Source organism: Stenotrophomonas sp. NPDC077420 (assembly GCF_044543385.1).
Taxonomy (GTDB): domain Bacteria; phylum Pseudomonadota; class Gammaproteobacteria; order Xanthomonadales; family Xanthomonadaceae; genus Stenotrophomonas.
This window is the reverse complement of record NZ_JBITVZ010000024.1, coordinates 1-53,985: the sequence shown is the minus strand read 5'-3', so window position 1 is coordinate 53,985 and position 53,985 is coordinate 1. Positions and strand designations below refer to the sequence as shown.

At 67.7% G+C, this 53,985-nt stretch carries 45 protein-coding genes and 1 riboswitch; of the genes, 23 read left to right on the top strand and 22 right to left on the bottom strand.

Annotated features, from left to right (window positions below):
- Positions 1–171: 171 nt before the first annotated feature.
- Positions 172–1,401, bottom strand: a complete 1,230-nt coding sequence (locus ACIGII_RS18205) for an acetylornithine transaminase (RefSeq protein WP_399640889.1) — start codon at positions 1,399–1,401, stop codon at positions 172–174.
- A gap of 74 nt (positions 1,402–1,475) precedes the next feature.
- Here ACIGII_RS18205 and ACIGII_RS18200 point away from each other — a divergent pair, with 74 nt between their 5' ends.
- Together ACIGII_RS18200 and ACIGII_RS18195 are read left to right on the top strand one after the other, a co-directional pair.
- Positions 1,476–2,348 (top strand): ion transporter, encoded by an 873-nt coding sequence (locus tag ACIGII_RS18200; protein WP_399640886.1) that lies wholly within the window; start codon positions 1,476–1,478, stop codon positions 2,346–2,348.
- A 120-nt stretch (positions 2,349–2,468) separates the two neighbouring features.
- A complete protein-coding gene (locus tag ACIGII_RS18195) occupies positions 2,469–2,846 on the top strand; it encodes a hypothetical protein (protein WP_399640884.1) in 378 nt (125 codons plus the stop codon).
- Between the two features lie 87 nt (positions 2,847–2,933).
- On the opposite strand, the gene ACIGII_RS18190 is transcribed toward ACIGII_RS18195, so the two are convergent.
- Both ACIGII_RS18190 and ACIGII_RS18185 read right to left on the bottom strand, forming a co-directional pair.
- Complete coding sequence (locus tag ACIGII_RS18190; protein ID WP_399640881.1) at positions 2,934–3,752, bottom strand: SDR family oxidoreductase; 819 nt, start codon at positions 3,750–3,752, stop codon at positions 2,934–2,936.
- Between the two features lie 124 nt (positions 3,753–3,876).
- A complete protein-coding gene (locus ACIGII_RS18185; RefSeq protein ID WP_399640878.1) occupies positions 3,877–4,539 on the bottom strand; it encodes a serine/threonine-protein kinase in 663 nt (220 codons plus the stop codon).
- Between the two features lie 103 nt (positions 4,540–4,642).
- Here ACIGII_RS18185 and ACIGII_RS18180 point away from each other — a divergent pair, with 103 nt between their 5' ends.
- Positions 4,643–6,634 carry a bifunctional DedA family/phosphatase PAP2 family protein gene (locus ACIGII_RS18180; RefSeq protein WP_399640876.1) on the top strand — a complete coding sequence of 664 codons (1,992 nt, stop codon included), beginning with the start codon at positions 4,643–4,645 and terminating at the stop codon, positions 6,632–6,634.
- A gap of 67 nt (positions 6,635–6,701) precedes the next feature.
- Here ACIGII_RS18180 and ACIGII_RS18175 read toward each other — a convergent pair whose 3' ends face one another.
- The 3 genes from ACIGII_RS18175 to ACIGII_RS18165 form a co-directional block, all read right to left on the bottom strand.
- The gene (locus tag ACIGII_RS18175; RefSeq protein WP_399640874.1) at positions 6,702–7,313 is read right to left on the bottom strand and encodes an LON peptidase substrate-binding domain-containing protein; all 612 of its coding nucleotides are present in this window, start codon (positions 7,311–7,313) and stop codon (positions 6,702–6,704) included.
- 10 nt (positions 7,314–7,323) lie between these two features.
- On the bottom strand, positions 7,324–8,688 hold the full coding sequence (gene mpl / locus ACIGII_RS18170) for a UDP-N-acetylmuramate:L-alanyl-gamma-D-glutamyl-meso-diaminopimelate ligase (protein ID WP_399640871.1): 1,365 nt from the start codon (positions 8,686–8,688) through the stop codon (positions 7,324–7,326).
- Between the two features lie 369 nt (positions 8,689–9,057).
- On the bottom strand, positions 9,058–9,621 hold the full coding sequence (locus ACIGII_RS18165) for an adenylate kinase (RefSeq protein ID WP_399640868.1): 564 nt from the start codon (positions 9,619–9,621) through the stop codon (positions 9,058–9,060).
- A 139-nt stretch (positions 9,622–9,760) separates the two neighbouring features.
- Between ACIGII_RS18165 and ACIGII_RS18160 the strand changes: the two genes are divergently transcribed.
- Entirely contained in the window at positions 9,761–11,017 is a 1,257-nt protein-coding gene (locus ACIGII_RS18160; RefSeq protein ID WP_399640866.1) for a 6-phosphofructokinase, read from the top strand.
- A gap of 2 nt (positions 11,018–11,019) precedes the next feature.
- Here ACIGII_RS18160 and ACIGII_RS18155 read toward each other — a convergent pair whose 3' ends face one another.
- On the bottom strand, positions 11,020–11,523 hold the full coding sequence (locus ACIGII_RS18155; protein WP_399640864.1) for a hypothetical protein: 504 nt from the start codon (positions 11,521–11,523) through the stop codon (positions 11,020–11,022).
- A gap of 352 nt (positions 11,524–11,875) precedes the next feature.
- Here ACIGII_RS18155 and ACIGII_RS18150 point away from each other — a divergent pair, with 352 nt between their 5' ends.
- On the top strand, positions 11,876–13,903 hold the full coding sequence (locus ACIGII_RS18150; protein ID WP_399640863.1) for a sodium-translocating pyrophosphatase: 2,028 nt from the start codon (positions 11,876–11,878) through the stop codon (positions 13,901–13,903).
- A gap of 43 nt (positions 13,904–13,946) precedes the next feature.
- Here the strand turns inward: ACIGII_RS18150 and ACIGII_RS18145 are convergent, their stop codons facing one another.
- Positions 13,947–14,309, bottom strand: a complete 363-nt coding sequence (locus ACIGII_RS18145; protein WP_399640860.1) for a YbaN family protein — start codon at positions 14,307–14,309, stop codon at positions 13,947–13,949.
- A gap of 28 nt (positions 14,310–14,337) precedes the next feature.
- Positions 14,338–14,925 carry a biliverdin-producing heme oxygenase gene (locus ACIGII_RS18140; RefSeq protein ID WP_399640858.1) on the bottom strand — a complete coding sequence of 196 codons (588 nt, stop codon included), beginning with the start codon at positions 14,923–14,925 and terminating at the stop codon, positions 14,338–14,340.
- A 181-nt stretch (positions 14,926–15,106) separates the two neighbouring features.
- On the opposite strand from ACIGII_RS18140, the gene ACIGII_RS18135 reads away from it, so the two are divergent.
- A complete protein-coding gene (locus ACIGII_RS18135; RefSeq protein WP_399640856.1) occupies positions 15,107–15,352 on the top strand; it encodes a DUF2789 domain-containing protein in 246 nt (81 codons plus the stop codon).
- Between the two features lie 36 nt (positions 15,353–15,388).
- Here ACIGII_RS18135 and ACIGII_RS18130 read toward each other — a convergent pair whose 3' ends face one another.
- The 4 genes from ACIGII_RS18130 to ACIGII_RS18115 are packed head-to-tail and all read right to left on the bottom strand — an operon-like array spanning position 15,389 to position 18,355.
- A complete protein-coding gene (locus tag ACIGII_RS18130; protein ID WP_399640854.1) occupies positions 15,389–16,024 on the bottom strand; it encodes a DUF5074 domain-containing protein in 636 nt (211 codons plus the stop codon).
- Between the two features lie 44 nt (positions 16,025–16,068).
- Positions 16,069–17,289: a helix-turn-helix domain-containing protein gene (locus ACIGII_RS18125; protein WP_399640852.1), complete on the bottom strand. Its 1,221-nt coding sequence runs from the start codon at positions 17,287–17,289 to the stop codon at positions 16,069–16,071.
- Positions 17,290–17,298: 9 nt separating this feature from the next.
- Entirely contained in the window at positions 17,299–17,805 is a 507-nt protein-coding gene (locus tag ACIGII_RS18120; RefSeq protein WP_399640850.1) for a hypothetical protein, read from the bottom strand.
- A 22-nt stretch (positions 17,806–17,827) separates the two neighbouring features.
- Positions 17,828–18,355, bottom strand: coding sequence for a hypothetical protein (locus ACIGII_RS18115; RefSeq protein WP_399640848.1), 528 nt, complete (start codon positions 18,353–18,355; stop codon positions 17,828–17,830).
- Positions 18,356–18,537: 182 nt separating this feature from the next.
- Here ACIGII_RS18115 and ppa point away from each other — a divergent pair, with 182 nt between their 5' ends.
- Both ppa and ACIGII_RS18105 read left to right on the top strand, forming a co-directional pair.
- Positions 18,538–19,074 (top strand): inorganic diphosphatase, encoded by a 537-nt coding sequence (gene ppa / locus ACIGII_RS18110; RefSeq protein WP_399640846.1) that lies wholly within the window; start codon positions 18,538–18,540, stop codon positions 19,072–19,074.
- Positions 19,075–19,224: 150 nt separating this feature from the next.
- A complete protein-coding gene (locus tag ACIGII_RS18105) occupies positions 19,225–20,346 on the top strand; it encodes an HDOD domain-containing protein (protein WP_399640844.1) in 1,122 nt (373 codons plus the stop codon).
- 125 nt (positions 20,347–20,471) lie between these two features.
- Here the strand turns inward: ACIGII_RS18105 and ACIGII_RS18100 are convergent, their stop codons facing one another.
- From ACIGII_RS18100 to thiC, 5 genes are all read right to left on the bottom strand, one after another.
- A complete protein-coding gene (locus ACIGII_RS18100) occupies positions 20,472–23,333 on the bottom strand; it encodes a TonB-dependent receptor domain-containing protein (protein ID WP_399640841.1) in 2,862 nt (953 codons plus the stop codon).
- A 68-nt stretch (positions 23,334–23,401) separates the two neighbouring features.
- Entirely contained in the window at positions 23,402–24,283 is an 882-nt protein-coding gene (locus ACIGII_RS18095; protein ID WP_399640839.1) for a helix-turn-helix transcriptional regulator, read from the bottom strand.
- 123 nt (positions 24,284–24,406) lie between these two features.
- Positions 24,407–26,719, bottom strand: a complete 2,313-nt coding sequence (locus ACIGII_RS18090) for a winged helix-turn-helix domain-containing protein (protein WP_399640836.1) — start codon at positions 26,717–26,719, stop codon at positions 24,407–24,409.
- A gap of 251 nt (positions 26,720–26,970) precedes the next feature.
- On the bottom strand, positions 26,971–27,648 hold the full coding sequence (locus ACIGII_RS18085; protein WP_399640833.1) for an ion channel: 678 nt from the start codon (positions 27,646–27,648) through the stop codon (positions 26,971–26,973).
- A gap of 83 nt (positions 27,649–27,731) precedes the next feature.
- Entirely contained in the window at positions 27,732–29,609 is a 1,878-nt protein-coding gene (gene thiC / locus ACIGII_RS18080) for a phosphomethylpyrimidine synthase ThiC (RefSeq protein ID WP_399640831.1), read from the bottom strand.
- A 116-nt stretch (positions 29,610–29,725) separates the two neighbouring features.
- A riboswitch (TPP riboswitch) is annotated at positions 29,726–29,827 on the bottom strand.
- 122 nt (positions 29,828–29,949) lie between these two features.
- Here thiC and ACIGII_RS18075 point away from each other — a divergent pair.
- Positions 29,950–31,521: a BCCT family transporter gene (locus ACIGII_RS18075; RefSeq protein ID WP_399640829.1), complete on the top strand. Its 1,572-nt coding sequence runs from the start codon at positions 29,950–29,952 to the stop codon at positions 31,519–31,521.
- Between the two features lie 52 nt (positions 31,522–31,573).
- On the opposite strand, the gene ggt is transcribed toward ACIGII_RS18075, so the two are convergent.
- Entirely contained in the window at positions 31,574–33,292 is a 1,719-nt protein-coding gene (gene ggt / locus ACIGII_RS18070; protein ID WP_399640827.1) for a gamma-glutamyltransferase, read from the bottom strand.
- Between the two features lie 496 nt (positions 33,293–33,788).
- Between ggt and ilvC the strand changes: the two genes are divergently transcribed.
- From ilvC to leuB, 9 genes are all read left to right on the top strand, one after another.
- Entirely contained in the window at positions 33,789–34,763 is a 975-nt protein-coding gene (gene ilvC, locus ACIGII_RS18065) for a ketol-acid reductoisomerase (protein ID WP_102945125.1), read from the top strand.
- A 38-nt stretch (positions 34,764–34,801) separates the two neighbouring features.
- A complete protein-coding gene (ilvG, locus tag ACIGII_RS18060; protein ID WP_399640825.1) occupies positions 34,802–36,538 on the top strand; it encodes an acetolactate synthase 2 catalytic subunit in 1,737 nt (578 codons plus the stop codon).
- Positions 36,522–36,782 carry an ACT domain-containing protein gene (locus ACIGII_RS18055; protein WP_399640822.1) on the top strand — a complete coding sequence of 87 codons (261 nt, stop codon included), beginning with the start codon at positions 36,522–36,524 and terminating at the stop codon, positions 36,780–36,782. The genes ilvG and ACIGII_RS18055 overlap by 17 nt, the downstream gene beginning before the upstream one ends.
- 105 nt (positions 36,783–36,887) lie before the next feature.
- A complete protein-coding gene (locus tag ACIGII_RS18050; protein ID WP_399640819.1) occupies positions 36,888–37,985 on the top strand; it encodes a threonine dehydratase in 1,098 nt (365 codons plus the stop codon).
- Positions 37,986–37,987: 2 nt separating this feature from the next.
- The gene (locus ACIGII_RS18045) at positions 37,988–39,535 is read left to right on the top strand and encodes a 2-isopropylmalate synthase (protein ID WP_399640892.1); all 1,548 of its coding nucleotides are present in this window, start codon (positions 37,988–37,990) and stop codon (positions 39,533–39,535) included.
- Between the two features lie 8 nt (positions 39,536–39,543).
- Entirely contained in the window at positions 39,544–40,326 is a 783-nt protein-coding gene (locus tag ACIGII_RS18040) for a class I SAM-dependent methyltransferase (RefSeq protein WP_399640816.1), read from the top strand.
- A gap of 48 nt (positions 40,327–40,374) precedes the next feature.
- Positions 40,375–41,796, top strand: coding sequence for a 3-isopropylmalate dehydratase large subunit (gene leuC / locus ACIGII_RS18035; protein ID WP_399640813.1), 1,422 nt, complete (start codon positions 40,375–40,377; stop codon positions 41,794–41,796).
- On the top strand, positions 41,796–42,374 hold the full coding sequence (gene leuD, locus ACIGII_RS18030; protein ID WP_399640810.1) for a 3-isopropylmalate dehydratase small subunit: 579 nt from the start codon (positions 41,796–41,798) through the stop codon (positions 42,372–42,374). Before leuC ends, leuD begins: the two co-directional genes overlap by 1 nt.
- Entirely contained in the window at positions 42,364–43,425 is a 1,062-nt protein-coding gene (gene leuB / locus ACIGII_RS18025; protein WP_095362893.1) for a 3-isopropylmalate dehydrogenase, read from the top strand. Before leuD ends, leuB begins: the two co-directional genes overlap by 11 nt.
- A 191-nt stretch (positions 43,426–43,616) precedes the next feature.
- Here the strand turns inward: leuB and ACIGII_RS18020 are convergent, their stop codons facing one another.
- The gene (locus ACIGII_RS18020; protein WP_399640806.1) at positions 43,617–46,775 is read right to left on the bottom strand and encodes an efflux RND transporter permease subunit; all 3,159 of its coding nucleotides are present in this window, start codon (positions 46,773–46,775) and stop codon (positions 43,617–43,619) included.
- 4 nt (positions 46,776–46,779) lie between these two features.
- On the bottom strand, positions 46,780–47,916 hold the full coding sequence (locus ACIGII_RS18015; protein ID WP_399640803.1) for an efflux RND transporter periplasmic adaptor subunit: 1,137 nt from the start codon (positions 47,914–47,916) through the stop codon (positions 46,780–46,782).
- Positions 47,917–48,041: 125 nt separating this feature from the next.
- Here ACIGII_RS18015 and ACIGII_RS18010 point away from each other — a divergent pair, with 125 nt between their 5' ends.
- From ACIGII_RS18010 to ACIGII_RS18000, 3 genes are all read left to right on the top strand, one after another.
- Entirely contained in the window at positions 48,042–48,713 is a 672-nt protein-coding gene (locus ACIGII_RS18010; RefSeq protein ID WP_399640800.1) for a TetR/AcrR family transcriptional regulator, read from the top strand.
- A 138-nt stretch (positions 48,714–48,851) separates the two neighbouring features.
- Entirely contained in the window at positions 48,852–49,499 is a 648-nt protein-coding gene (locus ACIGII_RS18005; RefSeq protein ID WP_399640797.1) for a protein-L-isoaspartate O-methyltransferase, read from the top strand.
- Between the two features lie 16 nt (positions 49,500–49,515).
- Positions 49,516–50,883, top strand: coding sequence for a TolC family outer membrane protein (locus ACIGII_RS18000; protein ID WP_399640794.1), 1,368 nt, complete (start codon positions 49,516–49,518; stop codon positions 50,881–50,883).
- Positions 50,884–51,002: 119 nt separating this feature from the next.
- Here the strand turns inward: ACIGII_RS18000 and waaA are convergent, their stop codons facing one another.
- Positions 51,003–52,301: a lipid IV(A) 3-deoxy-D-manno-octulosonic acid transferase gene (gene waaA / locus ACIGII_RS17995; protein ID WP_399640791.1), complete on the bottom strand. Its 1,299-nt coding sequence runs from the start codon at positions 52,299–52,301 to the stop codon at positions 51,003–51,005.
- A gap of 86 nt (positions 52,302–52,387) precedes the next feature.
- On the opposite strand from waaA, the gene ACIGII_RS17990 reads away from it, so the two are divergent.
- Entirely contained in the window at positions 52,388–53,308 is a 921-nt protein-coding gene (locus tag ACIGII_RS17990; RefSeq protein ID WP_399640789.1) for an LpxL/LpxP family Kdo(2)-lipid IV(A) lauroyl/palmitoleoyl acyltransferase, read from the top strand.
- Between the two features lie 147 nt (positions 53,309–53,455).
- Positions 53,456–53,887: an REP-associated tyrosine transposase gene (locus tag ACIGII_RS17985; RefSeq protein ID WP_399640786.1), complete on the top strand. Its 432-nt coding sequence runs from the start codon at positions 53,456–53,458 to the stop codon at positions 53,885–53,887.
- The last annotated feature ends 98 nt before the right edge of the window (positions 53,888–53,985 follow it).

Here is a 53,985-nt window from a genome sequence, read left to right as displayed (position 1 = left end):
AACTGGCACCGACCCCACATGGGGATCGGCAACCAGCCGCCTATTTCAAGAATCCCGCTGAACAACGTACTGGGTTTACACAGTTAGTCGGCTGCTCTCAGTCGGCTGCTCTCAGTCGGCTGCTCTCAGTCGGCTGCTCTCAGTCGGCCACCGTCAGTCAGCGGCCCATCCTCAACGCGACGCGATGAACGACTGCACCGCAGCACGCAGCCGCTTCAGCCCTTCGGCAATTTCCTCATCGCTGATGTTCAACGCCGGCACGAACCGCAGCACATCCGGTCCGGCCTGCAGCGTCAGCAGCCCGTGCTCGGCAGCATGGTCCAGGATCGCCCCGGCCTGCCCGGCGAAATCCTTGTCCAGCACCGCGCCCAGCATCAGGCCACGGCCGCGCACCTGGCTGAACACCTTGAACTCGTCATTGATTTTCCCCAGCCCATCGCGCAGCGCCTGCGACTGGCGGCTCACGTTGCGCGCGATTTCCGGCGACGACAATTTACGCAGCGCAACCCTCGCCACCGCCGCCGCCAGCGGGTTGCCGCCGAAGGTGGTGCCGTGCGCGCCGAACTGCATGGTCTCGGCCACCTTCGGCCCCGCCAGCATCGCGCCGATCGGGAAGCCGCCACCCAGCGCCTTGGCGAGGGTGACGATGTCCGGCTTGACCTCGTCCTGCCAGTGCGCGAACAGCGTGCCGGTGCGGCCCATGCCCACCTGGATCTCATCAAGCACCATCAGCGCGCCGTGCTGGTCGCACAGTTCGCGGACGCGCTTCATGAAGCCCGGCTTGGCCGGCATGACCCCGCCTTCGCCCTGGATCGGCTCCAGCATCACCGCTGCGACGTCGCCGGCGGCCATCGCCGTTTCCAGCTGCACTTCATCGTTGAAGTCCACATAGCGGAAACCACCGGGCAGCGGCTCGTAGCCTTCCTGGTACTTCGGCTGCGCGGTGGCGGTCACCGCCGCCAGCGTGCGTCCATGGAAGCTGCCGCGGAACGTGACGATGACGCGCTGGTGGGCCGGACGGCCCTGCGACGAGGCCCACTTGCGCACCAGTTTGATCGCCACTTCGTTGGCTTCGGCGCCGGAATTGCACAGGAACACGCGCTCGGCAAAGCGCGAGGCGGTGACCAGCTCTTCGGCCAGGCGCAGCGGCGGTTCGCTGTAGAACACGTTGCTGGTGTGCCACAGCTTGCCCGCCTGCTCGATCAGCGCGGCCTTCAGGTCCGGATCGTTGTGGCCCAGGCCGCACACGGCAATGCCGGCGGCCAGGTCGATGAACTCACGGCCCTGGTTGTCCCAGACGCGGGCGCCCTGGCCGCGTTCGAGCACCACCTGGCGCGGCTTGTACACCGGCAGGTAGTAATGCGACAGGGACAGGAGCGGATCGGGGGCAGCAGCGGTCATGGCGGTCAGGGGTCCGAGGGGTCCGGGAAGGGGGTCCATTCTCCCCCTCCACCGGCTGGGGCACAATGCGGCCCATGCACCCCCTGCGCGCCCCCCAGCTGAACCCCGCCACCGAATCCGGCTGGCGCCGGACCTGGTTCGACATCATCTATCGCCACGACACCCGGCCGTCGCGCAATTTCGACCTGCTGCTGGTCTACGCCATCATCGCCAGCGTGCTGGTGGTGATGTTCGACAGTGTGCAGCGCTTCCACATCGAGCACGCCAGTTGGCTGTACGTGGTCGAGTGGGGCTTCACCCTGCTGTTCACCACCGAGTACCTGCTGCGGCTGGTGGTGGTGAAGCGGCCGCTGCGCTACGCGTTCAGCATATGGGGCATCATCGACCTGGCCTCGATCCTGCCCACCTACCTGTCGCTGTTCATTCCCGGCGCGCAGAGCCTGCTGGTGGTGCGCGCGCTGCGCATCCTGCGCGTGTTCCGCATCCTCAAGCTGACCCGCTACATCGAAGAAAGCGGCGTGCTGATGGAGTCGCTGTGGCGCAGCCGTCGCAAGATCCTGTTGTTCCTGTTCACGGTGATCACCATCACGATCATCGCCGGCACCCTGATGTACGTGATCGAGGGGCCGAACCATGGCTTCACCAGCATTCCCAGCGCGATGTACTGGGCGGTGGTGACGATGGCGACGGTGGGCTTTGGCGACATCGTGCCGCAGACCGTACTGGGGCGCTTCGTGACCTCGGTGCTGATCCTGATCGGCTACAGCATCATCGCCGTGCCCACCGGCATCTACACCGCGGAGCTGGCCAATACCATGCGCGATGCCGAACGCGCGTCCAAGCGCGATGCGCGCGGGTGCCCGCAGTGCGGGCTGGAAGGGCATGAGCCGGATGCGAAGCATTGCCGCCAGTGCGGTGAGCGGCTGCCGGAACCAATGAACACGTAGCCCCACGCCCCTTGCCGCCGAAGCGCAATACGACTTGAATCGCAATGATCGGAATCTGGAGGCCCATTGCCACCCTTCAGCGGACACTATCTGCCCGTTTGCTGCGTACCCGCCGAATTCATGCAAGCTGCCCATCTTTCCACCCAGCACCCCTTGTACTCGTCGAGCCCCATGCCCGGGTCGCGCGTCGAATCGAGCCCGGCCGCCTTGGCTCCCTCTGCGGCCGCGCCCATCGCGGTGAACAATTCGGCCGTGATTGAGGCGCGGACCACGGTGATCGACGCGCGGTCCGCGCTCAACCGCACGAATCAATGGGAGCGTGACGTGCTTGAAGTCGTCCCACCTGGTGAATCGCGCGATGAGATGCTGCACGTGGCGAGCGTGGCCAAAGAGCGGGCGATGAACGGACTGATCGCTGCCGAGAACAATCTTCGTGTTCTCGAGAATGTGGCTGAACATCGCAGGGAAGTGCTCACGGCGTTTGTCAACAGTCTGTGACCGGCACCGTGCCGCGCGGCGCGCGGTTGCCACGCAACAGAATCATGCCCCAGCTGACGCGGATTTTCCCGGGCGCTTGGCGCGCGATCAGTCCAGGAACAGATCCGGCAACAGCGGCCGTGACGGGTCTACTGCGTAACCGCTCAGGTCGGTGATGCCGGCCTGCGCGAGCACCTCGTCATCCAGCAGGAACTGGCCGCTGAAACCCGCCGCCTCGCGGGTCAGGACCGCGTGCGCGGCGTCGGCCAGGATCTCCGGCGTGCGGCAGCCGCCCACGTCCACGCCGGGAATCATGTTGATTGCGTCAGTGGCGATCACGGTGCGCGGCCACAACGCGTTGACGGCTACGCCCTGCGGGCCGAACTCGGCCGCAAGGCCGAGGGTGACGAAGCTCATGCCCATCTTGGCCAGCGTGTAGCCGGTATGCGGCGCCCACCACTTCGGGTCCAGGCTGGGGGGCGGTGCCAACGTAAGAATGTGCGGATTGGGTGCCTGCAGCAGGTGCGGCAGGCAGGCCTGCGCGCACAGGAAGCTGCCGCGTGAATTGACCTGCTGCATCAGGTCGAAGCGCTTCATGGGCGTATCAAGCGTGCCGCGCAGCCAGATCGCGCTGGCGTTGTTGACCAGGATGTCGATACCGCCAAACGTGTCGACGGTCGCGGCCACTGCCGCACGTACCTGGTCCTCCTCGCGGATGTCGCACTTCAGCGCCAGGCCCTGCCCGCCGGCGGCGGTCACCGCCTCGGCGGCACTGTGGATGGTGCCGGGCAGCTTCGGATTGGGCACGGCGGACTTGGCCGCGATCGCCACGTTGGCGCCGTCACGCGCGGCGCGCAGGGCAATGGCCAGGCCGATGCCGCGCGAGGCGCCGGTGATGAACAGGGTTTTCCCTTGCAGACTGGCCACGTGCCTTGCTCCCGCGAATTCATGAGGGGCCAAGTATGCCGCGCCTGCGGCGCCGCAGGCGTGGCTACCGACCAACGGTCGGTAACCACCGGGGTGCGCAGTGTCGCCCCCTGTGCGAACGCATCTACGCTTTCGGGCCCTGCCCTTCGTTGTCTTCCCAGTGCAGGATCTTCCGGGTCACGAACCGGTATACGGGCTTGCCGGTGCGGAACCACAGGTCGCGCACCCACGAGTGGCGCTTGAGCACGCGCTTTTCCACCGGGGTCAGCGATTCGCGGCAGTACATGCGCTTGTGCTTGAGCAGGTGGCGCAGGTCCTCGCGGGCCAGCAGCCGCATCCAGCGCGAACGCGGGTTGCCGATCACCGCCAGCTGGAAGTCGATCAGCGCCGGGCTGCCGTCGTCGCGGACCAGCCAGTTGGCTTCCTTGGCCAGGTCGTTGTGGGCGATGCCGTGGCGGTGCACCTTCTGCAGCAACCGGCGTGCGGCGCGGAAATAGGCCAGGTCGCCGCGCGGCGGGCGCTGGTACATGGCATCACCGGCCATGAAGCTGCGGTCCAGCCAGCGCCCGTTCCAGGCCAGCAGCGCCGGGGTGTCGGGCATGCCGTCCAGGTGCGCCAGCGCGCGCGCTTCACGTCGCGCCAGCCACCAGGCCGGCAGGCGCAGCCACCACGGCGTGGCGCCCAGGTCGCGACGGACGAAACGCCGGCCGCCCTCTTCCATCAGCAGGATGCGGCCGAAGCTGTCGGCCTTCAGGGCCTGGGAGGCGGGCGGGAGCGGTCGATTCATGGCCGCCATTCTAGGCGGCTGATCGCGCTCATTGCCGACAGATCACGCACATTCGCGGCCGCTGGCCGGGAGTCAGTCACTTTGCCCCCTCTATAATCCCCCGATGGACTCGTCATGGATCGATGCCACGCTTGCGTGGATCTCAGCTCACCCCGTGCTTGCCGGCGGGGTCATCTTCCTCATCGCCTTCTGCGATGCCGTCATCGTGCTCGGCGCCATCGTGCCCGCCCTGCCGCTGCTGTTCGCGGTAGGCGTGTTCATCGGCCTGGGCCAGATCTCCGGACCGTATGCGGTAGCGTGCGCCGCGTTGGGCGCGTTCGCCGGCGACGGCATCAGTTACTGGATCGGGCGGCGCTGGGGCGACCGGCTGCGTGGGGTGTGGCCGTTCAGCCGCTACCCGCAGCTGCTCGACCGCGGCGAGACGATGTTCCGCCGCAATGCGTTCAAGAGCATCCTGGTGGCGCGCTATGTTGGCGCGATCCGCCCGTTCGTGCCGGCCATTGCCGGCATGATGGACATGCCGGCCATGCGCTACGTGCAGGCCAGCGGGCTGGCCAGCATTTCCTGGGCAGTGCTGTTCCTGGCGCCGGGCTGGGTGCTGGGCGAAGCCTACGATGCAGTGGCGGCGGTGGCCGGCCGGCTGGTGATGGTGCTGGCGCTGGTCGGGGTGATGATGGGCGTGGTGTGGGCGATCGTGCTGTACGGCTACCGCTGGTCGGCGGCGCGGATGGACAGCTGGCTGGCCAGCCTGCTGCAGTGGTCGCAGCGCCACCCCACCCTGGGCCGCTATTCGGTGTCGGTGTTCGACCCGCAACGGCGCGAATCGGTACCGCTGGCGATGCTGGCCCTGATGCTGCTGTTGCTGGGCTGGGGCGGGTTCGCGCTGTTGATGGCGGTGGTCGCGCATGGCGAGCCGCTGCGCCTGGACCTGGCCGTGCACCAGGCCATGCTGGCGCTGCGCAACCCGCTGGCCGACTACCCGATGGCCGCGCTGGCCTCGCTGGGCGCCTGGCCGGTGCTGCTGCCGGCCACGGCGGTCACGATGGCTTACCTGGTCTGGCGCCGGCGCTGGATGGCGGCCGCGCACTGGCTGGCCGCGCTGGCCTTTGGCCTGGTGTTGACCAAGCTGCTGGGGGCCACGGTGGACGTGGTGCGTCCGCCGGATGCCAGCAGCGGCTTTGGCTTCCCGTCGGTGTCGGTGACCATGGCCACCATCACCTTCGGCTTCTTCGCGGTGCTGATCGCGCGCGAGCTGCCCGGGCGTACGCGGGTATGGCCGTATCTGCTCTCGGGCATCATCGTCAGCCTGATCGGCTTCGCGCGGCTGTACCTGGGCGCGCACTGGCTGAGCGATGTGGTCGGCGGCATGTTGTTCGGCATCTTCTGGCTGCTGGTACTGGGCATCGCCTATCGCCGCCGCTTCAACCGCTCGTTCTGGGTCAAGCCGGTGTCGTGGCTGTTCTACGGCACCTTCGCGGTCGCCGCGCTGTGGTACGCGCCGCGCAACATCGCGGTGAAGCTGGAACGCTTCGAACCGGCGCAGCCGGCACCGGCCAACGTGGCCGCGCAGGACTGGTGGGGCAGCCAGTGGCGCGCGCAGCCTTCGCGCCGCAACGAATTCGACGATGACCAGCGCTGGCCGCTGGATGTGCAGGTGGCCGGGCCGCTGGCGCCGCTGCGCGAGCGGCTGGAAAGCCAGGGCTGGCACGTGCAGCCGCAGGCCGGCTGGGAACAGGCGCTGCTGATGCTGGACAAGTCGGCCACGCCGGACGAAGTGCCGGTGCTGCCGGCCACGCTGGACACGCAGGTCGAATCGCTGCTGCTGCTGCGCCCGGGCAATGCGCCCAACGAGATCTTCGCACTGCGCCTGTGGCCAGCATCCACCCAGCTGCAGCCGGGGGACCAGCCGCTGTGGCTGGGCAGCGCGCAGACGCTGCACTACCAGCAGCACTTCCACCTGATCGGCATGTGGCGGCCGATGCGCGGCATCGATCCGTCGTTGAAGGCGGTGCGCGAGGCGCTGGAAGAACTGCCGCAGGAGGTCGATACACATCCTGAGACCGGCATGCCGGTGTTGCGGGTGCGGACGTATTGAGCGCGATCACGACCAACGGTCGTGATCTACCGGTCGTGATCTATCGGTCGGGGTCACCCGGTTCGGGTTACCAGTTCTCGTCGATGGGCGTTGCGTTGGCCGGCATCCAGCGCAGCAGCGCGTCCAGGCGCTGGTGCGGGTCGTCCTGCTGCAGCAGCTGCAGGCGCTGCGCTTCTTCCAGCGGCAGCAGCTCGGCCAGCCGCCAGCCAACCCAGGCGGCCTGATCCATCAGGGTGGGGTGCGCCGGCGCGAACGCGGTGCCGGCCTGTTCGATGATGTGCTCTAGGACCGTGGACAACAGGGCGTGTTCTGGACGCAGTTCGTCGTCGTGATCGGGCGTGCTCCATTCCACGTCGGCCATGATCAGGCCGTTGTCACGGACCCGCACCTGGCGCACGTGGAAGCGGCGATGCCCGCGCAGGCGCAGCACCAGTACACCGTCGGCGCCCATGTCGAAATCCTCGATGCGCGCCTCCACGCCATGCGCGGCCGGGGTCGCCGGTCGCCCCACTTCGTCGCCGTCCAGGATCAGGCAGACCCCGAAATGGCTGGCATTGCGGCTGCACTCGCGCAGCATGTCCAGGTAACGCCGCTCGAACACGCGCAGCCCGAGCGCGGCGCCCGGCAGCAGCACGGCATGCAGCGGAAACAACGGCAGGGTGGCAATCGAATCGGTCATGGCCCGTCGCTCAGCGCGCCTGCAGCTGGGCCAGGAAACGGCGCGGCGCGCCGTCGAAGCCGCCGTTGGACATGAACACCACGTGGTCGCCGGGCTGCGCGATCGCGCGCAGCTGCGCCAGCAGTGCGTCGGTGTCCGGCACGGCATGCGCCGCACCGCGCACCGCGGCAACCACCGCGGCCGCATCCCAGGCCAGCTCCGGACGGTGCAGGAACACCACCGCGTCGGCCAGTGCCAGCGACGGCGCCAGCGCGTGGGCGTGCGCCCCCAGCCGCATGGAATTGCTGCGCGGTTCCATCGCCACCACGATGCGGGCGTCGCCGACCTTGGCGCGCAGCCCCTGCAGCGTGGTCTGGATGGCGGTGGGATGGTGGGCGAAATCGTCGTAGACGGTGATGCCGTCGGCCACGCCGATCACCTCCATGCGCCGCTTGACGCTACGGAACCGCGCCAGCGCCGGGATCACGCTGGCCGGGGCGACGCCTACCGCGTGTGCGGCCGCCAAGGCAGCCAGGCCGTTGAGCACGTTGTGGCGACCCAGCAGCGACCAGCGCACTTCGCCCAAGGCCACGCCACGGTGGTGCACGACGAAGGCGCTGCCGTCGGCATGGACCAGCTCGGCATGCCATTCCAGGCCCGGATCGAAGCCGAAGCGCTCCACCGGCGTCCAGCAGCCCATGGCCAGAACTTCCGCCAGGTAGGCGTCCTCGCCGTTGACGATCAACCGGCCACGCGCGGGCACGGTCCGCACCAGGTGGTGGAACTGGCGCTGGATGGCGGCCACGTCCGGGAAGATGTCGGCGTGGTCGTACTCGAGGTTGTTGAGGATCGCCACCAGCGGGCGGTAGTGCACGAACTTGCTGCGCTTGTCGAAGAACGCGGTGTCGTACTCGTCGGCCTCGACCACGAACTCCCGGCCCTGCCCCACGCGTGCGGACACGCCGAAGTCCTCGGCCACGCCACCGATGAGGAAGCCCGGTTCGCGGCCGGCGGCCTGCAGCAGCCAGGTCAGGATGGTGGTGGTGGTGGTCTTGCCGTGGGTACCGGCCACGGCCAGCGTGTCGCGGCCCGGCAGCACCTGTTCGGACAACCACTGTGCGCCGGAAATGTAGCGCTGCCCGGCATCCAGCACCGCTTCCACGGCCGGGTTGCCACGCGACAACGCGTTGCCGACAACGACTTCATCGCAATCGCGGGCCACGCTGTCGGCGCGATAGCCCGGGTCCAGGGCGATACCCAGCTGTTCCAGCTGGGTGGACATCGGCGGATAGATCGCCTGGTCGCTGCCACGGACCGTATGGCCCAGTTCCCGCGCCAGGGCGGCCACGCCGCCCATGAAGGTGCCGGCAATTCCAAGAATGTGGATCGTGCTCATCGCCCGATTGTCGCCCAAAGCCCACTCTGAAGGGGAGTCGCAAAGCATCTGGGGGATAGCCCCCGGCGTCAGGGGGCGACCGCGAAGCGGCCGGGGTATGGAAACAGGCAATGGGGCCCACTGTTTGCGAAGCAGACTGTGGGACGACAGCGCGTGGCTCTGCGCGCGCTGTCAGGGAATTCCCGATAGCGGTGTACTGTGAACACGTACACAATTCAGCGCGCCAGCCGCACTACCCCCGATGGTCCTACTCCCCAAGAGGCCATCCCCAGGGGGGGCTCATGGTGTGGGGCTCTGAGCAGGCCCGATCGCTGGCGCTCTACACCGCACGCCCGGCTCCGATTGGACCGGGCGTGCGCGTGTAGGTTGTCAGCGCTTGAGCGCTGCCTGGATGCGGGCTTCGACCTCGGCAAGCCCGCCAACGCCATCAACGCGCGCCAGGGTGCCACGGCCCGCATAGAAATCCACCACCGGTGCGGTCTGGTCGGTGTAGACCTGCAGGCGCTTGCGCACCGATTCGGGATTGTCATCGGCGCGGCCCTGTTCCTGGGCACGGCCGGCAATGCGCTCGACCAGCAGTTCGCTGGGCACGTCCAGCTGCACGACCGCATCCAGCGGCTGGCCGATCTTGGCCAGCACGGCGTCCAGCGCATTGGCCTGGGCCACGTTGCGCGGGTAACCGTCCAGGATGAAGCCATTGGCCACGTCGGCCTGGCCCAGGCGCGATTCCAGCATGCCCAGCAGGATGTCATCGGACACCAGGTTGCCTGCGTCCATCACGGCCTTGGCCTGCTTGCCCAGCTCGGTGCCGGCAGCCACTTCGGCGCGCAGCAGGTCACCGGTGGAAATGTGCGCAATGTTCAGGTGTTCCTTCAGGCGCGTCGCCTGCGTCCCCTTGCCCGAACCGGGCGGTCCCAACAGAACCAATCGCATCAACCTGACTCCAACTTGGTAAAAAATGGAAGGGCGCGCGCCCCGGGAATGCCCCCAATCACGCTGCACCGCAATACACCACTTTACCTCATACCGGTAATGTCCCTGCAATGTCCCTCCCCCCGACAAAGGTCCCGACATGTCCAAAGGTACCCTGCTGTACGCCCAGTCAGGCGGCGTCACCGCCGTCATCAATGCCACCGCCTCGGCGGTGATCAGCACCGCCAGGGCCAAGGGAATCAAGGTCTTGGCCGCACGCAACGGCATCCTGGGCGCCCTGCGCGAGGAGCTGATCGACACCTCGAAGGAGTCGGCCGCGGCGATCGCGGCCCTGGCGCACACCCCGGGCGGCGCGTTCGGCTCCTGCCGCTACAAGCTGAAATCGCTGGACGCCGACCGGGCCCGCTACGAGCGCCTGCTGGCGGTGCTGCAGGCGCATGACGTGCGCTGGTTCCTCTACAACGGCGGCAACGATTCGGCCGACACCGCCTGGAAGGTGTCCCAGCTGGCCAAGGCGTTCAACTACGACCTGACCTGCATCGGCGTACCCAAGACCATCGACAATGACCTGGCCGTGACCGACACCTGCCCCGGTTTCGGATCGGCCGCGAAGTACACGGCAGTGTCCGTGCGCGAGGCGGCGCTGGACGTGGCCGCCATGGCCGAGACCTCGACCAAGGTGTTCGTGTACGAAGCCATGGGCCGGCATGCCGGTTGGCTGGCGGCGGCGGCCGGGCTGGCCGGCAACGGGCCCGACGAGGCGCCGCACATCATCCTGCTGCCCGAGCGCGCCTACGATGAAGCCGCATTCCTGGCCAAGGTGAAGCAGGTGGTCGAACGCGTCGGCCATTGCGTGGTGGTGGCCTCCGAGGGCATCCAGACCGCTGATGGCCGTTTCGTGGCCGACGCCGGCGGCGGCAAGGACTCGTTCGGGCACACCCAGCTCGGCGGCGTGGCCTCGCAGCTGGCCGCGCGGGTCAAGGACGCGCTGGGCTACAAGGTGCACTGGACCCTGCCCGACTACCTGCAGCGGTCGGCGCGGCATATCGCATCGAAGACCGACTGGGACCAGGCGCAGGCGGTGGGCAAGGCCGCGGTGCAGTACGCACTGAAGGGCCAGAACGCGGTGATGCCGGTGATCGTGCGCGGCAGCGATGCGCCCTACCGCTGGAAGATCGAAGCGGCGCCGCTACACAAGGTCGCCAATCACGAGAAAAAGATGCCGGCCAGCTTCATCCGCCGTGACGGCTTCGGCATCACCGACAAGGCGCGCGCCTACCTGTCGCCGCTGATCAAGGGCGAAGCCCCGCTGCCCTATGGCGCCGATGGCCTGCCGAAGTACGTGACGCTGAAGAACGTGGCGGTCAGGAAGAAGCTGCCAGCTTTCGAGGCGTGACGTCAGCGGCAGGCGGTGCCTTCCACGCTCAGTTGCGCGGCGAACATGGGAATCTGGGCCGTCTTGCCTGCGGCGGCCTGCTTCTTTGCCTCCTCCAGGTAGATGCGTGACTGGCCCTGGCCGTCGAGCTGCGGCGTCTGCGCCACCGGCAGGCGCCACACCCGCACCACCGCCTGCTGCGCCGGGCAGGCCGCGCTGGGGACGCGGATCACGTCGTTGAGTTTCCAGCCCTTGGCCGCGCTGGGCTGCGCTTTTTCGAAGTCGACGAAGCGGGCGCGCGGCTGGCATTGCGCGCTGGTGCGGACCACGTTGAAGCGGTAAGGCTGCGCGGCGTCGCCGGTGAAGCTGCCTTCCAGGCGGGCGCAGGCTTCGGGTATCTGGCGCAGGGTGTGCACGGCGTTGACCGCCTGCGGCGTGCCGGTCGGGCGTTGCAGTTCGGGGGTTTCGGCGGCGAAGGTGGGTGTGCAGGGGAGCAGGGCCAGCAGGATGAGGTGGCGGGGGGACATGCGGGAAGCCTCCGTTGGGGTGGAGTGAGGGTGGCTTGGGGGGGATGAACGGGGTGGCAAGGGGGTTCTGCCGGGGCGGGTGGGTGTGCGCGAACCGCGGAGCCGACCAACGGTCGGCGCTACAACCTCGTGCGGCCGGCAGTTGGGGCTCGCCATGCGGTCCGGCGCATGCGATGGGCAGAACGTGGCATTTCATTGCATACTCGGGGGGCGCTCCAGGATTGCTGAACAAAGCCACACGCTTGATGACCGGGTACGGTCTGAACGGGTCGGTCCATCGTTGCAGCCCGTTGTGCCCCACGTGGTGAGGTTCGTCCGTCGACTGGATGCCATCCATCACCCGGGAGGGGACATGCTGGAACGTTATGGGCTTTCTCTGGCGCTGTTCTGCGCCATTCTCGCGATTCTCTACGGCATCGTGTCGGCACGCTGGATCCTCCGGCAACCGGCCGGCAATGCCCGCATGCAGGAAATCGCCGCTGCCATCCAGGAAGGCGCGCGCGCCTACCTCAACCGCCAATACCTGACCATCGGCATCGCCGGCGTGGTGCTGTTCGTGCTCGTCGGTGTCTTCCTCAGCTGGTACACCGCGATCGGCTTCGCGATCGGTGCGGTGCTGTCCGGCGCAGCCGGTTACATCGGCATGAACGTGTCGGTGCGGGCCAATGTGCGCACCGCCGAAGCGGCGCGCAACGGCCTTGGCGCGGCGATGGACGTGGCATTCCGCGGCGGCGCGATCACCGGCATGCTGGTGGTCGGGCTGGGCCTGCTCGGCGTGGCCGGGTATTACGCGTTGCTGCTGCGGTTGGGGCTGGACACCGGCGCGGCGCTGCATGCGCTGGTCGGGCTGGCGTTCGGCTCGTCGCTGATCTCGATCTTCGCCCGGCTGGGCGGTGGCATCTTCACCAAGGGCGCGGACGTGGGCGCCGACCTGGTGGGCAAGGTCGAAGCCGGCATCCCCGAAGACGATCCGCGCAACCCGGCGGTGATCGCCGACAACGTGGGCGACAACGTGGGCGATTGCGCCGGCATGGCCGCCGACCTGTTCGAAACCTATGCGGTGACGGTGATCGCCACCATGCTGCTGGGCAGCCTGATGATCGCCGAGGCCGGGCGCAATGCCATCCTGTACCCCCTGGTGCTGGGCGGCGTGTCGATCATCGCCTCGATCATCGGCGCCCTGTTCGTCAAGGTGAAGCCAGGCGGGTCGATCATGGGCGCGCTGTACAAGGGGGTGATCGTGTCCGGCGTCCTGGCCGCGATCGCGTTCTATCCGATCACGCTGCAGCTGATGCCGGACAACGCGCATGGTGCGTTCAACCTGTATCTCTGCGCGCTGATCGGGCTGGTCCTGACCGGGTTGATCGTGTGGATCACCGAGTACTACACCGGCACCCAGTACAAGCCGGTGCAGCACGTGGCGCAGGCCTCCACCACCGGCCATGGCACCAACATCATCGCCGGGCTGGGGGTGTCGATGAAGTCGACCGCGCTGCCGGTGATCGCGGTGTGCCTGGCGATCTGGCTGGCGCACCTGCACGGCGGGCTGTATGGCATCGCCATCGCAGCCACCGCGATGCTGTCGATGGCCGGCATGATCGTGGCGCTGGACGCGTACGGGCCGATCACCGACAACGCCGGCGGTATCGCCGAAATGGCCGAACTGCCGCCGGAAATCCGCAACATCACCGATCCGCTGGATGCGGTGGGCAACACCACCAAGGCGGTGACCAAGGGCTATGCGATCGGGTCCGCGGCGCTGGCCGCGCTGGTGCTGTTCGCCGATTACACCCACAACCTGCAGGCCGCCCATGCGGGTGAAGTGTTCGCCTTCGACCTGTCCGACCACACGGTGATCATCGGTCTGCTGATTGGCGGGTTGATCCCCTACCTGTTCGGCGCGATGGCGATGGAAGCCGTGGGCCGCGCCGCCGGTGCGGTGGTGGAAGAAGTGCGCCGGCAGTTCCGCGAGATTCCCGGGATCATGGAAGGGACCGGCAAGCCGCAGTACGACCGCGCGGTGGACATGCTGACCCGCTCGGCCATCCGCGAAATGATCGTGCCGTCGCTGTTGCCGGTGGCGGTGCCGGTGGTGGTGGGCCTGCTGCTGGGGCCGCGCGCGCTGGGTGGCCTGTTGATCGGCACCATCGTGACCGGCCTGTTCGTGGCGATCTCGATGACCACCGGCGGCGGTGCCTGGGACAACGCCAAGAAGTACATCGAAGACGGCCACTTCGGCGGCAAGGGCAGCGAGGCGCACAAGGCCGCGGTGACGGGCGATACGGTTGGCGATCCGTACAAGGACACCGCAGGCCCGGCGATCAATCCGTTGATCAAGATCATCAACATCGTGGCGTTGTTGCTGGTGCCGTTGTTGTAACGTCTTTCCGGGGCGCACGACCGACGGTCGTGCGCTACCGGGGTCAGGGTAGCGGCGACGGCCTCGTCAACACAGACGCCGCGCTGGCGGCGAAGAACAACGCGACCCCCACCAGCAACGGCCACGACGGCCGCGCGCCCCAGCAGAACATGGCAAAGCCGAAGGCCATGCCGCCGGCGGCGAAGGCCTTGCCCCGGCGACTGATCGCGCCCTGCTCGCGCCACGCGCGCAGCGACGGGCCGTAGCGCGGATGCTCCAGCAGCTTGCGCTCGAAGCGCGGTGAGCTGCGCGCGAAACAGCCCACCGCCAGGATCAGGAAAATGGTGGTGGGCATCACCGGCAGCAGAGCGCCGATCACCCCCAGCGCCACCATCATCCAGCCCAGGCAGAACCAGAGCCAGCGCATCAGCGGACCCGGGCGCGGGCGTCAGCGCTCATGCGAATTCCAGATCGACATGGTCATGCACGCTGCGGAACGCCGCGTCGGCGGCATCGATCACGTCCTGCTCCTGGGCCGCGCTGAGCACCACGCTGTCAAGCGCGGCGGTGAAGGTGCGCCAGTGGCGCGCTGCACCGTCCGGATGCACGGCCAGGTGGCGCGCGCCGAAACCGGCGTCCAGGCCCAGCTGGCCGGCCATCTTGTACAGGATGGCGCCCCCCAGGTTGGAACCTTCGGCCACGTACAGCCAGCCCAGGGCGGCCGCCAGCGGCAGGTCCGGATCCAGGCGCATCGGTACCGGTGCGGGCAGCACCTGTTCCAGGTCGCGCAGGTCGCGGGTGACCTGCGGCAGCCGTCGGCGCGCGGCCAGGTCTGGCAGCAGCGCGTCCAGCGCGGCGTGCGCATACAGCGCGTCGATGTCGCGGTGGAAGCGGTACTGCACGCGCAGGAAGCGGGCGAAGCGATCGCGGTCGGCGAAGATCTGCCCGGCCATGATGCGCCGGTCCAGCGCGCCGTGGCTGTCGCGGGTGGCGGCCTTCAGGCGCTGGCTGCGGGTGGCTTCAAGGGTCTCGCTGGCGTTCATGGCGTTCTGGCAGGAAAAGTTGGCAGTACCGCGTAGGGCCCGGCACGGGACCAACACGCCCATGCCGCAGGTTACCCGAACCTGGATCGCGGTACCGCCTGCCCCCCCATTATGGCGATGCCATCCTCACCCGTGCCTGGCGATAATGCCGCATCGTCTCGCCCCCACAAGGATTGCCATGATGGACACCACCGAATCGCGCATGACCACCCTGTTCGAACAGCTGGGACTGGACGCAAGCAACGAGGCCATTGCCGCTTTCATCGTCAGCCACCAGTTGCCGGCCGACGTCAAGGTGACCGAGGCAGACTACTGGACACCCGCCCAGCGCCAGTTCCTGGGTGAGCAGCTGAAGGAAGATGCCGACTGGGCAATCGTCGTGGACGAGCTCAATGAAGCACTGCACGCGGACTCGGTAGCGCGTTGATGCCCCCGGGTGCATGGACCCGGCCCTGGACCGGCGTCAGGCACCCGGTCGGCGCACCGCACGCAGCTTGCCGCTGCGCCCGCCGCCGGCGTAGAACAGCCCGGCACCATCGGCTTCCAGACCGCTGACATGCATGCCCTCGGGCATCTGCAGCCGCTCCAGCACCTGCCCGCTGTGCGGGTCCACGCGGCGGATGTCGCTCCGTTCGCCGTCGTCGGTGCCGTGCCAGAGCTGGCCCTCCACCCAGGTCACGCCGGTGACGAAACGGTCCGACTCGATCGTGCGCAGCACCCGCCCGTCGGCAGGATCGATCTGGTGGATGCGGCGCTCCCGATACTGGCCCACCCACAGGCTGCCCTCGGCCCAGGCCATGCCGGAGTCGGTGCCGCCACCGGGCGCGGGAATCGAGCCCAGCACCTGGCCGGTCTGCGGATCGATCCGATCGATGCGTGCTTCGGCGATCTGATACAGGTGGGTGCCATCGAAGGCGGTACCGGCATCGCACGGCACCGCCAGCGCGCGCACGGCCTGGCCGCTGTCCGGGTCGATCGCCAGCAGCTCGGCGCCGACCGCAGCCCAGATATGGTGGCCGTCGAAGCTGACCCCATGCACGGTGTCGGCGCCGGCAAACGGGCCGTACTCACGGGTGACTTCAGCAGGATGGGTTTTCATCGCGGGATCTCCTGGCACAGCGGGAGGCGTGCCTGGCAACGACACTAGTCGCCTGGCAGCGAAGCAGGGAGTAACAAGATTGTCGTGAATCCAGCCAGCGGTGCGCCGAGCCAGCGCTGCGACCGTCCGCGCCCGTGGCAGCGCACCCGCTGCGCCGCTTCCAGCGCCACCAGTTCGCGCTGCACGGTGCGCTGGCTGGCGCCCACCGCCAGTGCCAGCGCCGAGGTGGACCAGGCCGCGCCGTCGCCGAGCAGCGCTTCCAGTGCCGCCGGTTCGCCCGCCAGCGGCGGGTCCAGCACTGCCACATCGACCTTGGGCGGTGCGCGCAGCCGGTAACCGCTGTCGGTTGCGTCGATCTGCAGCATCCCCTGCAACGCCGTGCGCAGGCGCCCGATATCCACCCGCAGTCGTGCGCGATGGGTGTGGTCGCCCGCAGCGGTTCGAAACACCTCGGCAATCAGCGGGTCGCGGTCGACGTCACCCGGCCAGGCGCGGCCCAGCGCGCGCAGCAGGGTGAACAGCAACGGGCGTCGCGCCAGCGAATGCCAATGTCCCGCCGACCACACACCGCGCCGGCACCCGTCGATGACGCACGTCGGGCTGGCCAGCAGGCGCTGCACGGCGGCCAGATCCAGCGCTGCGTCGTGGGGGCCCTGCAGCCTGCGTGCAGCGGGCTGCAGCAGTTGCCCGCGGGCCTGCTCCACTTCGGCCTGCAGCGCTGCGATTCCCGACGCCCGGGCAGCGTCATGGGCTGCATCCAGTGCCGCCTGCGCCTGCTGCACCTGCAGTGCACAGGCGGCCAACGCGGCATCGGTCAGGGCGGCCATCGCAGCCAGCGCCGGTGTCAGCGCGCCCCCGCGCAGACGCTCCAGTGCCTCGGCAGCCTCCTGCCGACGCCCGAGCAGCAACCCGCGCCGGGCCAGGATCAGCCAGGCCTGCCGGGCGTTGTGCGGGTCGCCACGCCGGTCCAGCGTCTGCGCTGCACGCAGCAGCGGCGCGGTGGGCCCGGCCAGGTCGCGCAGCGCCAGTGCGACTTCAGCGTCGGCGACCACGCAGCGCGCGCGCGCCAGCACCTCGTTCTGCCCGAAGCCGCGCTGCGCCTGGCGCAGCAGCTCGCGCGCCCGCTCCAGCTCGCCCAGCTGGGCCATGGCCACGCCACGCAGGGCCAGTGCCGGCGGGTCACCGCGCAGGGCCACGTGGCCCAACGCGGTGAGAACATCGCCTGCGGCGAGAGCGCGGGCGGCGGCAGCAAGCAGGGAATCCATGCGCGCAGGCTAGCGCAGGCAGTCACCCAGTGCGTCGAACACCGTCTGCCCGGTGCCCGGCAGGGGCTGGAACAGCGGTTGCGGCCCGTCCAGGGCGGCCAGCAGTGCCGCCACCGGGGTCCCCGGGGCGAGCGGAAACCGGCACAGCCAGGTGGGCTGGCGGGGAATCAGCGCGCCGGTTTCCAGGTCGACCTGCAGCTCACTGGCGGCAAAAGCCCACGCGCACTGGTTGACCGTGCCCGTGGCCTGCTCCACCGAGCAGCGCAGCTTCATCGGCCGGTAGTCGCTGTACTCGCCTTCGCAGAAGGTATCGGGACAGACATCGTCGAAACCCGCTTCGAGACGGTGGCGCAGCTCGCGGAAGGCACTCCAGTGCGCCTGCGGCGTGGGGTAATCGACCAGGTCGACATGCAGGGGCGGCGCGGCCGCTGCGGCACGGGCGGGTGGTCCGGGCCACAGACATGCGAGCGCGGCGGCCAGCGCGACAGCGCAGGAGGAGGACGGGGTGGGCATCATGGCAGTTCTCCTTTGCGAGGCATCAGGACAGGCAGCGGCGCAGTACGTCGAATACCGACAGCGCCGAGCCGGGCAGGCGGTTGAACAGGTAGCCGGAGCTGTCCGGCTGCAGGGTGGTCATGTGCGCAAGAAAGGTGGCGGCCGGCACATCCGACGGCAGCGGCAGCGGGCAATACCACTGGCTGAGCTCGGTACGGATCGCCCCGTTGCCCGGGTGCACGCGCGTCTGGCTGGCGACCACCGCAAACCGGCAGGCGTGGATCCGGTCGTTCCGGGTATCGACCACGCAGTCCAGCCGCAGCGGACGATAGTTGTCCACCGGACCGGCACAGAAGGCGTCCGGGCGGGCATCGGTGAATTCGTCCACGAGCAGGCGGTTGAGCTCCTGGTAGACGGTGTCATCGGCGGGCTCGCCGGGCGCGCGGCGCTCGGCCAGGTCGATGTAGCGCGGCGGAGTGGCGGCTGCCGGCCCGGGCAGGAGGAGCGGCAGTGCCAGCACGGCAGCCGCCAGGGACGGGAAACGGCGAAAACGGGACGCGTGATCGGTCATGGCGGGACTCCGTGGCAGGTACCCCACCTTGCCCGTGTCCGGCCGCGGGGCCGATCAGGCGGGCGCTGATCCGGTGGTGGGTCAATGCCGCGGCACCGGGTCGGCCGCCCCCGCTGCACGGCGGCCGGCAAAGGCATAAAATGAGAGGTCTTATCGCGCCATCCCCCCTCTCGGAGCACACCATGGGTCTGGAACTCGTCTCGCCCGGCAAGAACCCGCCGGAAGAAATCAACGTCATCATCGAGATCCCGAAGGACTCGGAACCGGTCAAGTACGAAGTGGACAAGGAAACCGGCGCGATCTTCGTCGACCGCATCCTGTCCACCCCGATGCGCTACCCCTGCAACTACGGCTACGTGCCGAGCACCCTGTGCGGCGACGGCGACCCGGCCGACGTGCTGGTGGTGCTGCCGCTGCCGCTGATCCCCGGTTCGGTGGTCCGCTGCCGTCCGGTCGGTGTGCTGAAGATGAGCGACGAAGCCGGCAGCGACGAGAAGATCCTGGCCGTGCCGGTGGCCAAGGTGTTCAGCGGCTATGCCCATGTGGAAGACATCGAGCAGGTGTCCAGCCACTGGCTGGAGCGCATCGGTCACTTCTTCGAGCATTACAAGGATCTGGAGAAGGGCAAGTGGGTGAAGCTGGACGGCTGGGGCGGCGCCGCTGAAGCCAAGCAGATCCTGGTGGACGCCCACCAGCGCTATCTGTCCAACGGCGGCTGAGACTGAATGACCCCGCTCCGGCCGCGTGCCGGAGCGATGGGCATCACGTTTTTACAATGAGGCCCATCACTGTTTGGGCCGAATTGGGTACATTGCGACTTCTACACCGTCCACGGTGGGTCTCACCGTGGTCACCCAGGGGATTGTGTCGTGCGTATTCTGTTAGTTGGGGACGAAGCCAGCCTGTCGGCTGAGCTGTTGGATTTCATTGCCGATCTTGGGGAAGAGTGGCAGCCGTTGACCGCCGCCGATGGCCAGACCGCGATGAGCATCGTGGCGTCTTCGCCCATCGATGCGGTCATTGCCTGCCCCACCCTGCCCGATCTCACCGCAACCACGCTGCTGGGCCAGATCCGGACGCTGCGTCCGGAGACGATCCGCATCGCGCTGGTCGAGGCGCCGCAGGGCAACCGGCCGCCGCCGGCGCGCCTGATCGGCGTGGCACACCGGTTCCTGCCGTTGCCGCTGGCACCGGAAGTGCTGCTGGAAGCGCTGACCAGCCTGGAAGAGCTGCGCGAGCTGCTCGACAGCGAGCGCCTGCGCAGTGCCATCGGCCGGATCGAGAAGCTGCCGTCGCCGCCGCACCTGTACCTGAGCCTGACCCAGGCGCTGGAGCACGACGACGACACCGACACCGCCGATGTGGCCAAGCTGGTGTCGGCCGACCCGGCGATCGCGGCCAAGGTGCTGCAGTTGTCCAATTCGGCCTTCTTCAACAGTGGGCGGACCATCTCCGACCTGCGCAGCGCGGTGACCCGGCTGGGCCTGGCCACGCTGCGCGACCTGGTGCTGGCCAGCGAAGTGTTCTCGGCGTCGGCACTGTCCGGTGCCGAGCGCAACGCGCTGCAGCAGCGCGCGCTGCTGGCCTCGCGCCTCGCCGCCAAACTGCTGCCGGAATCGAGTGCCGAACTGGGCGCGACCGCCGCGCTGCTGGCCGACATCGGCCTGTTGCTGCCCGGCGTGCGCAACGAACGCAGCGAGCCGGCCAGCGATGCCGACCCGCGTCCGGGCCACAGTGAGGCCGGCGCCTACCTGCTGGGATTGTGGGGCCTGCCGATGCCGATCATCGAGGCGGTGGCGTTCCACCTGCAGCCGCAGCGTTCGAACACGCGCAGCTTCTGGGTGACCGGTGCGGTGCACGTGGCCCTGGCGCTGGTCAATGGAGAGCCGGTGGATGAGGAGTACCTGCAGCGTGCCGGTGTGCTGGGCAAGCTGCCGCAGTGGCGTGACCATGCCAACGGGTTGATGGGGTTGGCGACCGCCGACGCGTAGGCGGGCCATACCGGCGCTACCGGAAAGCCGACCTTGCAGGTCGGCTTTTTTTTTGCCCTGCGGGCAAAGAAAGAGGGCGGACCTTGCGGCCCGCCCTCTTCATGCAGCTACAACACTTCGATGGCTCAGAAGCGCTGGGTGTACTTCAGGTAGTAGAAGCGACCGATGTCGAAGCCGCCGTAGTACGAGAAGCTCGAGTTCGGCTGGCTGTACATCACCGGGCCTTCGTGGTTGAACACGTTGTTCGCGCCCGCCGAGATGGTGGCGTCCCACGGTGCGTTGTAACGCACCTGCAGGTCGTGGAACGTGTTCGAACCGGTGTTGCGCACCGGGATGGCCAGCGTGTACGCCGACTGGAAGGTCGGGTTGTTGCACTCCGGGCCGCCTTCGCGGTCGTAGGCGCACTCTTCCTTCAGACCGGAGTAGTAACGCACACCCCAGTTGACGCCGAAGTTACCGTAGCTCCAATCGACGTTCAGGTTCGAGCGGACGCGGAAGTTCGCACCCCAGTCGCCCGTGCCCCAGCCGGTGTGCTGCTCGACAGCGGTCTGCTCTTCGTTGTCGCGCTTGTACTCGAGGTAGTCCACATAGGTGGTCTTCCAGTCGATGACAATGTTGCCGAACGCCAGTTCCGGCAGACGGTACTTGACGCCCAGGTCGTAGCCCGCGGTTTCCTGGAAGCCGCCGTTGATCAGCGTACGGGTCACGTCGACCACCTGGCCCGAATCGGCATCACGCACGACGCGGTCGCAGGCATTGGCGTTGTTCAACACGTAGCACTGGTTGAGGATCGAGGTAACCGATTCCGCCGCAATGACGTTGTTGATCCGGATCTTCCACCAATCCAGGCTGATATCCAGGCCCTGGACGAAGTTCGGGCTGTACACCAGGCCGAGGGTCCAGGTCTTGGAGGTTTCCGGGCTCAGTGCATCGTTGGAGCCGGACAGGTAGGCATAGTTCGACTGCGACCCCGGGCCGGTGGCATCAATGCCGCCCGACGCTTCCTGACGGAAGTTCGCCGGTACCGCCGCAGCGCAGCGGCTGGCAACGTCGCCGTTGCGCACCGCGGCACCGAAGCTGGTGTCGCACGGGTCGGTGTACTTGTCGAAGGTCTGCGAGGTGCCGCCGTACAGGTCGGCCACGGTCGGCGCGCGGAAACCGGTTGCATAGGTGCCGCGGACCAGCAGGTCGTCGATCGGCTTCCACTTCAGGCCGAACTTGCTGTTGATCGTGTCGCCGAAGGTGTTGTAGTCCGAGTAACGGCCGGCCATGTCAACCGACAGTTCCTTGGCGAACGGCAGGTCGGCCAGGATCGGCACGTTCAGCTCGAGGTAGTACTCGTCGAGCTTGTAACCACCTGCGGTCGGCGCACCGGCCAGATCGGTGCTCAGGCCGGACTGCAGCAGGGCATCGGGACTGTAGTTGGCTTCTTCTTCGCGGTGCTCGTAGCCGGTTGCGAACGACAGGTCGCCCGCCGGCAGGGTCACGATCGAGCCGGAGAGGTTGGCGCTGTACACCTTGCTGGTGGTGACCGAGGTGTCGTGGCTCGGCAGGAACAGATAGTTCTGCAGCGCCTCGTTGGCCAGCGAACCCTGGCCCTGGGCACCGTACGGCAGCAGCGGGTTCCAGGGAGTGCAGCCGGCGATCGGGCTGGCGGCGGTGCCACACTGGGCCACGCCGTTGGCGTCGATGTACGACGGGCCAACCGCATTCTGCACGTTCGGAATGAACAGGTTGCCAGTGCCGGTCTTGACGCCCTTGTTGCGGTTGTAGACGTAGCCCACATCCCAGTCGAAGTAGCGATCAGCGAACTCGAACGAGCCTTCCAGACCGCCGCTGAAGCGGAAGGTGTTCAGCTCGGACTTGGTCTGACGCGGCACTTCCCAGGTACGACGCATGAAGCTGGCGTCGGTGCCCAGCGGGTTGAACACGCTGTCGGCCGACAGCGGGGTGTCGTAGGCAACCGAACGGTACGGGTAGCCTGCGATCTGCTGCAGCGCTTCACGCTCGGTGTACAGAACGCTGGCGGTACCGCGGATGTTGTCGGTGAAGTCGAACTGGCCATTGCTGAAGACCGAACGACGCTTGATGCCGGTCGACAGATACATCTGCTGCGACGGGTTGGACAGGTCGGCGTTGGTCAGCGCGTGGTAGTCGGCGAAGTTGGTCGGATCGCCACCCGGGTTCAGGGTGTAGTTGCCGCCCGGGGTCACCAGCACGCCGTTTTCGGTGATCGCGCTCCAGCCGTTGGCGTTGTCATCGGTCGGGGTCGGGTGACGGTAGCCGTTGGCATATGCGCTGAAGCGACGATCCTTGGCAAGGACCGGCTCTTCTTCGCTGTACTCGGCGCCGAAGGTCAGCGAACCGCGCTCACCGGTCTGGCCGTAGACGAAGTTGTAGGTGGTCTTGTCGCCATCGCCCTCGCCGTACTGGCCCTTGTAGTAGCTGGCTTCCAGACCGTCGAAGTTCTTGCGGGTGATGATGTTCACCACACCGGCAATGGCATCGGAACCGTAAATGGCCGAAGCGCCATCGGTCAGCACTTCGATGCGCTCCACGACGGAGGTCGGGATCGAGGCCAGGTCGGTGTAGCCGCCGGAGCTGACGCCCATGCGCTTGCCATCCAGCAGCACCAGGGTGCGTTCCGGACCCAGGTTGCGCAGGTCGACGTACTGCCCACCTACTTCTTCACCCGACGACAGTGCGTCGGCACGGCTGATGGCCGGGGAGCCGGTGGCCGAGAGGTTCTGCACGATGTCGGCAACGCTGGTGAAGCCCTGCTTCTCGATGTCGGCACGCTGCAGCGCGATCACCGGCTGCGCGGTCTCCATGCTGGCTTGGCGGATGCGCGAACCGGTGACCGAGATGCGATCCAGGTCGGTAGTGCCGGTGGCTGCGTCCTGCGCCGAGGCAATGCTCGGCAGGAGCGCCAGCGCAATGCCGGCGGGCAGAAGGCCCAGCCGCACTGCGGGAGTACGAAAATTCATCAATCTCTCCAAGGTACGTTAGTAGCGTGTTAAACCGCTTCGGAAAGTTACGATTGCGTTACCGTTAATTATTTGCGCGATGCCACCGGACTGTTTGCCGACTTTGGCGAAAGCGATCCGCCGGTCTGGCGAAACCCCGATGCCGACTGGCCATAACGGGCGCGGAAGGCACGCGCGAAGCTGCAGCAGTTGTCGAAGCCGCTGGCCGCCGCCACTTCGCCGATCATCATGTCGGTGTCGCGCAGCAGGTCGGCCGCGCGTTCCAGCCGCAGGCGCGCGGACAGCGACTGCGGGCTTTCCTCGTACAGGCTCTGGAAGGTCTTGGACAGGTACCAGCTGGAGAAGTTGGTCAGTTCGGCCAGTTCGCCGATGCGCACCACGCGGTGGCTGTTGCCTTCCAGGAACAGGCGCGCGCGCTGCATGCGACCGAACACCTGGCGCTTGCGGATGCGCGAACGACCGGGGCAGCGCTGCACGCCACTGGCCATGCCGCGCTGCATCGCCGCCAGGTGCAGCAGGACCGGGCGCAGGGCCTGCGCCGGCTGGCCGCTGGCGAGCGCATCGCGCCACAGGCGCAGGGCCACCCGCACCTCACTGCGCGACATGCTGCCCCGCCCGGCGTAGAGGCTGCAGTCGGCGAGCTCGCCCAGTGCGCGCAGTGCGTCGGGGGTCAGGCTCAGGCCGATGCACAGACCATCGCGGCCGGCCTGGATCATCGGCTTGGATTCCTTCTCGAAGGCGATCCACTCGCGCTGGCGCAGGCGGAAGCGGCCTTCCTTGGATTCCACCCAGGCGCTCCCGCGCAACTGCATCCACACCGTGAAGGTGGTACCCGCGGTCTGCAGGCTGCCGAGGCGGGCGACGCCCAGGCAGGTCGGCAGCGGACCGTCGTCGACGATCTTGTCCAGGGAAAGCGATTGGCCGCGATCGGCGAGGGAAAGCTGACGCATGACGTACACCGGGGTTTGCCGTAACAGGGCTCCCGTTTTGCCAAATCAGGTCAGCGGGGTCAGGACGTTTCGACGAGATTGATCCGAATTCGCCACGATGCCGTTACGAAAAAGATACGACGACTACTTTCCCTTCCAGAACAGCAGGTTGGGCACCATCGAAAACACCGGACGCGGCGGTTCCGGCAGGGTCATCACGCCGATGTCGGCGCCGTCGGCGACCGCCAGGGCCAGGTACAGTGCGCTGCCATCCGGTTCCGCGCTGAAGCCGTTGCCGGCGGCGAGCCGGTCCTGGTCCAGGCACAGCTCGGCTCCCTCGGACGGACTGTTGATGCGTGCGAACACGGTCGAACAGTCGGTACGGCTGGACAGGTAATCCAGGCTGCCATCGCGGGCCACCGCCCAGGTCCGGTAGCGCCAGCGCGACGGCCGGTCTTCGCTGACCTGCCGGATGCTGGCCGGATCCAGCTGCAGGTTGGCCGACCACAGGCCACCGGCCGCCAGCCGGGTGAACAGCACGCGCTGGTTGGCCGGGTCCAGCCGCGCCTGCGATACCCCGTCCACCCGGCCCAACAGCGTCCACGGCGTGGCGCGGCGGTCGAACAGCGACAGGCGCATGCGCTCGTCGTGATCGCGCTCGACCACCAGCAGATGCTCGTTGTCGCCGGCATACAGCGCCTGCAGCGGCTGCGCCACCGGCACCGGCAGCGCCACGATCTGTTCGTCGCGGGGGGAGACTTCGTAAATCACCGGTCGCGCCTGGGCATCGCGACCGGACACCAGCAGATGGCGGCTGTCGGGCGACCAGTCCGCCGGCTGCCGCGTTTCCGGGCGCAGCCCTTCCACCGGGCGCAGGGACTCGGGCCGGCCCAGGTCGGCCCACCACAGGCCATAGTTGCCGGAGCGATCGGAGGTGAACACCAGCTGCTGGCCATCGGGCGCCAGCATCGGCTGGCCATCGCGGCCGTTGGAGGGGAACAGCCGCTCCGGCGTACCCGGGCGACCGTCCTTGACCGGCACCCGGAACAGACCGAACTGGGCCTTGCGGTGCACGAACGCCAGCATGTTGTTGTGCCGCGACAGCGCGGGCGACTGCGCGTCGTCCAGCCCGACATCGCGCAGCGTGCGGGTCTCGGTGTCCAGCTCATACAGGCGCGCTTCGCTGTCGACGCGACGACCGAACACGATATGGCGGCTGTCGCCGCGCCAGGCCCAGCCGCGGATCTCGGCCGAATCGCTGGTCAGCTGCTCGGGTTCGCCGCCCTCGGCAGGCATGCGCCAGAGGTCGCCGATCTGCGGGTTGCGCACGAACACGATCCAGCGCCCGTCGGGCGAGTAACGCGGCGCGTAATCGAAGTTGTCGTCGGCGGTCTGGTAGGCCAGCGGGGTCCACGCCCCGCTGGCGATGTCCAGCACGCGGATGCCCCGATACGCGTGGCGACCGGACAGCGAGCCGAACACCAGGCCCCGGCCATCAGGGGTCCAGTCGAAGCTGAGCAGCTCGGTGCCGTCGCAGCGGGTCAGGTGCCGGATCGCGCCGCCGGTGGCGCTGGCAATCAGGACTTCGCAGCTGGCCTGCGGACCGAAGCGCGCGAACGCGATGTCGCGACCATTCGGGGACCAGTTCGGAAAGCGGTCTGCGTAGCCCACCGGCGTTTCCGTCAGCAGGCGTGCCGGCGCATTGCCCGAGGTCTGCACCTTGATGGCACTGCCGCGACCGCCGCCGTCGTCGGCCTCGTAGGCCACCTGCGAGCCGTCGGGCGACACCGTGGGATAGGTCTCGAAGCCCGCCGTCGCGGTGATCAGCCGGTACGGTCGCTGCGGACTGCCGACCACGCGGCTGCCATCTTCGAGCACACCGCTGGCTGCGGTCGCGCTGGGCGGCCGCTGCAGCAGCAGCGCGGCCAGCACCAGCACGGCAACGGTCAGCAGCAGGCCGATCGCCAGGAACACGTAGCGCCGATGACGGCGCCAGCGGCTGCGCGGACGTGGGGCGGCGGCAGTCGGGGGCGCGGCGAACACCGCCGCCAGCGCATCACGCTCGTCCTCGCCCGGCGCACTGTCGGTGTCGCGCACGGGCCCGGACAGCACCGACACCGGCTGCAGCAGCCGATACCCGGTCTTGGCAATGGTTTCGATGTAGGCCGTGCCAGCGTCGTCGTCGCGCGAGAACGCCTTGCGCAGCTGGGTAATGGCCTGGGTAAGCACATCGTTGGTGGGCAGGGTGTCCGGCCACACCTCGGCAAACAGCTCGTCGCGGGTCACCACCGCACCCGGCACGCGCATCAGCACCTTGAGCACGCCCATCGCCTTGGGCGTCAGCCGCCGCGGACGGCGTACGCCGTCCACCACCACTTCACGCGAGGAAAGCGTGATGGTGCATTCGCCAATCCGGATACGGTCGGCAGCGGGTGTTTCACTCTCTATGACGTTCATTCCGGTGCTGCGTGCGACAACTGAACAACGGGAACGCAGCGAACCGAACCGCCAGATTCCGCAAATGGCTTCAACGCAAAGGGCAAAAACACTGAAGCGCGCGAATACTAGCCTAAGCAGGTTAAACGGCGCCTGTGCGTCCGGAAAACATCAGGCCCTCTCTCGCCGACGAATCCACACAATCCGCTGCACCATTCGCGCCTCAGGGCGCGATTTTTTTATGTGCGATTCAGTAATCTTTTAATCAATATTCAGTTTCGTGCATTACGGATCATGGTCAAACCGACCAGTCGCGACACCACCAGCGCTACATACATCACCCCGGCGAACTGCTCCAGCATGACCAGCGCGCGCGCCTGCGGATGGATCGGGACCACATCGCTCAGCCCAACGCCGGACAGCAAACTGAAGCTCAGATAAAGCAGTTCCATCCAGGTGCGCAGTTCGGATTCGCTGGTCGCCACGAAACTGCCCGGGTACCACTGCTGGCACACCGCGAACGCGAACGCGAAGGCCCACGCCAGCAGGGTAAAGGTCGCGCCCGCGGCGAACAGCTCGTCACGGGTCACCTTGTGGTCCTGCAGCATGTACGCGATCAGGCTGCCGGCGGTGTAGAAGTACAGCAGGCATTCCAGCAGCTGGGCGGTGATGACCAGGACCGGCCGACCCAGCAACGCGCCGCTGAGCGAGAACACCACCGAGGGGATGGCCAGCGCCAGCGCCACCCACATCCCCAGTGGACTGCGCCGCACCACCCACAGCGCCAGGCCGAGCACGGCAATGCCGAACGCCCCGAACAGCGCGCGGCTGGCGCCGGCCTCGTCCATCGCCGGGTACAGCAGCACGCCCAGCAGCTGCACGCCCAGCAGCCACGCCGACGGATGCCGGCGGGCAATGGCCAGCCATTTGGTGGTGCGCGCTATCGCCATCGTCCATCCCTTCGACCCAATGCACTGCCGGGGAGCTTAGCCGCGACGGCGGCGTGGCTGCATGACGACGCCGAGGGCGCCGCCTACTCCTGCCGGTAGAGCTGTCCGCCCTGGGCACGGAACTCGCTGGACTTCCCGGCCATGCCGGCCGCCAGCGCGTCCTGCGCGTCCAGCCCCTGCCCTGCGGCGTAGTCGCGCACGTCCTGGGTGATCTTCATCGAACAGAAGTGTGGCCCGCACATCGAACAGAAATGCGCCAGCTTGTGCGCGTCCTTTGGCAGGGTCTCATCATGGAATTCGCGCGCCTTCTCCGGGTCCAGGCCCAGGTGGAACTGGTCCTCCCAGCGGAACTCGAACCGCGCCTTGCTGAGCGCGTTGTCGCGCACCTGGGCGCCCGGGTGGCCCTTGGCCAGGTCGGCGGCATGGGCCGCGATGCGGTAGGCCATGATGCCGTCGCGCACGTCCTGGCGGTTGGGCAGGCCCAGGTGCTCCTTGGGCGTGACGTAGCAGAGCATGGCAGTGCCGTACCAGCCGATCATCGCCGCGCCGATCGCACTGGTGATGTGGTCGTAGCCGGGCGCGATGTCGGTGGTGAGCGGACCAAGCGTGTAGAACGGCGCTTCCCCGCACTCGTGCAGCTGCTTGTCCATGTTCTCCTTGATCAGCTGCATCGGCACGTGACCGGGCCCTTCGATCATGGTCTGCACATCGTGCTTCCAGGCGATCTTCGTCAACTCGCCCAGCGCCTCGAGTTCGCCGAACTGGGCCGCGTCGTTGGCGTCGGCGATGCAGCCCGGACGCAGGCCGTCGCCGAGCGAGAAGGTCACGTCGTACGCCTTCATGATCTCGCAGATGTCCTCGAAGTGCGTGTAGAGGAAGTTTTCCCTGTGGTGGGCCAGGCACCACTTGGCCATGATCGAACCGCCGCGCGAGACGATGCCGGTCACCCGCCGCGCGGTAAGCGGCACGTGGCGCAGCAGTACGCCGGCGTGGATGGTGAAATAGTCCACGCCCTGTTCGGCCTGCTCGATGAGGGTGTCGCGGAAGATCTCCCAGCTCAGCGCCTCGGCGCGGCCATCGACCTTTTCCAGCGCCTGGTAGATCGGCACGGTGCCGATCGCCACCGGCGAATTGCGCAGGATCCACTCGCGGGTTTCATGGATGTGCTTGCCGGTGGACAGGTCCATCACCGTGTCGCCGCCCCAGCGGATCGCCCACACCAGCTTTTCCACCTCTTCGGCGATGCCCGAGGACACCGCGCTGTTGCCGATGTTGGCGTTGATCTTGGTCAGGAAGTTGCGCCCGATGATCATCGGCTCGCTTTCCGGGTGGTTGATGTTGTTGGGCAGCACGGCGCGACCGCGCGCGATTTCCGAGCGCACGAACTCCGGGGTGATCATGGCCGGAAGGGCGGCCCCGAACGACTGCCCCGGGTGCTGGGCCAGCAATGCCTTGTCGCGCACCTGCTCCAGCCGCTGGTTTTCACGGATGGCCACGAACTCCATTTCCGGGGTGATGATGCCGCGCCGTGCGTAGTGCATCTGGGTGACGTTGGCGCCGGCCACGGCGCGGCGCGGTTGCAGGCGCGCGGGAAAGCGCACGGCGTCCAGCCGCGCGTCGGCTTCGCGCGAGCGCCCGAACGCCGAGCTCAGGCGAGGCAGCCCTTCGGTGTCGCCGCGTTCGGCCACCCAGCCGGCGCGCAGCGGCGGCAGGCCGGTGGACAGGTCGATGCGTGCGTCCGGATCGGTGTAGGGGCCGGACGTGTCATAGACGGTCAGCGGCGCGTTGTCTTCGCCGCCGAACAGGGTCGGGGTGCGGGTCAGCGCGATCTCGCGCATGGGCACCTGCAGATCGCTGCGCGAGCCGGTCACGTGGATCTTGCGCGAACCCGGAATCGGCCGGGTGACCGAGGTCGAAAGCTGCTGGGCCTGCTGCTGCAGGGCGGTAAGGTGTGCGGTCATCGGGGCATCGTCCTGGGTTCAGTCCCGCACGGGGTGTGCGGAACAGGGACGAAGCGGCGGCGCACGGCAGGCGAACCACGCGTCCGCGCGGTCGGAAGGACCGGAGGACACGCTGCCGCTGCTGTTGCGAAGCTTCCCTACGCCGGTATCAACCGGATCAGGTTCGATGGGACTGTCTCAACCGTGGCCCCAGGGCCGCGGTACCCCCGCTTCGGGGCGGATTAGAGCACACTGGCGCGGGGTTGGGCACGCTGCACCGCGAACGTGAACGGGGCGGTCATGCCGGGTTGGCTAGACTCCCGGCCAGCGACACTCCTGTTGCGTACGGAGACACGCCGACATGGTGTTCCGCATATCGATCGCACTGGTACTGCTGCTGGTGCTGGCCGCCGGCATTGCACCGGAGCCGTTCAACGCCGTGGTCCAGGGTGGTCTGGCCCACATCATCCGCAGCGCCGGCTGGCTCTACCTGCTGGTGGTGTTCATCACCCTGTCGTTCCTGCTCTATCTGGCGTTCGGCAGGCTGGGCTCGCTGCGCATCGGCGGCGAGGACGCCGAGCCGGACTTTTCCAATGCCAGCTGGATGGCGATGCTGTTTGCCGCCGGCATGGGCATCGGCCTGGTGTTCTGGGGTGCGGCCGAGCCGGTCTCGCATTTCGTCAAACCACCGGAAGGCCTGGCCCCGCAGAGCATGGACGCCGCGCGCGCCTCGATGCGCTACGTGTTCTTCCACTGGGGCCTGCATCCGTGGGCGATCTACGCGCTGATCGGGCTGGCGATGGCGTGGTTCCAGTACAACCGCAATGGGCGGGGGCAGATAAGCGACCTGCTGCAGCCGCTCATCGGCCGCCATCATCGCGGCTGGATCGGCACGGTGGTGGATGTCGCCGCAGTGGTGGCCACGGCCATCGGCGTGGCTACCACGCTGGGCTTCGGCACCATCCAGATCGCCGCCGGGCTGGAGCGCGTGTTCGGCATCCAGGATTCGGCAGGACTGCAGCTGACCATCATCGCAGTGGCCTTCGTGCTGTACATGGCCTCCACCACCAGTGGCGTGCACCGCGGCATCAAGTGGCTGTCCAATTTCAACCTGGGCCTGGCGGCATTGCTGCTGGCGCTGGTGCTGGTGCTGGGGCCGACCGGTTTCATCTTCGACACCTTCACCACGACGGTGGGCTCCTACCTCAACCAGCTGGTGACGATGAGCCTGCGCATGTCGCCGTTCTCGGGCAGCACCTGGGTGGCCGACTGGACGATCTTCTACTGGGCGTGGTGGATCGCGTGGGCACCATTCGTGGGCTCGTTCATCGCGCGCGTGTCGCGCGGACGCAGCATCCGCGAGTTCGTGCTCGGCGTGGTGATCGCCCCGAGCGTGCTCGGCTTCCTGTGGTTCTCGGTGTTTGGCGGCACGGCGCTGTGGCAGCAGATCTTCGGCCATGTGGACCTGGTGCAGGCGCTGGGCAACGGCTATGAAACCGTGCTGTTCACCCTGTTCGACAGCATGTCGCTGCCCATGGTGCTGTCGGTGATCGCGCTGGCGCTGCTGATCATCTTCTTCGTGACCTCGGCCGACTCGGCGGTACTGGTGCTGGCCAGCATGTCCACCGACCAGGCCGGCGACCCGCCACTGGCCCGCAAGATCACCTGGGGCGTGGCCATCGCGCTGATCGCAGGCTCACTGCTGCTGGCCGGCGGGCTGGACGCGCTGCAGGGCATGATCACCATCGCCGCCCTGCCCTTCGCGCTGCTGATGCTGGCGGTGATCTACTCGCTGTACCAGGTATTGGACCTGGAGTACCAGTTGCAGCACCGCCGCGCCAAGCGCGCGCGGCAGATGATGGATGCCTGGATCGAGCGCGAAATCGCCGCGCAGGAAGAGACGCGGGACGAGGCGTCGCGAGCGGATACGTAATCCGCAAGCGCAGCGTTTCCGTTCTCAATGGCAGGCGTACAGGCGGGGACGGTCAGTACCCTGCCGCCTGGCCGTCCTTGCGGCTTTCCGAGGCGCCGTAGTACACACCGGTATCCGGGTCGCGCATGATCGCCTGGTAGCCGCCGTACGGGCCGTCGGCGAACGTAACGCGGTGGCCCTTGCGCATCAGCGCGCGCACCGTCTCGTAGGGGTAGCCGGTTTCCAGGTTCACCTCGCCGCCGTCGCTCATCGCCGTGGCCTGGCCGGTCGGTTCGGTCGAGCCTTCATGCTGGATGCGCGGCGCATCACCGGCTTCCTGCAGGTTCATGCCGAAATCCACCAGGTTCATCACGATCTGCGCGTGCCCCTGCGGCTGCATCGCACCGCCCATCACGCCAAAGCTCATCCACGGCTTGCCGTCCTTGGTCACGAAGCCCGGAATGATGGTCTGGAACGGACGCTTGCCCGGCGCATAGCCATTGGGGTGGTCCTTGCGCAGCACGAACATCTCGCCGCGATCCTGCAGGATGAAACCCAGCCCCGGCGGCGCCATGCCGCTGCCCATGCCGCGGTAGTTGGACTGGATCAGCGACACCATCATCCCGTCCGCATCGGCCACCGTCATGTAGATCGTGTCGCCCTCTTCCAGCTGCTTCGGCGTGCCCGGCTGCACCTCGCGCAGTGCCTTGTCCATTGAAATCAGCTTGCGCCGCTCAGCCGCATATTCCTTCGACACCAGCTTGGCCACCGGCGCCGGCTGGAACGCCGGATCGGTGTAGAAGCGCGCACGGTCCGCGAAGGCCAGCTTCTTGGCTTCCACGAACAGGTGCACATGCTCCGGCGAGCCGAACGGGATCTTCGAGAAGTCGTACCCCTCCAGCACGTTCAGGATCTGCAGCGCCGCGATACCCTGGCTGTTCGGCGGCAGCTCCCACACGTCATACCCCCGGTAGTTGCTGCTCACCGGCTCCACCCACTCGCCGTGGTGGCTGGCCATGTCGTCGTAGCTCAGGTAACCGCCATTGGCCTTGAAATACGTTCCGATCGTGCGCGCGATGTCGCCCTTGTAGAACGCGTCGCGGCCGCCCTGCGCGATCTGCTCCAGCGTGTTGGCCAGGTTCGGGTTCTTCCACAGCTCACCCTTGCGCGGCGCGTGCCCGTTGATCGTGAACTGCTCCTTGAAGCCTGGGTACTGCGACAGCTTGGGCACCGACCGGTCCCAGTAGTAGGCGATCACCTCCGCCACCGGGTGGCCCTCGCGCGCGTAGCGGATCGCCGGCGCCAGGTTGTCGGCCATCGGCTTGCGGCCGAAGCGGTCATGCAGCGCGAACCAGCCATCCACCGCGCCCGGCACCGACACCGGCAGCGGACCGGTAGCCGGAATCTCCTTCAGTCCGCGGCGCTGGAATTCGGCCAGGCTGAGCGACTTCGGCGAGCGCCCGGAGCCGTTGTAGCCATACAGCTTCTGCGTCTTCGGGTCCCATACGATCGCGAACAGGTCACCGCCCACGCCGTTGCCGGTCGGCTCCATCAGCCCCAGCGCGGCGTTGGCCGCAATCGCCGCGTCCACTGCCGAGCCGCCGCCTTTCATCACGTCCAGTGCGATCTGGGTCGCCAGGGGTTGCGAGGTCGCCGCCATCGCGTGCGGGGCAATCACCTCCGAACGGGTGGCGAAGCCGCGCCCGGTGACCCGGTCGGCAGCGGAAGAGAACACGGGCAGCGCGCACAGCAGTGCAGTGGCCAGGACGGCACGGGCAAGGGGTCGGGACACGGAGAGGGTTCCAATGAGGGAAGCAACGTTGCCGATGGTCGCCGCAGGCGCCCCTCACGCACATCCGACAATGGTCATGCACGACACGCGTGGACGCCGGGATTCCGCGCGGAAACCCCGCTTCAATACTTGAATCCGGGTTCACCGTAACGCTTTCAACCGCAACCATCGTTGCAGGACAGGGCTTTGCGCTGGATGCAGGCGAAACTGTTGGAAATTGTCCCGCGACGGTTGACAGCGCTGAAACCGCTGTGGTTTTCTCGATCACATGTTGCAGCGCCACACGCCCATTCGCGATTCCTTCCCGCCCACCGGTTCCGGTGCGGCCGCGATCGCCTCGCTCCTTGTCCTCGTACTTATTACCCAACCAACAGGTGCGGGACGGACCGGCGTGTAAGCAGAACTGCCAGGTATCCATCAAAACCCGCACCCACCCAGGTGCGGGTTTTTTCGTTTCAGAACCCTTCGATTTTCTTTCCGCCAAAGGACCTCCCCCATGAGCACCAACGACCTGCCCCAGATCAAGATCGCTGTTGTCGGCTACGGCAGCCAGGGCCGCGCCCACGCCCTCAACCTGCGTGAATCCGGGTTCGATGTGGTCATCGGGCTGCGCCCGGGCGGCCCGACCGAGGTCAAGGCACAGGCCGACGGCTTCACGGTCAAGGCGCCGGCCGAGGCGGTGAAGGACGCCGACCTGGTCGCCGTGCTGACCCCGGACATGGTGCAGAAGAAACTCTACGAAGACGTGCTGGCGCCGAACATGAAACAGGGCGCGGTGCTGCTGTTCGCCCACGGCCTGAACGTGCACTTCAACATGATCGCCCCGCGCGACGACCTGGACGTGGTGCTGGTTGCGCCCAAGGGCCCGGGCGCGCTGGTCCGCCGCGAGTACGAAATCGGCCGCGGCGTGCCGTGCATCTGGGCGGTCTACCAGGACCGCAGCGGCAAGGCCGCCGAGTACGCCCTGGCCTACGCCGCCGGCCTGGGCGGCGCACGCGCCAACCTGATCCAGACCACCTTCAAGGAAGAAACCGAAACCGACCTGTTCGGCGAACAGGCCGTGTTGTGTGGCGGCGCCTCGGCCCTGGTCCAGGCCGGGTTCGAAACGCTGGTGGAAGCCGGTTACCAGCCGGAAATCGCCTATTACGAAGTCCTGCACGAACTGAAGCTGATCGTGGACCTGTTCTACGAAGGCGGCATCACCCGCATGCTGGAATTCATCTCCGAAACCGCGCAGTACGGCGATTACGTGAGCGGCCCGCGGGTGATCGACGCCGGCACCAAGGAGCGCATGAAGGCGGTGCTGACCGACATCCAGGACGGCACCTTCACCAAGAACTGGGTGGCCGAGTACGAAGCGGGCCTGCCGAACTACAACAAGTTCAAGCAGGCCGACCTGGAACACCCGATCGAGAAGGTAGGCAAGGAACTGCGCGCCAAGATGGTCTGGTTGCAAAGTCAAGCCGCGTAACCGCGCGGCTCCCCCACCGCTTTCGCAAAGGTCACCGCATGAACACCTCCGCACACAGCACCGCGCCCCGCAACGGCGCACGCTGGTTGACGCAGGCCCTGGAAGCCGAGGGCGTCGATACGCTGTTCGGCTATCCGGGCGGCACCATCATGCCCTTCTACGATGCCCTGGTGGATTCAGGGCTGAAGCACATCCTGGTGCGCCACGAACAGGGCGCGGCCCTGGCGGCCAACGGCTATGCCCGCGCCAGCGGCCGCGTCGGCGTCTGCGTGGCCACCTCCGGCCCGGGCGCGTCCAACCTGGTCACCGGCATCGCCGATGCGATGCTGGATTCGGTGCCGATGGTCTGCATCACCGGCCAGGTCGCCACCCCGCTGCTGGGCACCGACGCGTTCCAGGAACTGGACGTGTTCGGGCTGACCCTGCCGATCGTCAAACACAGCTGGCTGGTGCGTTCGGTCGACGACCTGCCGCGGATCGTCCGTGAGGCATTCCGCATTGCGCGCGAAGGCCGCCCCGGCCCGGTGCTGATCGACCTGCCCAAGGATGTGCAGATCGCCGACGCCAGCCACCTGCCGGCGCACGTGCCGGAAACGGTCAACCCGCCGGCGGCCCCGGCCGACGCCGCGCTGGCCGATGCCATCGCCGCGATCCAGGCTGCTGAAAAGCCGGTGATCTACGCCGGCGGCGGTGTCGCGCTGGGCGATGCGGTGGAGGACTTCCGTGCCTTCGTCGATGCCACCGCCATTCCCACCGTGCTGACCCTGCGCGGCCTGGGTGGGCTGCCGGCGCAGCACCCGCATTACCTGGGCATGCTGGGCATGCACGGCACCCGTGCGGCCAACATGGCCGTGCAGGAGAGCGACCTGCTGGTGGTGGTCGGTGCCCGCTTCGACGACCGCGCTACCGGCAAGTTGAACGAGTTCGCCCCGTTCGCCCGCGTCATCCATATCGATGCCGACGCGTATGAGATTTCCAAGCTGCGTACCGCCGATGTGGCGGTGCCGGGCAACGTCGGCACCGCGCTGCGCGCGCTGACTGCGGCCCTGCCGCGCGCCGGCGCATCGCAGGAGGCGTGGCGCAGGCGCTGCGCCGGGCACCGCGAGCGCTTCGCCGCCCGCTACGACGCCCCGGGCGCGTACATCTATGCCCCGGCGCTGTTGAAGCGCCTGAGCGAAGTGGCGCCGGCCGACACGATCATTGCCTGCGATGTCGGCCAGCACCAGATGTGGGTGGCGCAGCATTGTCGGTTCAACCACCCGCGCAACCACCTCACCAGCGGTGCGCTGGGGACCATGGGCTTCGGCCTGCCGGCGGCGATGGGCGCGCAGTTCGCCTGCCCCGACCGCACCGTGGTGCTGGTCTCCGGCGACGGCAGCTTCATGATGAACGTGCAGGAGCTGGCCACCATCGCCCGCTGCCGCCTGCCGGTGAAGATCGTGCTGCTGGACAACAGCTCGCTGGGCATGGTCCGCCAGTGGCAGGAGCTGTTCTTCGCCGAGCGCTACAGCGAGATCGACCTGTCCGACAACCCGGACTTCGCCGCGCTGGCCAAGGTGTTCGGCATTCCTGCCACCCGCATCGAGAACCGCGACGACGTCGAAGGCGGCCTGGCCGCGCTGCTGGCCGAACCCGGCCCGGCGCTGCTGCACGTGGCCATCGATGCGCGCGCCAACGTATGGCCGCTGGTGCCGCCCAACAACGCCAACAGCACGATGCTGGAAAGCAACCCCGCCCACCAGCCCCAGGAGTTCCCCCATGCAATACCGGCTTGACCTGGTGCTGGTGCCCGCCGAAGGCGCGCTGCTGCGCGTGATCGGCATGGCCGAACGCCGTGGCTTCGCGCCGCGCGCGATCGTGGGTGCGCCCAATGCGGCCGACGATGGTCGCTGGCACCTGCAGCTGGTGGTGGACAGCACCCGTCCGCCGGAGACGCTGTGCCGCCAGATCGAGAAGATCTACGACTGTGTTTCGGTGCGGATCAGCGCGCTGGAGCCGGGTACTGGAGTCGCTGTATGAACGCCCGCGCCGTGGTAACGGTGCCGGTCCGGAGGGGTCTTCTTCAAGGCCCGTCGTCCACGCACGACCGCGTCCGTCATCCCGCGTGCGATCTGCGGAGCCGCCATGCCGGCTAGCCGTGCCCCGCAGGAATCGGAAGTAGGCGACGTAAGCGTCGCCGACGTGCTGGCCGCGCAGGCGCGGCTGCGCCGGTTCCTGCCGCCCACGCCGCTGCATTACGCCGAGCGGTTCGGCACCTGGCTGAAGCTGGAAAACCTGCAGCGCACCGGCTCGTACAAGGTGCGCGGCGCATTGAACGCGCTGCTGGCCGGGCGCGAGCGCGGTGATGACCGCCCGGTCATCTGCGCCTCGGCCGGCAACCACGCCCAGGGCGTGGCGTGGTCGGCCTACCGGCTGGATATTCCGGCCATCACGGTGATGCCGCACGGCGCCCCGGCGACCAAGATCGCCGGCGTTGCCCACTGGGGCGCCACCGTGCGCCAGCACGGCAGCAGTTACGACGAGGCGTATGCCTTCGCGCGCGCCCTGGCCGACCAGCACGGCTACCGCTTCCTGTCCGCCTTCGACGATCCGGACGTGATCGCCGGCCAAGGCACGCTGGGCATCGAACTGGCCGCGCATGCGCCGGACGTGGTGATCGTGCCGATCGGCGGTGGCGGGCTGGCCTCCGGCGTCGCACTGGCGCTGAAATCGCAGGGCGTGCGCATCGTCGGCGCGCAGGTCGAGGGCGTGGATTCGATGGCCCGCGCGATTCGCGGCGACACGCGCGAGATCGCACCGGTGGCCACCCTGGCCGACGGCGTGAAAGTGAAGATCCCCGGCACCCTGACCCGCCGCCTGTGCAGTGCGCTGCTGGACGACGTGGTGATCGTGCGCGAAGCAGAACTGCGCGAAACCCTGGTCCGGCTGGCGCTGGAAGAACACATCATCGCCGAAGGCGCCGGCGCGCTGGCGCTGGCCGCCGGCCGCCGCGTGGCCGGCAAGCGCAAGTGCGCGGTGGTCTCCGGCGGCAACATCGACGCCCTGGTGCTGGCGCAGCTGCTGGCCGACATCCGCCCGCGCCCGCCGCGCAAACCGCGCCGCCGCGCCAGCGAGCGCACACGGCCACCGCTACCGACCGTGCTCGCGCCACCCTCGAATTCCATCGTCCTTCCTTCCCCTGCCTTGCCATCCGACCTTGCCGTCGAGGAGACCTCCTGGTGAATATGCCCAACTCCCCCCGAATTCGAATTTTCGACACCACCCTGCGTGACGGCGAGCAATCGCCCGGCTGCAGCATGAGCCCGCAGCAGAAGCTGGTGATGGCACGCGCGCTCGACGAGTTGGGCGTGGACGTCATCGAGACCGGCTTCCCGGCCAGCTCGCAGTCCGACCGCGACGCGATGGCGATGATCGGCCGTGAAGTGCGCCGCCCGACCCTGGCGGTGCTGTCCCGCTGCCTGGCCGCCGACATCGAAACCTCGGCCAAGGCGCTGGAGGCGGCCGCCAACGCGCGCCTGCACGTGTTCCTGTCCACCAGCCCGCTGCACCGCGAGCACAAGCTGCGCATGAGCCGCGAGCAGGTGCTGGAATCGGTGCACAAGCACGTGAGCCTGGCGCGCAGCTACATCGACGATGTGGAATTTTCGGCCGAGGATGCCACCCGCACCGAAGAAGACTTCCTGATCGAGGTGGCCCGCGTGGCCGCCGCCGCCGGCGCCACCACCATCAACCTGCCCGATACGGTCGGTTTCACCACGCCGGAAGAGATCCGCGGCATGTTCCAGCGGGTCATCGCCGGCGTGCCCGACAGCGACCGCATCATCTTCAGCGCCCACTGCCACAACGACCTGGGCCTGGCCGTGGCCAACTCGCTGGCGGCCATCGAAGGCGGCGCCCGCCAGGTGGAGTGCACCATCAACGGCATCGGCGAGCGCGCCGGCAACTGCTCGCTGGAAGAGCTGGCCATGGTGCTGAAGGTACGCAACGCCTTCTATGAAGAAGATACCCGCATCAACACCCCGCGCATCGTCTCCACCTCGCAGCTGCTGCAGCGCCTGGTCGGCATGCCGGTCCAGCGCAACAAGGCGATCGTCGGCGCCAACGCGTTCGCGCACGAATCGGGCATCCACCAGCACGGCATGCTGCGCCATCGCGGTACCTACGAAATCATGCGCCCGGAAGACGTAGGCTGGGAAAACTCGCAGATGGTGTTGGGTCGCCACAGTGGCCGTGCCGCGGTGGACGCCCGCCTGCGTGCGCTGGGCTTCTGGCTGGAAGAGGAAGAACTGAAGCTGGTGTTCGAGCAGTTCAAGCGCCTGTGCGAGCAGCAGCGCGTGGTCACCGACGCCGACCTGCAGGTGCTGATGCAGGGCAGCTCCACCCAGAATGGCTACCGCCTGGCGTCGATGACGATCAGCGACGTGGGCAGCCGCGCCAACGCACTGGTCGAGCTGTCGGATCCGGACGGCAACCGCGTGGCTGAAACCGCGCAGGGGGATGGCCCGGTGGACGCGCTGTTCGGCGCGCTGTCGTCCGCCACCGGGGTGCAGCTGATGCTGGACAGCTACCACGTGCACAGCGTGGGGATCGGCGCCGACGCACGCGGCGAAGCCAACCTGAGCGTGCGCCACGACGGCGTGGAGTACGAAGGCACCGGCACCAGCCGCGACATCATCGAAGCCTCGGCCCTGGCGTGGCTGGACGTGGCCAACCGCCTGCTGCGCCAGCGCCAGGCCAATACCGAACACCCCGCGGCCACCGCCGCCGCCTGAGGAAACCCATGAGCGCCTTCGACAGCCCGTACACCAGCGACGCCTCCCAGACCTGGAACGCCCACGACTACGCCATCGACGCCGGCTTCGTGCCGCGGCTCGGCGGCGCGGTGGCGCGCCTGCTCGACCCGCAGCGCGGCGAGCGGATCCTTGACCTGGGCTGCGGCGATAGCGTGCTGAGCTTCGATCTGGCACTGAGCGGTGCGCAGGTAACCGGCGTGGACAGCTCGCCGGAGCTGATCGGCGGCGCGCGTGCACGTGGGATCGATGCACGGCTGATGGATGCGCACGCGATGACCTTCGACCGCTGCTTCGATGCGGTGTTCAGCAACGCGGCGCTGCACTGGATGCGGGAACCGGACAGGGTGATCGACGGCGTGCGCCGTGCGCTGCGCCCCGGTGGCCGCTTCGTCGCCGAGATGGGCGGCCAGGGCAACGTGGCCACCATCACCAGCGCACTGCAGGCCGCCCTGTGCAGCAACGGCCATGCGGTGCCGGGGTTCCCGTGGTACTTCCCCAGCGCGGACGCGTACGCCGACCGCCTGCGCGCGCACGGTTTCCAGGTGCGCCATATCGAATGCCTGGCGCGTCCGACCGTGTTGCCCACCGGCATGCAGGGCTGGCTGCGCACCTTCGCCTCGCCGTTCCTGGTGGGGTTGGATGCCGCCCAGCGCCAGCGCGTGCTGGATGACACCGTGGCGCTGCTGGCGCCGACCCAGCGCGACGCGCACGGCCAATGGACCGCCGACTACGTGCGGCTGCGCTTCGAGGCGCGGCTGCGCACTTCCTGACCGACCCGAACCGCCCTATCGTCACATGAACCACAGCAAGGCCATTCCATGACCCCAGCTCCCCGCAACCTGTACGACAAACTGTGGGACGCCCACGTGGTCGTGCCCGAATCGGACAGCGCGCCCGCCGTGCTGTACATCGACCTGCACCTGATCCACGAAGTGACCTCGCCGCAGGCCTTCACCGAACTGCGCGAGCGCGGCCTGTCGCCGCGCCGCCCGGACCGGACCAAGGCCACCATGGATCACTCCACCCCGACCCTGCCGGCCGGTGCCGACGGCAAGCTGCCGTACGCCAGCGCCGCTTCGGAAGCCCAGGTCGCCATGCTGGCGCGCAACTGCGCCGAGCACGGCATCGAGCTGTTCGATCTGCAGTCGGCCAACCGCGGCATCGTGCACGTGATCGCCCCCGAGCAGGGTTTCACCCAGCCGGGCATGACCATCGTGTGCGGTGACAGCCATACCTCCACCCACGGTGCGTTCGGTGCGCTGGCGTTCGGCATCGGCACCAGCGAAGTGGGCCACGTGATGGCCACCCAGTGCCTGCTGCAGCGCAAAGCGAAGACCATGGCGATCACCGTGGACGGCACGTTGGCCCCCGGCGTCGGTGCCAAGGACGTGGTGCTGCACATCATCGGCGTGATCGGGGTCAACGGCGGCACCGGCCATGTGCTGGAGTTCCGCGGCAGCGCGATCACCGCGATGGGCATGGAGCAGCGCATGACCCTGTGCAACATGTCCATTGAAGCCGGCGCGCGCGCCGGCATGGTCGCGCCCGACCAGGTCACCTTCGACTGGGTGGCCAACACCCCGCGCGGCCCGAAGGGCGCGGCGTTCGACAACGCCGTGGCGCAGTGGTCGCAGCTGCGCAGCGATGCCGGCGCACGCTTCGACAGCGAAGTGCACATCGACGCGGCCGACATCCGCCCCACCCTGACCTGGGGCACGCACCCCGGCACCGCCATCGCGGTAGACGCGCCGATCCCGGCCGCCAACGACGCGGCCGACCAGAAGGGCCTGGATTACATGCACTTCCACGCCGGGCAGACCCTGGCCGGTACGCCGGTGGACGTGGTGTTCGTCGGCTCGTGCACCAACGGCCGGCTGAGCGACATGCGTGAAGTGGCGCAGGTGCTGCAGGGCCGACGCATCGCCAACGGCGTGCGCATGCTGGTGGTGCCGGGTTCGGAGATCGTCAAGCGCCAGGCCGAAGCCGAAGGCATCGATGCCATCGTGCGCGCGGCCGGCGCCGAGTGGCGCGAGCCGGGCTGTTCGATGTGTATTGCCATGAACGGCGACCTGGTCGCTCCGGGGCAGCTGGCGGTGAGCACCAGCAACCGCAACTTCGAAGGCCGCCAGGGCCCCGGCTCGCGCACGCTGCTGGCCTCGCCGATGACGGCCGCCTGGGCCGCGGTGAACGGCCATGTGGCCGACCCGCGTGAACTGTATGCCAGCCGGGAGGTGGCCTGATGAGCGGCTTCCGCACCCTGACCTCGACCAGCGTGGTGCTGCGCGAGACCAACATCGACACCGACCAGATCATTCCGGCGCGGTTCCTGTCCACCACCGAACGCGCCGGGCTGGGCAAGCACGCGTTCAACGACTGGCGCTGGCAGGCCGATGGCAGCCCGAACCCGGGTTTCGCCTTCAACCAGCCGCACAACGCCGGGCGCAGCATCCTGCTGGCCGGGCGCAACTTCGGCTGTGGCTCCTCGCGCGAGCACGCGCCGTGGGCACTGGCCGACCTGGGCCTGCGCGCGATCGTGAGCAGCGAGATCGCCGACATCTTCCGCGGCAATGCGCTGAAGAACGGCCTGCTGCCGATCGTGCTCGACGAAGCCGACGTGCAGATGCTGATGCAGCGCCCCGACGACGCATTGACCGTGGACATCGCCGCGCGCGAGCTGCGCACGCCCGATGGCCGGGTGTATTCCTTCCCGCTGGACGGCTTCTCGCAGACCTGCCTGCTGGAAGGCGTGGACCAGTTGGGGTATCTGTTGGGTCGTACCCCTGACATTGAACGTTACGAGAGTGAACATGCACGCTGAGATTGTCGTATTGCCCGGTGATGGCATCGGTCCGGAAGTCGCCGCGGCCGCGGTTGCGGTGCTGGGCGCGGTGGCCGAACGCTTTGCCCACACCTTCCATTTCAGCGAACACGATATCGGCGGCATCGCCATCGACCGCCACGGCGAGCCGCTGCCGGCGGCCACGCTGGAGGCCTGCCGCCAGGCCGATGCGATCCTGCTCGGCGCGGTGGGCGGCCCGAAGTGGTCCGACCCGAACGCGAAAGTGCGCCCGGAACAGGGGCTGCTGGCCATCCGCAAGGCGCTGGGGCTGTATGCCAACCTGCGCCCGGTGCGCACCCATCCGGCGGCGCTGGGTGCCTCGCCGATCAAGGCGGAGCTGCTGGAGGGCGTGGACTTCGTGGTGGTGCGCGAGCTCACCGGCGGCATCTACTTCGGCGAGAAGACGCGCACGGCCGACACCGCCAGCGACCTGTGCAGCTACAGCGTGGGCGAGATCGAGCGGGTGATGCGCAGTGCGTTCCGGCTGGCACGGCAGCGCCGTGGCAAGGTCACCTCGGTGGACAAGGCCAACGTGCTGGAGACCTCGCGCCTGTGGCGTGACGTGGCGGCGCGGATCGGCCGCGAGGAATTCCCGGAGATCGCGCTGGAGCACCAGCTGGTGGATTCGATGGCCATGCACCTGCTGGCCAAGCCGCGCGAGTACGACGTGATCGTGACCGAGAACATGTTCGGCGACATCCTCACCGATGAGGCTTCGATGCTGGCCGGTTCGCTGGGCCTGCTGCCGTCGGCGTCGCTGGGCGAGCCGGGTGCGGTGGGCATTTACGAGCCGATCCACGGCTCGGCCCCGGACATCGCTGGCAAAGGCATCGCCAATCCCTACGCCACGATCTTCAGCGCCGCGATGCTGCTGCGCCATTCGCTGGGATTGGAAGCCGAAGCAGCCGCCGTGGAAGCGGCCGTACATGCCGCGCTGGACGATGGGGTGTTTACCGCCGACCTGGCCGCCAAGGGCCAGGCGGTAAGCACCACGCAGGCCACCGACGCGGTATTGGCGCGTCTGGGATAACCGCCGGCGCAGAGGCAGAGCGAACCGGTAGAGCGGACTGGTAGAGCGGACTGTCAGTCCGCTGCTCTCGGCGCAGACCCACACACCGCGCGAACGGCAGCGGACTGACAGTCCGCTCTACCCCTTGTGCATCCCGTTCGGGATACACAAGGCTGCCATGCCCCGTGGGCACGGCAGCGCCGGACGAGACCCTACTGGGCCTCGTCCGGCTTCACCCGGAACCACGCCGCATACAGCGCCGGCAGGAACACCAGCGTCAGCACGGTGCCGACAATCAACCCGCCCATGATCGAAATCGCCATCGAGCCGTAGAACGCACTGCGCGACAGCGGAATCATCGCCAGCACCGCCGCCAGCGCGGTCAGCACGATCGGGCGGAAACGCCGTACCGTGGCGTCGATGATCGCGTGCCAACGGTCATGCCCGGCGTCGATGTCCTGCTGGATCTGGTCGATCAGGATCACCGAGTTGCGCATGATCATGCCCGCCAGCGCGATCGTGCCCAGCAACGCCACGAACCCGAACGGGGCGCGGAACAGCAGCAGGAACAGCGTCGCACCGATGATGCCCAATGGCGCGGTCACCAGCACCATCGCCGCACGCGAGAAGCTGCGCAGCTGCAGCATCAGCAGCGTGGCCACCACGATCAGGAACAGCGGCATGCCGGCCTTGATCGAATCCTGTCCGCGCGCCGAATCCTCCACCGTGCCGCCGGTCTCCAGCAGGTAACCCGCCGGAAGGTCGGCACGGATCGTCTCCAGGGTCGGCAGGATCTGCTGGATCACATCGAGCGGCTGCCTGCCATCGCCGATGTCGGCGCGCACCGTTACCGTCGGCAGCCGGTTGCGATGCCAGATGATGCCGTCCTCGAACGCATATTCCAGCCGCGCCACCTGCGACAGGGTCACCGAGGTGCCGCTGGCCGTCGGAATGGCCAGGCTGCCCAGCATGTCCAGCCGTACCCGCTCATTCTCCGGCCCGCGCAGCAGCATCTCGATCAGGCGGTTGCCTTCGCGGTAGGTGCTCACGCTCATGCCCGACAGCGAGGTGCCCAGCAACTGGCTCACCTGCGCGCTGCTCACGCCCAGCGCGCGCGCACGGTCCTGGTCGATCACCAGCCGCACCACCTTGCTCGGCTCGCTCCAGTCCAGGTTCACGTTGATTACGTGCGGGTTCTCGCGCACCTTGGCCTGCACCTGCCGCGCGATCGCCTGCACCTGGTCGATGTGCTCGCCGGAAATGCGCATCTGCACCGGATAGCCCACCGGCGGTCCGTTTTCCAGGCGGGTCACGCGCATCTGCACGTCGGTGAACTGCGGAATCACGTCCTTGATCAGCCAGTCGCGGGTGGCCTCGCGCGCGTCGGCGTTTTCGGTCAGCACCACGAACTGCGAGAAGTTGGTGGCCGGCAGCTGCTGGTCCAGCGGCAGGTAGAAGCGCGGCGAACCGGTCCCCACATAGGCCACGTAGTTGCTGATGCCCTCGCGGCCATGCAGCAGCTTTTCCAGCTTTGCCGCCTGCGCCTTGGTCGCCTCCAGCGAGGCGCCTTCCGCCAGCTCGATGTCCACCATCAGTTCCGGCCGGGTCGAGTCCGGGAAGAACTGCTGCGGCACGAAGCGGAAGATCAGCAGCGAGAACACGAACAGCGCCGCGGTGGCCCCGATCACCCACCAGCGATGGCGCAGGCAGGTATCCAGGAAGCGCCGGAAGCGGGTGTAGAACGGCCGCTGGTACGGGTCGTGGTCGTGCGCGTGCTGCTTGGGCACGATCCAGCGTGCCAACGCGGGGAAGCGGTCGCCCCATGCCGCGCGGCGGGCCTGCCAGCGCGCGGCCACGCTGCCCGGCTTGGGCGGCTGCGGGTTGAACAGGTCCGGCAGCATCTTGTCGCCCAGGTAGGGAATGAACAGCACCGCGGCGATCCACGACACCACCAGCGCGATGGTCACCACCTGGAACAGCGAACGAGTGTATTCACCGGTGCTGGAGGCCGCCGTGGCGATCGGCAGGAAGCCCGCTGCGGTGATCAGCGTACCGGTGAGCATCGGGAAGGCCGTGCTTTCCCAGGCAAAGCTGGCCGCGCGCAGGCGGTCGTAGCCCTGCTCCATCTTGGTGGCCATCATTTCCACCGCGATGATCGCATCGTCCACCAGCAGGCCCAGCGCCAGCACCAGCGCGCCCAGCGAGATCTTGTGCAGGCCGATGTCGAAGTAATGCATGACGAAGAAGGTCATCGCCAGCACCAGCGGAATGGTCACCCCCACCACCAGGCCGGTGCGCAGGCCCAGCGAGAAGAAGCTGACCAGCAGCACGATCACCACCGCTTCGGTCAGCACCTGCACGAACTCGCCGACCGATTCTTCCACCGCATGCGGCTGGTCGGACACCTTGCGCAGCTGCATGCCGGCCGGCAGCGACGTCTGCAGCCGCTTGAACTCGGCGTCCAGGGTGGTGCCCAGCTTGAGGATGTCGCCGCCGTCCTTCATCGCCACCGCGATGCCGATGGCGTCCTCACCCATGAAGCGCATCTTCGGCGAGGCCGGGTCGGCAAATCCGCGCTTGACCTCGGCGATGTCGCCCAGGTGCACGGTACGGTCGCCGGCCTGGATCGGGAAGCGGCGGATGTCGTCGATGCTCTGGAACTGCCCGGTCACCCGCAGCTGCACGCGGTCGGTGGGGGTTTCGAAGAAGCTGGTAGCGGCGATCGCATTCTGGTCGGCCAACGCCTGCTGCACCTGCTGCAGCGACACGCCCAGCGTGGCCAGCTTGGTATTGGACAGTTCGATCCAGACCTTCTCGTCCTGCAGGCCTTCCAGCTCGATCTTGCCGACGTCCGGCACCCGCTGCAGTTCCAGCTGGATGCGGTCGGCATAATCGCGCATCACCGCGTAGTCGAAGCCCTGCCCGGTCAGTGCGTAGATGTTGCCGAAGGTATCGCCGAACTCATCGTTGAAGAACGGGCCGACGATTTCGCGCGGCAGGTTCGGCTTGATGTCGCCCACGCGCTTGCGCACCTGGTACCACAGCTCGGGGATCGCCTTGGAGCGCAGGCTGTCCTTGGCCGCGAAGATCACCTGCGATTCGCCCGGACGCGAGTACGAGCGGATGAATTCGTACTGCCCGGTATTGAGCAGCGCCTTTTCGATCGGCTCGGTCACCTGCCGCGACACCTGCTCGGCGGTGGCGCCCGGCCACATCGTGCGTACCACCATCACCTTGAAGGTAAACGGCGGATCTTCGGACTGGCCCAGGTGTTTGTACGACCAGGCGCCGATGATGGCGAAGGCGAGCATGGCAAACAGCACCAGCGCGCGGTTGCCCAGCGCCCATTCGGAAAGATTGAAGCGGCGCACGGGGTCAGCGTCCCTTGCCGTTGGCAGCGGCGCCTGGCGCGGCCGCCGGCTTCAGCAGCGGGCGGTTCTGCCGGTCCACCGGGGTCACCACCTGGCCTTCGCGCAGCAGGTGGCCCCCGGCGGCCACCACCCAGTCCTGCGCGCCCAGCCCGGACAGCACGGGCGCCGCGTCCGGACCAAAGGCCCCGACCGTCACCGGCGTGGCCTTGATCGCACCGTTGGCCGGGTTCACCACCCAGACGCTGGCCTTGCCATCGGCACCGCGCAGCACCGCGCCCAGCGGCACCTGGAGGGTGCCGGCGCGGCCGGCGTCGGCGAACACCCGCGCACTCTGGCCCAGCTCCACCTGGCTGGCCGCTTCCGGCGCCAGGCTCACGCGGGTGGCATAGGTACGCCCCTGCGCATCGGCGGCCGGGGCAATTTCGCGGATCGTGCCCGGCAGCAGCTGGCCCGGCGTGTTCCAAAGTTCCACCTGCACCTGCTGGCCGACCTTGTAGTCGCGGATGGAGCTTTCCGGCAGCGCGATCAGCACTTCCCGGCCCCCGTCCGCAGCCAGGGTGAACACCGTCTGCCCGGCGCCCACCACCTGCCCGGCCTCGGCCTGGCGACTGGCGATCACGCCATCGGCCGGCGCGCGCAGCTGCGCGTAGGCGGCCTGGTTGCGGGCCACTGCCAGGTTGGCGCGGGCGGCATTGGCCTGCCCCTGCGCTGCCTTGAAGGCGGCGGTCTGCGCATCCAGCGTGGACTGGCTGACCAGTTGCTGCTGGGCGAGGGTGGCGTAGCGCTTCTGGTCGTCGCGGGCGCGCACCAGATCGGCCTCGGCCGCGGCCAGCTGGGCCTGCGATGCGCTGGCCTGCGACGCGAAATCGGCCGCGTCCAGTTCCGCCAGCAGGTCGCCCTTGCGGACGCGCTGGCCGGCGTCGACGTGGCGCTTGACCAGGTTGCCGCCGACCCGGAACGAGAGCGGGCTTTCCTCACGCGCATGCACCTCGCCCGGGTACGCCGCCACTTCCTGGCCGCTGACCGTGCCCGGTTGCACCACCAGCACCGGAATCGGCGCGGCCGGCTCGACATCCTGTTTGCCACATGCCGCCAGCATCACTGCCAGCAGCGCACCGCCCATCCATCGCACGTTGTTCATGGGGTCTCGGACCTTGGAGTACCGGGGGGAATACCGCGTGGACGCAACATGCTGTTCCACAACGGCTAATAGTGAACCAGCCGGTATAGTATAAATATCGAACCGATTGGTCTAGTATTGTTTGCATGACTGTTCCGACCTCTTCCGCTGCCGCGTCCAAGCCCGCTGCCAAGGCCGCCGGACCCGGTCGCCCGAAGGACCTGGGCAAGCGCGCGGCGATCCTGGACGCGGCCAAGGCATTGTTCGTCGAACAGGGGTACGGCGGCGTCAGCATGGACAGCATCGCGGCCCAGGCCGGCGTGTCCAAGCTCACCGTTTACAGCCACTTCGGCGACAAAGAGACGCTTTTCACCGAAGCTGTGCAATCCACCTGCATGGAGATGCTGCCCGACGCCCTGTTCGTCACCGACGTCGATGGTGCGCTGCGCGAGCAGTTGCTCGGCATCGGCCGGGCGTTCTTCAGCATGATCACCTCGCCGGCCGCGGTGGCCGTGCAGCGGGTGATGATGGCCCCGGACACCGACGACCGGATCCGCGAGATGTTCTGGGAGGCCGGCCCGCAGCGTACCAGCGCGGCCCTGGCCGAATTCCTGCGCGCGCGCAGCGACCGCGGCGAACTGGAGATCACCGACTTCCACACCGCCGCCCTGCAGTTCTTCACCCTGATCAAAGGCGAGCTGCATACGCATATGATGTGCGGGCTGCGGCCAACCCCGGCCGAGTGCGACGCCGACGCCCATGTGGCCGCCAGCGTTGAGTTTTTCCTGAGGGCGTACGCCACCCGCCCGCCGCGGTGATGACAACATGAATGGACCGGAGGTCGCGGTGACTTCCGGCACTGCGACCCCGGCGCGACGGCAGCGATGCTCTCAGCGCGCCGCCGGCTCCCGGCACCGGTAAAATGGTCGGCCCCTTGCGCTGGATTGAGAACCCCCATGACGATCGATTACGCCCACGCCCGCGAACTGATGGTTGAACAGCAGATCCGTCCCTGGGACGTGCTGGACATCCGCGTGCTTGATGTACTGGCACGCCTGCCGCGGGAGGCGTTCGTCGCCGAAGCGAACCGTGCGCTTGCCTATGCCGACATTGAACTGCCGCTGGGCAACGGACAGAAGATGATGAAGCCGGTCATCGAAGGCCGCACCCTGCAGGCGCTGAACCTGCAGCCGGGCGATGAAGTCCTGGAAATCGGCACCGGCAGCGGCTTCCTGAGCGCCTGCATGGGCGAACTGGCCCGCGAAGTGCTGAGCCTGGACATCGACCCGGCCCTGGCCGCGGGCGCACGTGCGCGCCTGGATGCCGCCGCGCTGGGCAACAACGTCCGCATTGAAACCGCCGATGCGTTGAACTGGGACACCGACCGTCGCTTCGATGCCATCTGCGTCACCGGCGCCGTGGACACGATTCCGGCCCGCTTCACCCAGTGGCTGCGTCCGAACGGCCGCATGTTCGTGATCCAGGGGCGTTCGCCGGTGATGGAAGCGGTGCTGGTCAAGGCCGACGGCAGCCGCGAGTCCCTGTTTGAAACCGATATCGACTACCTGCGCGGTGCCGCGCCGGCACCCCAGTTCCACCTCTGAGTCCAAGGAAGCCGCAATGATCCGCCGATCCCTCGCTATTGCGCTGGCCGCCGCACTGCTGCCCGTGACCGCCTCTGCCGCCGACCTGCTGCAGGTCTACGAAATGGCGCGCAACGGCGATCCGCAGCTGTCCGCCGCAGAATCGACCCGCCTGTTCGACAAGGAAGGCGCCGTGCAGGCGCGTGCCGCGTTGCTGCCGCAGATCAATGGTGAGGCCTCGCTCACCCGCAACCGCACCAATCCGAACCACGACATCAGCTCCGATTCGTACACCACCAAGAACCGCAACTACGGGATCAGCGGCTCGCAGACGCTGATCAACTTCACCCAGTTCGCCAACCTGCGCGCGCAGCGTGAACTGAGCAAGGCGGCGGACTTCACCCTCGATTCGGCCAACGACAACCTGATCGTGCGCACCTCGTCGGCGTACTTCAACGTGCTGGTGGGCATCGAATCGCTGTCGGCGGCGCAGACCAACGAAGCGGCCGCCAAGAAGCAGTTCGACTTCGCCGACAAGCGGCTGGAAGTGGGCCTGGCTCCGATCACCGACGTGCATGAAGCCCGCGCCCAGTACGACCAGGCCCGCGCCAACACCATCATCGCGCAGAACACCCTGGCCGATGCCTACCAGGCGCTGACCGAACTGACCGGCCAGCCGGTGACCGACCTGCGGGCACTGCCGACCGATTTCCGCCCGGAACTGCCTGCCAAGTACGCCACCGTCGACCAGCTGGTCAACGAAGCCGTGGCGCAGAATCCGGCGCTGAAAGCGCAGGAGCTGCAGGTGAGCGCGGCGGAAGCCAGCGTTTCGGCGGCCCGTGCCGGCCACCTCCCGACCCTGTCCCTGGGCGCCAGCGTGGGCCGCCAGGCCAGCTGGGGCGACGTGGTGGGCAGCGGTTCGAACTTCAGCCCCGATGCCCGCAGCAACAGCGTCGGCCTGACCCTGAGCGTGCCGATCTTCTCCGGCGGCGCCACCCAGTCCGGCGTGCGCCAGGCCCTGGCCCAGCGCGACATCGCACAGGACGGCTACGAGCAGCAGAAGCGGGCCCTGGACCGCAACACGCGCAACGCCTACCAGACCCTGGTGGCCGGGATCAGCGAAGTGGAGGCGCGCCGCCTGGCAGTGGTGTCCGCGCAGAGCGCCTACGACGCGTCGCAGGTGGGCCTGGAAGTGGGTACCCGCACGGTGCTGGATGTGATCCAGAACCAGCGCATCCTGTTCTCGGCGCAGCTTGAGTATGCCAACGCCCGCTACACCTTCCTCCAGAACCGGCTGCTGCTGGGCCAGGCGGTCGGCGTGCTGGACATCGCCGAACTGCAGGACATCAACCGTCTGCTGACCCAGCAGGCCGCCACGCCGAGCACCACGGTCAACAGCCAGTGATCCAGCGGTAACCCGGAAACGAAAAAGCCACCTGCGAAGGTGGCTTTTTTCGTGGACGTTCTTCAACGACTGCCGGCGCATCTGGCGTAGAGGTCGGTGTCGGCGTGGGCGGCGGCCCTTCACTCCAACGGCGGCGGCAGCTTCGGCGCAATCAGCTCCACCGTGCGCTTCAACGCGCCGCGCCCGTTGCTGACCAGCGCGCAGCCCGCGCTGGCCATGTCTTCGCGCTCCTGCGGGTCCTGCAGCAGGGTGAGCAGGGCGTCGCCGACCCCTGCCACGTCATCGGCAATCAACACCGCACCGGCTTCCCGCATGCGCCGGGAGATTTCGGAGAAATTGTGCAGGTGCGGGCCGGTCACCGTGGCCGTGCCCATCGCAGCCGGTTCCAGCAGGTTGTGCCCGCCAATCGGCTGCAGGCTGCCCCCGACGAAGGCCACCTGCGCGCAGCCGTAGAACGCCATCAACTCGCCCAGCGTATCGATCACGAACACGTCGCTGTCCGCCTGCGGCCACTGCTGCTGGCGGCGGGTGCTGACCTTCCAGCCCTGCTCGCGCGCCAGCGCTTCCACCCGCGGGAAGCGCTCGGGGTGGCGGGGCGCCCACAGCAGCAGCAGGCCGGGCACCTCGGCACGCAGGCGCCGGTGCAGGTCGATGACCGCCTGTTCCTCGCCTTCGTGGGTGCTGGCCGCAATCCACACCGGGCGCGCGCCCGGCACGGCGGCATGGAAGTTCGCGGTGAATTCGCGCACGTTCGGGGTGGCAATATCGAATTTCAGGTTACCCAGTGGCTGCACCTGTTCAGGCAGCGCGCCCAGCTGGATGAAGCGTTCTGCGTCGTCGGCCGACTGCGCGGCCACGCAGGTGACCGTGCGCAGGGTGCGCTCGATCAGCGGGCGCAGCAGTCGGTAGCCGCGCAGCGAGCGTGCCGACAGGCGTGCGTTGAGGATGTACACCGGAATGCCACGATCGCGGCAGCCGAACAGCAGGTTCGGCCACAGCTCGGTCTCCAGGATCAGCGCCAGGCTCGGCTTGAAATGACCCAGGAAGCGGCCCACGCTGCCCGGGACGTCATAAGGCAGGTACACGTGGTCGACCGCATCGCCCCAGAGGGAACGCACCCGCTCCGAGCCGGTCGGGGTAATGGTGGTGATCACCCAGCGGATGTCCGGGCGCAGCGCGCGCAACGCATTGACCAGCGGCGCGGCCGCGTTGACCTCGCCTACCGACACCGCGTGCAGCCAGACCCGGGGCTGGCCGCTGGAATGGGGATAGGACGCGTAGCGTTCGTCCCAGCGCTGGAAATACTGGCGCACCCGGAACCCGCGCCAGACCAGGTGGTACACCGTGATCGGCAAAAGCAGGTACAGCACGACCGAATACAGGCCGCGCAGGATCCATTCGACAGGGCTATTACGCATGCGCAGAGGATACGGGAGCGGCACCGGGAAAGACATGCAAGGCGTCGCCAACGCACCGCAGCGGATGCATGACTTAGAATCGGGGCATGTCCGATAACGCTTCCACCGCCACCCGGCCGTCCCTGCGCAACCCGCGCCACTGGCCGACCTTCGCCTTCATCTTCCTGGCCTTCGGCATTGCCCGCCTGCCCTGGGGGCTGCAGCGCGCGCTCGGCCGCGGCGTGGGCACCGTGGCCTACCACGTGGCCAGCAGCCGGCGGCGTGCGGCCGAGGTGAACCTGAAGCTCTGTTTCCCGGAGAAGGATGACGCCTGGCGCCAGCGCCTGCTGCGTGACAGCTTCGACGCGCTGGGCGTGGGCATCTTCGAGTTCGCCCGGGCCTGGTGGGGCAGCATCGACAGCATCCGCCCGAAGGTGCAGGTGGAAGGCCTGGAGCATCTGCACCGCATGCAGGCCGAGGGCCGCGGCGTACTGCTGGTGTCGGGCCACTTCATGACCCTGGAGATGTGCGGCCGGCTGCTGTGCGACCACGTCGACCTGTCGGGGATGTACCGCAAGCACCGCAACCCGGTCTACGAATGGGCGGTGAAGTTCGGCCGGCTGCGGTATGCCAAGGCGATGTACGCCAACGAGGACATCCGCGCCACCGTGCGCCACCTGAAGAAGGGCGGGTTCCTCTGGTATGCCCCGGACCAGGACATGCGCGGCAAGGACACCGTGTTCGTGCCGTTCTTCGGCCATACGGCCTCGACCATCACCGCCACCCACCAGCTGGCGCGGATGACCGGCTGCGCGGTGATTCCGTACTTCCACCGGCGTGAGGGCGGAAAGTACTTCCTGAAGATCGGTGCGCCGTTGGAGAACTTCCCCAGCGACGACGTCGAAGCGGACACCGCGCGCGTCAACCAGGCCATCGAAGCCATGGTCCGCGAAGCTCCCGACCAATACCTGTGGATCCACCGCCGCTTCAAGCGCCAACCCGGCGGCCGAAGCAACTATTACGACTGACGAGCGACCCGCGTAGCGACACGCCATGCGTGTCCCACGCGATGCCGACCCGCGCGCGCTGGCACGCAGACACGCATGGCGTGCCCCTACGCTGCGTTGCGCTGTCCACCGATGCCTGGTCTGCGCGTGTTGCGCCACCCTGCCCGCATGTCCAGCTCACGCCTTCAACGCGGGCGGGTGTCGGCAGTGGGAGCGATCTACATCCTTACCACGGTCACCCGCCATCGGCAGCCCTTGTTCGCGGTGCGCGCCAACGCCCATGCAGTCATCGACGCCCTGCGCCACGTCGAACGCAGCGGTCGCAGTCGTACGCATGCATGGGTAGTGATGCCCGACCACGTGCATTGGTTGATGGAGCTCAGGTCCGGTACCCTCGCCACCTGCATGAACATTTTCAAATCGCGCAGCAGCCGATTGATGGCGTGTGACCAGGTGTGGCAGCGCGGGTACCACGACCATGCGCTGAGACGGGAAGAGTCGCTGTTGCAGGCGGCACGTTACATCGTTGCCAACCCGTTGCGGGCGGGATTGGCGCAGCAGGCAGGCGAATACCCCTACGCATGGTGCCGAGGCCTGTAGAGACACGCCATTGAGCTGACCCCCAAATGTTGGACAGTTGGGGGCTAGGTTGCGGAGGCTTGGGTCCGATATTGAATCGGACTCATGCCACCCAAGCC

Coding starts and splice junctions, on each gene's coding strand:
- ACIGII_RS18055 (WP_399640822.1), top strand. CDS start 36,522: ATGCAATACCGGCTTGACCTGGTGCTGGTGCCCGCCGAAGGCGCGCTG.
- ACIGII_RS18100 (WP_399640841.1), bottom strand. CDS start 23,333: ATGAATTTTCGTACTCCCGCAGTGCGGCTGGGCCTTCTGCCCGCCGGC.
- ACIGII_RS18130 (WP_399640854.1), bottom strand. CDS start 16,024: ATGAAAACCCATCCTGCTGAAGTCACCCGTGAGTACGGCCCGTTTGCC.
- ACIGII_RS18155 (WP_399640864.1), bottom strand. CDS start 11,523: ATGTCCCCCCGCCACCTCATCCTGCTGGCCCTGCTCCCCTGCACACCC.
- ACIGII_RS18085 (WP_399640833.1), bottom strand. CDS start 27,648: ATGGCGATAGCGCGCACCACCAAATGGCTGGCCATTGCCCGCCGGCAT.
- ACIGII_RS18160 (WP_399640866.1), top strand. CDS start 9,761: ATGTCCAAAGGTACCCTGCTGTACGCCCAGTCAGGCGGCGTCACCGCC.
- ACIGII_RS18120 (WP_399640850.1), bottom strand. CDS start 17,805: ATGATGCCCACCCCGTCCTCCTCCTGCGCTGTCGCGCTGGCCGCCGCG.
- ilvG (WP_399640825.1), top strand. CDS start 34,802: ATGAACACCTCCGCACACAGCACCGCGCCCCGCAACGGCGCACGCTGG.
- ACIGII_RS18000 (WP_399640794.1), top strand. CDS start 49,516: ATGATCCGCCGATCCCTCGCTATTGCGCTGGCCGCCGCACTGCTGCCC.
- ACIGII_RS18115 (WP_399640848.1), bottom strand. CDS start 18,355: ATGACCGATCACGCGTCCCGTTTTCGCCGTTTCCCGTCCCTGGCGGCT.
- ACIGII_RS18075 (WP_399640829.1), top strand. CDS start 29,950: ATGGTGTTCCGCATATCGATCGCACTGGTACTGCTGCTGGTGCTGGCC.
- ACIGII_RS17985 (WP_399640786.1), top strand. CDS start 53,456: ATGTCCAGCTCACGCCTTCAACGCGGGCGGGTGTCGGCAGTGGGAGCG.
- ACIGII_RS18145 (WP_399640860.1), bottom strand. CDS start 14,309: ATGCGCTGGCTCTGGTTCTGCCTGGGCTGGATGATGGTGGCGCTGGGG.
- waaA (WP_399640791.1), bottom strand. CDS start 52,301: ATGCGTAATAGCCCTGTCGAATGGATCCTGCGCGGCCTGTATTCGGTC.
- ACIGII_RS18135 (WP_399640856.1), top strand. CDS start 15,107: ATGGACACCACCGAATCGCGCATGACCACCCTGTTCGAACAGCTGGGA.
- ilvC (WP_102945125.1), top strand. CDS start 33,789: ATGAGCACCAACGACCTGCCCCAGATCAAGATCGCTGTTGTCGGCTAC.
- ACIGII_RS18195 (WP_399640884.1), top strand. CDS start 2,469: ATGCAAGCTGCCCATCTTTCCACCCAGCACCCCTTGTACTCGTCGAGC.
- leuD (WP_399640810.1), top strand. CDS start 41,796: ATGAGCGGCTTCCGCACCCTGACCTCGACCAGCGTGGTGCTGCGCGAG.
- ACIGII_RS18005 (WP_399640797.1), top strand. CDS start 48,852: ATGACGATCGATTACGCCCACGCCCGCGAACTGATGGTTGAACAGCAG.
- ACIGII_RS18045 (WP_399640892.1), top strand. CDS start 37,988: ATGCCCAACTCCCCCCGAATTCGAATTTTCGACACCACCCTGCGTGAC.
- ACIGII_RS18185 (WP_399640878.1), bottom strand. CDS start 4,539: ATGAATCGACCGCTCCCGCCCGCCTCCCAGGCCCTGAAGGCCGACAGC.
- ACIGII_RS18140 (WP_399640858.1), bottom strand. CDS start 14,925: ATGAACGCCAGCGAGACCCTTGAAGCCACCCGCAGCCAGCGCCTGAAG.
- ACIGII_RS18205 (WP_399640889.1), bottom strand. CDS start 1,401: ATGACCGCTGCTGCCCCCGATCCGCTCCTGTCCCTGTCGCATTACTAC.
- ACIGII_RS18090 (WP_399640836.1), bottom strand. CDS start 26,719: ATGAACGTCATAGAGAGTGAAACACCCGCTGCCGACCGTATCCGGATT.
- ACIGII_RS18200 (WP_399640886.1), top strand. CDS start 1,476: ATGCACCCCCTGCGCGCCCCCCAGCTGAACCCCGCCACCGAATCCGGC.
- thiC (WP_399640831.1), bottom strand. CDS start 29,609: ATGACCGCACACCTTACCGCCCTGCAGCAGCAGGCCCAGCAGCTTTCG.
- ACIGII_RS18010 (WP_399640800.1), top strand. CDS start 48,042: ATGACTGTTCCGACCTCTTCCGCTGCCGCGTCCAAGCCCGCTGCCAAG.
- ACIGII_RS18175 (WP_399640874.1), bottom strand. CDS start 7,313: ATGACCGATTCGATTGCCACCCTGCCGTTGTTTCCGCTGCATGCCGTG.
- leuB (WP_095362893.1), top strand. CDS start 42,364: ATGCACGCTGAGATTGTCGTATTGCCCGGTGATGGCATCGGTCCGGAA.
- ACIGII_RS18165 (WP_399640868.1), bottom strand. CDS start 9,621: ATGCGATTGGTTCTGTTGGGACCGCCCGGTTCGGGCAAGGGGACGCAG.
- ACIGII_RS18180 (WP_399640876.1), top strand. CDS start 4,643: ATGGACTCGTCATGGATCGATGCCACGCTTGCGTGGATCTCAGCTCAC.
- ACIGII_RS18015 (WP_399640803.1), bottom strand. CDS start 47,916: ATGAACAACGTGCGATGGATGGGCGGTGCGCTGCTGGCAGTGATGCTG.
- ACIGII_RS17990 (WP_399640789.1), top strand. CDS start 52,388: ATGTCCGATAACGCTTCCACCGCCACCCGGCCGTCCCTGCGCAACCCG.
- mpl (WP_399640871.1), bottom strand. CDS start 8,688: ATGAGCACGATCCACATTCTTGGAATTGCCGGCACCTTCATGGGCGGC.
- ACIGII_RS18050 (WP_399640819.1), top strand. CDS start 36,888: ATGCCGGCTAGCCGTGCCCCGCAGGAATCGGAAGTAGGCGACGTAAGC.
- ppa (WP_399640846.1), top strand. CDS start 18,538: ATGGGTCTGGAACTCGTCTCGCCCGGCAAGAACCCGCCGGAAGAAATC.
- ACIGII_RS18095 (WP_399640839.1), bottom strand. CDS start 24,283: ATGCGTCAGCTTTCCCTCGCCGATCGCGGCCAATCGCTTTCCCTGGAC.
- ACIGII_RS18150 (WP_399640863.1), top strand. CDS start 11,876: ATGCTGGAACGTTATGGGCTTTCTCTGGCGCTGTTCTGCGCCATTCTC.
- ACIGII_RS18040 (WP_399640816.1), top strand. CDS start 39,544: ATGAGCGCCTTCGACAGCCCGTACACCAGCGACGCCTCCCAGACCTGG.
- ACIGII_RS18125 (WP_399640852.1), bottom strand. CDS start 17,289: ATGGATTCCCTGCTTGCTGCCGCCGCCCGCGCTCTCGCCGCAGGCGAT.
- leuC (WP_399640813.1), top strand. CDS start 40,375: ATGACCCCAGCTCCCCGCAACCTGTACGACAAACTGTGGGACGCCCAC.